Origin of the sequence: Gottfriedia acidiceleris (genome assembly GCF_036421055.1) — a bacterium.
Lineage (GTDB): Bacteria > Bacillota > Bacilli > Bacillales > Bacillaceae_G > Gottfriedia > Gottfriedia acidiceleris_C.
Window position 1 is genome coordinate 403699 of the sequence record NZ_JAZGQS010000003.1, and the last position, 42130, is coordinate 445828.

General features: G+C 34.1%; 22 protein-coding genes and 9 tRNA genes (1 of these 31 cut by a window edge). 4 read left to right on the plus strand and 27 right to left on the minus strand.

Features of this window, described 5'->3' with window-relative positions; genetic code table 11:
• Together RAH41_RS06790 and RAH41_RS06795 are read left to right on the plus strand one after the other, a co-directional pair.
• Nucleotides 1-712: the 3' portion of an endospore germination permease gene (locus RAH41_RS06790; protein ID WP_331221441.1), read on the plus strand. It extends 395 nt beyond the left edge of the window; 712 of the gene's 1107 nt are visible here — the last part of the coding sequence; its start codon lies beyond the left edge, outside the window; its stop codon occupies nt 710-712.
• The gene (locus RAH41_RS06795) at nt 709-1803 is read left to right on the plus strand and encodes a Ger(x)C family spore germination protein (RefSeq protein WP_331221442.1); all 1095 of its coding nucleotides are present in this window, start codon (nt 709-711) and stop codon (nt 1801-1803) included. Before RAH41_RS06790 ends, RAH41_RS06795 begins: the two co-directional genes overlap by 4 nt.
• A 169-nt stretch (nt 1804-1972) precedes the next feature.
• On the opposite strand, the gene RAH41_RS06800 is transcribed toward RAH41_RS06795, so the two are convergent.
• Nucleotides 1973-3370: a PLP-dependent aminotransferase family protein gene (locus tag RAH41_RS06800; protein ID WP_331221443.1), complete on the minus strand. Its 1398-nt coding sequence runs from the start codon at nt 3368-3370 to the stop codon at nt 1973-1975.
• A 119-nt stretch (nt 3371-3489) separates the two neighbouring features.
• Here RAH41_RS06800 and RAH41_RS06805 point away from each other — a divergent pair, with 119 nt between their 5' ends.
• Nucleotides 3490-4416, plus strand: a complete 927-nt coding sequence (locus RAH41_RS06805; RefSeq protein WP_331221444.1) for a DMT family transporter — start codon at nt 3490-3492, stop codon at nt 4414-4416.
• Between the two features lie 334 nt (nt 4417-4750).
• Here RAH41_RS06805 and RAH41_RS06810 read toward each other — a convergent pair whose 3' ends face one another.
• The 17 genes from RAH41_RS06810 to queG form a co-directional block, all read right to left on the minus strand.
• Nucleotides 4751-4924: a hypothetical protein gene (locus tag RAH41_RS06810; protein WP_331221445.1), complete on the minus strand. Its 174-nt coding sequence runs from the start codon at nt 4922-4924 to the stop codon at nt 4751-4753.
• Between the two features lie 265 nt (nt 4925-5189).
• On the minus strand, nt 5190-5393 hold the full coding sequence (locus RAH41_RS06815) for a hypothetical protein (protein WP_331221446.1): 204 nt from the start codon (nt 5391-5393) through the stop codon (nt 5190-5192).
• Nucleotides 5394-5412: 19 nt separating this feature from the next.
• On the minus strand, nt 5413-6099 hold the full coding sequence (locus RAH41_RS06820) for an ABC transporter permease (protein ID WP_331221448.1): 687 nt from the start codon (nt 6097-6099) through the stop codon (nt 5413-5415).
• A gap of 10 nt (nt 6100-6109) precedes the next feature.
• The gene (locus tag RAH41_RS06825) at nt 6110-6823 is read right to left on the minus strand and encodes an ABC transporter ATP-binding protein (protein WP_331221449.1); all 714 of its coding nucleotides are present in this window, start codon (nt 6821-6823) and stop codon (nt 6110-6112) included.
• A 515-nt stretch (nt 6824-7338) separates the two neighbouring features.
• On the minus strand, nt 7339-7851 hold the full coding sequence (locus RAH41_RS06830; RefSeq protein WP_331221450.1) for a hypothetical protein: 513 nt from the start codon (nt 7849-7851) through the stop codon (nt 7339-7341).
• A gap of 48 nt (nt 7852-7899) precedes the next feature.
• A complete protein-coding gene (locus RAH41_RS06835) occupies nt 7900-15312 on the minus strand; it encodes an amino acid adenylation domain-containing protein (protein WP_331221452.1) in 7413 nt (2470 codons plus the stop codon).
• 13 nt (nt 15313-15325) lie between these two features.
• A complete protein-coding gene (locus RAH41_RS06840) occupies nt 15326-22837 on the minus strand; it encodes an amino acid adenylation domain-containing protein (protein ID WP_331221454.1) in 7512 nt (2503 codons plus the stop codon).
• 13 nt (nt 22838-22850) lie between these two features.
• On the minus strand, nt 22851-29147 hold the full coding sequence (locus RAH41_RS06845) for an amino acid adenylation domain-containing protein (protein ID WP_331221455.1): 6297 nt from the start codon (nt 29145-29147) through the stop codon (nt 22851-22853).
• A gap of 21 nt (nt 29148-29168) precedes the next feature.
• Nucleotides 29169-29864 (minus strand): thioesterase II family protein, encoded by a 696-nt coding sequence (locus tag RAH41_RS06850; RefSeq protein ID WP_331221456.1) that lies wholly within the window; start codon nt 29862-29864, stop codon nt 29169-29171.
• Between the two features lie 38 nt (nt 29865-29902).
• A complete protein-coding gene (locus RAH41_RS06855; RefSeq protein WP_331221457.1) occupies nt 29903-30619 on the minus strand; it encodes a 4'-phosphopantetheinyl transferase family protein in 717 nt (238 codons plus the stop codon).
• 84 nt (nt 30620-30703) lie between these two features.
• A complete protein-coding gene (locus RAH41_RS06860) occupies nt 30704-31975 on the minus strand; it encodes an MFS transporter (protein ID WP_331221458.1) in 1272 nt (423 codons plus the stop codon).
• A gap of 473 nt (nt 31976-32448) precedes the next feature.
• A complete protein-coding gene (yhbH, locus tag RAH41_RS06865) occupies nt 32449-33636 on the minus strand; it encodes a sporulation protein YhbH (RefSeq protein ID WP_088072555.1) in 1188 nt (395 codons plus the stop codon).
• 328 nt (nt 33637-33964) lie between these two features.
• The gene (locus RAH41_RS06870) at nt 33965-34867 is read right to left on the minus strand and encodes an aldo/keto reductase (RefSeq protein WP_331221460.1); all 903 of its coding nucleotides are present in this window, start codon (nt 34865-34867) and stop codon (nt 33965-33967) included.
• A gap of 95 nt (nt 34868-34962) precedes the next feature.
• Nucleotides 34963-36858, minus strand: a complete 1896-nt coding sequence (locus RAH41_RS06875; protein ID WP_331221462.1) for a PrkA family serine protein kinase — start codon at nt 36856-36858, stop codon at nt 34963-34965.
• Nucleotides 36859-37292: 434 nt separating this feature from the next.
• The gene (trmL, locus tag RAH41_RS06880) at nt 37293-37787 is read right to left on the minus strand and encodes a tRNA (uridine(34)/cytosine(34)/5-carboxymethylaminomethyluridine(34)-2'-O)-methyltransferase TrmL (RefSeq protein ID WP_331221463.1); all 495 of its coding nucleotides are present in this window, start codon (nt 37785-37787) and stop codon (nt 37293-37295) included.
• 62 nt (nt 37788-37849) lie between these two features.
• Nucleotides 37850-38764, minus strand: a complete 915-nt coding sequence (locus RAH41_RS06885) for an amidase domain-containing protein (protein ID WP_331221464.1) — start codon at nt 38762-38764, stop codon at nt 37850-37852.
• Between the two features lie 76 nt (nt 38765-38840).
• Nucleotides 38841-39965, minus strand: a complete 1125-nt coding sequence (gene queG, locus RAH41_RS06890) for a tRNA epoxyqueuosine(34) reductase QueG (RefSeq protein WP_331221465.1) — start codon at nt 39963-39965, stop codon at nt 38841-38843.
• 514 nt (nt 39966-40479) lie between these two features.
• On the opposite strand from queG, the gene RAH41_RS06895 reads away from it, so the two are divergent.
• Nucleotides 40480-40776: a hypothetical protein gene (locus tag RAH41_RS06895; protein WP_331221466.1), complete on the plus strand. Its 297-nt coding sequence runs from the start codon at nt 40480-40482 to the stop codon at nt 40774-40776.
• A 228-nt stretch (nt 40777-41004) separates the two neighbouring features.
• Here the strand turns inward: RAH41_RS06895 and RAH41_RS06900 are convergent.
• The 9 genes from RAH41_RS06900 to RAH41_RS06940 all read right to left on the minus strand — a co-directional run bounded on the left by RAH41_RS06900 (nt 41005) and on the right by RAH41_RS06940 (nt 41927).
• A tRNA-Leu gene (locus RAH41_RS06900) sits at nt 41005-41087 on the minus strand.
• A 92-nt stretch (nt 41088-41179) separates the two neighbouring features.
• Nucleotides 41180-41263: transfer RNA gene (locus RAH41_RS06905), tRNA-Leu, on the minus strand.
• Nucleotides 41264-41278: 15 nt separating this feature from the next.
• Nucleotides 41279-41349, minus strand: a tRNA-Cys gene (locus tag RAH41_RS06910).
• Nucleotides 41350-41354: 5 nt separating this feature from the next.
• Nucleotides 41355-41429: transfer RNA gene (locus RAH41_RS06915), tRNA-Gly, on the minus strand.
• 5 nt (nt 41430-41434) lie between these two features.
• Nucleotides 41435-41509 (minus strand) — tRNA-Gln (locus RAH41_RS06920).
• A gap of 80 nt (nt 41510-41589) precedes the next feature.
• A tRNA-His gene (locus tag RAH41_RS06925) sits at nt 41590-41665 on the minus strand.
• Nucleotides 41666-41680: 15 nt separating this feature from the next.
• Nucleotides 41681-41754: transfer RNA gene (locus RAH41_RS06930), tRNA-Trp, on the minus strand.
• Between the two features lie 5 nt (nt 41755-41759).
• A tRNA-Tyr gene (locus RAH41_RS06935) sits at nt 41760-41844 on the minus strand.
• Nucleotides 41845-41854: 10 nt separating this feature from the next.
• A tRNA-Thr gene (locus RAH41_RS06940) sits at nt 41855-41927 on the minus strand.
• Nucleotides 41928-42130 lie beyond the last annotated feature (203 nt).

Below are 42130 nucleotides of genomic sequence, written 5' to 3' on the forward strand. Positions count from 1 at the left end.
AATCTATCTAGGGAAAGAAAATATTCGAACTACGACTCGATTTTTCCAGTTATCTTTTTGGACAATTTTAATCATTTTTATTTTTAGTGTTGAAGCATTTCAACAAGTGGAATGGGAATTTTTACTTCCGGTTACTCAATCTAATTTTTCACAAATAGTAAAAGGAAGCTATAAGTCTTATGTTTTCTTACATGGTTTTGAGGGCCTTTTAGTTCTCTACCCATTTGTAAATAGCGCTCATAGGAAAACAATAAAAAGTACTATTTTATCTACATTATTTATTACAATGATCAATCTATTTACTGTTGTTTTATGCTTCATATTCTTTAGTAAAAAGGAAATGCGTTTAATTCCAGAACCGACAATTTATTTATTTAAAACCTTAACTTTTTTTAAAGAACTAGAGCGACTAGATTTACTATTTCTTTCAGTTTGGTTTGTCATAATTGCCTCTTCCTATGTATCTTATTTAAATTTGGCTAATATCGGAATCTCGAATTTAATTAGAAAAAATAGAATCTATTCTACTCTTACAATTTGCTTTCTTATCTTTTTAGTAGGTAATTTCGTACCAACTTCAAAAGGATTTATAGATATATTATTAAAAATTTTATCTATTTCTAGCTTTATTTTTATCGTTTTGATTCCATTGTTGATTTTATGTATTTCCCTTCTCTTTAAGCTTAAAAGTAAGGAAGTTAACGTGTCATGAAAAAAAATCATTACATTACTTTTTTATTAATCTTTTTTTTAACGGGTTGCTGGGATCAGCACTCCTTGAAGGACTCTGCACTTGTACTAAGTATTGCATTTGACCAACTTACTAACGAAAGTATTAAGGCAACTGCAAGCGTTAGAACAAATATTTCAAAAGGTGACCAGACCGAAGCCACTAATTATATTATTAATGATCAAGGCGCTTCTGTAAGAGATGTACGAAACAATATTGATTACCAAATTCCTGGTAGTTTTTCTGCTAACAAATTACTAGTGATGCTTTTAGGGGAAACTATAGCAAAAAATAATTTGTATCCTTATTTTGATAACTTTTTCCGATTTATTAGAAGTCCTCTAACTTCACGAGTAGCAATCGTAAAAGGACAGGCTTCTAGTATTATTGAAATGAAAACTTACAAAGATATTTTTATTAGTGAGTCCCTTTCAGAAATGCTAGAGGCTGGTGAAAATATATCTGTTATTCCAAAAGAGACACAAGAGACCATTTATAAAAAAATGGATGATCCAGGCACTGATATAGTTCTCCCTTTTCTAGAAAAAACTGATGATGAAACAATAAAAATTAAAGGTGTAGCACTTTTAGAAAACAATCATTTTACCGGAAAAATATTAAATAATAAACAATCAAAATTATTGTTATTAATGCAAGACAAAAAAAGTCATACAATGAGTTTGTCTGAAAAATTGGGTAGTAATAATGAAGTTATCTCTTTTAAAGTAAAAAGTATAAAAAGAAAACTACAAATCAAAAATGAAAAGCAACCTAAAGTAAAGATCGACTTAAAAATAAAGATTGATTTAACCGAATTTACTGGCGAAGATTTAGCTAGTAATATTAAAAAAAAGGAAATAGAAAACAAAATTGCTGAAAATATCGAAAAGGAGTTAAAAGAAGTAGTTAGCATTCTTCAAGACGCTAATTGTGATGCATTAGGAATTGGCAGATATTTAATGGCCTACCATCCAAATACATGGAATAAATTAAATTGGGAAAAAGATTATTCAAAATTTCCCTTTGAGATTAGTACAAAGGTAATTATGTATACAAGTGGGATTATTTTATGATGGGTTAAAACAAGTAAAGTTTAGCAATCATTTATAACATGGCATAATCAGGAAAGCCCATTAACGGGCTTTTTTGTTTTTCTTGTTCCATTGGTACTTCATTTTATTCTCATGTCCTGCGATTATTTCACTGTCTCTCATGCTCTAGAGCACTATTTTTTCGATCATGTTATATTTTGAACCATGAATGATATAGCAACCCAATAGCCTCTTCTATCTCTGCCTCTGATAAAATAGCAAATCCAAGTAAAACTGTATTTCTTGGATGATTTCCTTCGCTATAATACATTGAAACTGGATATACTTTAATGCTATTTTCAGCCGCCCTTTTTATTAATTCTTCTTCTAACATTCCATTGTGAACCTTTAATAAAATATGTAAGCCAGAATCTTCTCCAATCACTTCCACTTTATCAGAAAAATACCTTTCGATCACCGAAACAAGAAGATCTCTCTTTTTTCTATATATAACTCGCATTTTATGAAGATGTTTTTCCCAATGTCCTTCGTTTAAAAATCTTCTAATGATTTCTTGATCAATTCTCGAAACACTTTGTGTATAGAATAAATATTGTGAATGATACAATTTAATTAGCTGTTTTGGCAACACCATATAACTCATTCGTAATGATGGGAGTAAAGCTTTTGAAAATGTTCCCATGTAAATTACGTTACCCTCTATGTCAAGCCCCTGCAATGCTGGAATCGGTTTTCCAGAATAACGAAATTCACTGTCATAATCATCTTCAATAATATAACGTCCATACTCCTCTTGTGCCCATTGTAATAGTTGACCTCTTCTTTTAATTGGCATAATCATTCCACAAGGAAATTGGTGAGACGGTGTAACGAAAATAACCTCCGCATTGCTAGCTTCTAAAGCTGTAATTGAGATTCCATCTTCATCAAGTGGGATCATTTGAACATTTTCTTCTCCCTTTTCAAAAACAACCAATTTTCGATGATACCCTGGATTTTCAACTGCAAAATGCTTTCCCTTTAATAATTGAAACAAGATTTTTATTAAAAATTGGGTTCCAGCTCCTATTACAATTTGACTCGCTGAACATCTAACACCTCTTGATTCATATAAATATTTCGCAATCTCTTCACGCAAGTTGAATTCACCTTGAGGATGACCAAGAAGTAGAAGATCCTTATTTTCTTGCTGCCATACCTCATTTGAAATTTTCCGATAGACAGCGAATGGAAATGACTTAGGATCTACACCCGTTTGTGCAAAATCATATTTATAGCTCTGTTCTCCGTATGATACTTCTTTAACAAATTCTCTATTTTTCTCAGTAAGTATCATTTGCTCAATTTCACATACAAAATACCCTTTACGTGAAACCGATTCAATATATCCTTCTGCCAGAAGTTGTTCATATGCCGATTCAACTGTATTTTTACTCACTTCTAAATACATTGCTAACTTTCTTTTTGCTGGTAGCTTCGTCATAGGAGGAATTTTTCCACTTCTTATTTCTTCTTTTATATATCCATATAACTGTACATACAACGGCATTTTTAACTCAATATTCAAATTTGGTGTTAACTCTAACATGTAATCTGACCCCTTTATAAAGTCCATTATTGATACTTTGTATAGTACCAGAGGTTATATATAATACTTTTTATCATGTAATTCGAATAAAATCAATTTTTGGAAGGAGCATCAAGATCATGCAAAACAGCAGACGCCTTGGACTATTTATGATTCTTACAGGAGCTACTTTATGGGGATTATCAGGTCCATTAATTCAGTGGTTTTTTCAACGTACGACAATATCATCTATCGACTATTTAGTAATCCGCCTCTTACTTGCTGGCGTCTTTATTTTATGTTACTTACTTACAAAAAAACAAAATATATTTCGTATTTGGCAACAACCAGTTCATCTATTACATCTTATTATTTTCTCTATTCTCGGAATGCTTGGCGCACAATATGCTTTTATAGAAACTGTGCATATTAGCAATGCTGTGACCGCTACTCTATTTCAATTTTTAGGGCCAGTTCTCATTACTATTTATGTTGCAATACAAAATAAAAAACTGCCTTCTACTTTGCAGGTATTAGCAATTCTCTCTGCACTAATAGGCACATACTTTATTATTACAAATGGATCAGCCCATAATATTGTCATGTCAAAGGAAACTATTTTATTCGGATTGTTAACAGCTATTGGTTTTACCTTCTATACACTACACCCTACTTCACTAATTCAACAATGGGGGACAACTCTTATTATTGGCTGGGGTATGCTAATTGGAGGTATTGTACTATTTATTTACAATCATTCTTTTGAATGGAAACAATTTTCACAAACCTTTACATTATCAACATTCTCTATGCTAATTTTAATTATTCTAATCGGTACACTTTCTTTTCTTCTCTACATCGGTAGCCTAAAATATTTATCAGCAACAGAGACTAGTATTTTATCTAGTATTGAACCTCTTGTAGCAACGATTGTTTCTATTGCTTGGCTAAAGGAATCTTTCGGAGTGTACCAATTACTAGGTGGAATATGTATCGTCATCGCAGTTATTTTCTTAACAAAGCCCGAAAAAGTAGCAAAATCCACATTCACAACTGAACAAATGTAAATGTCAAAAGAGGTCTATTTTAAGTAATTAAAGCAAATCAAAATGAAATAAATAATAAGTTACTAAATGATACATTGATACTACACTCGATCCTTGTATTACAAAAGGTTTAGTATCACAAAGCGTATGGTTTGAATGATTTGTTATTCAATATTAAGAGGGATAGCGAAAAAAAGTTTTTATTTACAGCAAAAGCCTAAGTGAATACTTTTAAACATCATGGATGGCAAACGCATTAGTTTCATATGAATCATATAGGCCAAGAAAAAAAGGATAAAAAAAGCATTCTTCCCGAATTTTCGTTAGAATGCTTTTCATTATAAAATTATATTTATTAGTGCTTTAACATATATCCCCAAAGTAATAATGGTGTAATAAGAAAAGTGTAAAGTACTATTTGTAAAATAATGATCGGTTTTATTTCTTTAAAATCACTTACCCAAAACTTAGAAACTATTGCATATAATGCTAATTCTAATACAGGTCCAAATACAATTAACCATTTCATTTTAAAAATTTTGCTCCTTTTAGAAATTCTAAGATGCATTTATTACAATCTCACCCTAAAATTATAACACAAGTAACAAATTATTTTACAAAAACAAAAAATCTGAAGTATTAAATAAATTTTAAAAAAAACATGAGTGATAAAACTTTTACACGATATAAAATACTCTTCCAGAATTCCCACCCGGCAATGTTTAATAGAAAAAAAGCGCCAAACTACGGGCATAGTCTGACGCTTACTTTTTAGTTCCTCTTACCGAACTTCCTTAATTAATTAGTTTTATACCATTGATGATAATCGCAACCATCCCAATCAATGAAACGATTACCCACCAGTCCTTTTGCTTTTTCTTAAAGTGAAGTGCTACAAAGAAAATAATTACTCCAAGGATGATACTAGCAATAGAACTATATAATTCTATCTGTGAGTTTGCACTATTTAAAAAGATACTATCTAACTTTTCCTTCATGATCAATTCCTCCTTACAGTTAAATGACCGAATCGGCTGAAAGCATTTTTTTAATGGACATATATGCTAGGGCTACACCTATAACTCCCAATGTAATGGATACTGGGATCATCGTGATAAGGCCGCCCTTGTCCCCACCTGAACTTACAGCTAAGCTGACGATAACGAGAGAACTTGCAACTGTTGCAACAGTGGATTTATTTAACATCCCAATGTATAAAGTTAACATACCTAGCATGATAGATGTAATCGTTGTGATGAACATGAGTCCAATGTCCATTAAACTAATACTATAATTAATAAAAGGTAGTATTGTATCCAACCCAAACAATACAAGGTTTAATAAGATTTGTGATCCTATTATGGATAATAATGTAATCATAAAAATGAGTAGAAGCTTACTTAATATGAGCTTTTTGCGATCAATAGGGTATGTAAAAAGGATTAGTATGGTTTTACTTCTAAATTCCTCTACAATCAGATTGGCGATTAGAATTGACTGCCAAACAAGAAATACAGCTTTGATAAACGTATCTAGTACCGTTATGGTGGCTATTTGCGGCATTCCTGGAATAACTTCACTCGAATTATTTACATAAGTAGTCATCAGAATTAACATTAATAAACATACATTCGCAATTAAAACATGAAAAATATGTTTCTTTAAACTAAATTTCTTAAGTTCTATATTTATTAGTTTTTTCATTTTGATCTCCTTACGAACTAAGAATCTTTAAAAAGTGATTTTCAAGATTGAAATCCTCTTTATCAATTCCACCTTTTGTGATTTCTTCTACTAATCTACCATTATGAATAATCCCTATCGTATCAGCGAGTTTTACCATTTCACTGATAATATGGCTAGATATAATAATTGATAAATTTCTTTCTTTGTTCAGTCTAGTTAAGATTTCCCTGATATCAACGATTCCTTTTGGATCCAATCCATTAATCGGTTCATCTAGTATAAGGAGCTCTGGTTCACAAAGAATAGCTCTTCCAATGGCTAATCTCTGCCTCATCCCCAATGAAAGTTCCTTCACCTTCTTATATAGGCTTCCTTCCAAGCCGACGATTTCAAGTATCTTCGATATGTCCTTTTTATAATTTTCATTTAAATAGTCGCAATGAATATTTAAATTTTCCTCAACCGTTAAGGACTCATAGAAAACGGGAATTTCGATAATATTCCCTACCTTAGATAAAATGGAAGGATTTCCTTTGGAAACTTCAGAGCCTAAAATTTTGACTGAGCCCTCAGTCGGTTTCAGTAAGCCAAGCATAATCTTCATTAGTGTTGTCTTGCCTGTTCCATTTGCTCCGAGTAAACCATAAATCTGTCCTTTTTTGATGCTTAGTGTAACATTATTTAATACTTCCTGTTCGCCAAATTTTTTTGACAATTGACTTACTTCAATTACATTGGTCATTATGCCTCTCCCTGTATATAAATGATGTTTTGTTGGTCCGTATATAGCCTATGGATTCCTATAGCAACCAAGCGTCTTTTAGCCAATACATCGAACCTTTTTCATTTTATGTTAAGAAATGACTCTTATAGAACCCACTTTTTGAATCTCTCTTTTTTAAAGATTTCAGGCACTCGCTTTCCGTAGATGGATCGGGGAGCCTCCACAGTGCTAAAGCACCTTCTTACGTCTCCCCTTTTCCCTACACATACAGGAGTCTCGCACCTGTAGCGATAATCAACAACTTTGCATTTACTTAAAAAATGTATGGCGACCGTAATGATAAACATCAATTCAAGATTCTTCTGCTCAACAAATATTCACTCTGTACATTGAAAAATACTTTTACAATTTTACCAGTTAAATCCAAATTATGCAATTTTTTCCAAAAATTCAATAGTACTATTTTTCACCTGAGCCTAATGTCTTATAAACGAAAAATTCCTTAAACCTTATTTACCATAAGCACTATATAATTATTTAATGGTTTCTTTAATATCCCTTCTAATAATACAGTAAATACAAATGCAGCTTACTAGTAGGATTGATCCTATGATTGAAAAACCAACTGGATCCTCTTTACCTCGAAGAATATCAATAGAAACGCCGCTTATTTGGACCAAAATGAGGTAAATAAACGGTGCAAAGGACACCTTCTCTCCTCTATTAAATCGGATGGAATTTTTGAATATGATTACTGCAAGTACAAGTCCTAATGCTAAAAAAATCATAGAGGTTATGATGTTCAAAGGAGCAAGGTTCTTGGCCTCTTCAATCATTTTTTCATCTAACTTAAGACTTTCACTAGAAACTTTGTCGATTACTTTTTCCCTTACGAACAGTAGTGCTCCTAAACTAAACAATCCAATTGCCGAAAGAAGCATCTGAATAATACTCATTATTTTCATTAAAGCAGCAGGAACTTTAGTTCCTGCATTATACATTTTTAAAAGGTTCACATCCTCATAGCCGTTTACCTTTGGCTTCATCTTCTATACCACCTTACGTTTATTGGTTACACCTAAACATACTTACATTTATACCTTTTGTAGCAAATCTTTCATAGAAAGGAGATAACTCATAAAATCTGATTGAAGACGATTAAATGATTCTTCATCATATTTTGTATGGTTGTACTGTATACCAATACTAAGTCTGCCTTGAGTGATCCGGAAGAAGCAATATACTTCATAATTCACGCAGAAATCTTGTGGTGGTATATTATGAAATGGGATACTTGACATCCTTAATCCGATTTTATTCTCCAATGAGTACCTAATCTCCCCTAAATTGTTAAAGACATATTTAGGTTCCATTGAATAACCTCTATCATTATGTAAATATCTTTTGATAGAATATGCTCTCCCTTTATTAGGGATTGTTTTTAGTTCTTTCTCCATGTTCAAAACAGCTTCATGAATCTTTGCTCCCGCATTTTTTATTTTCATAGGGAAAGGAGAGGTAAACCATCCTATTGTATGAGATAAATCAAGAACACCATAATCAAAATTTCTTCCATGAGATTCCATTTCGATTAATACTTCATCTTTGTTTTCCATTTTTGACAAGGAATTACCAAAAGCAGAAAGTAGTATTGCATCTAAACTTATTTGCCATTCATTTTTTAAGGCAAATAGCTCTTCACTTTCCTCTTTTGAAAGAGTATGCTCCCAAAGAGTCATGTCCTTCATATAGTTATAGCTAAATGGCGAACTTGAATTTTTTTGAAGTTGATCCCAATGATCCGCTTCCTTGTCAAATTCATTTCCTTTTGCATATTTAACACTTTCCACTAACCATTGGTGGAAGGTACTCGACGATGGCTGAAGCTGATCCTTCGTCCCATTATAAAGTCCGGTTAATTCTTCTAGTAAAATCATCCAGGATACTGTATCTAATAGGAAATGATGTAGGGAAATGATGCAATAGCCTATATTTTTCCCGTTAATAACCGTTACTCTGAATAAACTCTTTTCTATGTCTATTAGACTTTCACTCTGTCTTGCAATCTCGCTCACCTGTTTCTCTGATACTTGATCCAAGACATAACTTTCAAATACCAATCTATCATCACTAGTACCGTATGCGTGGATTCTTTTCCCGTCGCTTTCCGGATAAAAGCTTCTTAACATCGGATGTTCATCCATGATTGCAACCAATATTTCTTTTAATTTCTCGATATCAAGAGGTGAATCATTTTCTAATGCAACGGTTTGTGTAAAACCATTCACGGCTGAGAGGGTATTGTGTTCCAAAATTTTCTGATGCATTGGTGATAGAATTTCTTCCACTTCTATTTCCTTTATTGATTCTTCGCCAATTTTCTTAAGTTTAGTTGCGATTCTTTTTAAATCTGGCTGATTCATAAAATCAGTAATGCTTATCGTATACCCCTTAGTTCGTAGTGCTGAAATGACTTCAATCACTTTAAACGAATCTCCACCGATATCCATAAAATGAACATTCATATTAAGGTCTGAGATTCCTTGAATCTTTTCCTTAATTGCAGCTTCTAAATGTTTTTCCATTTCGGTATTTGCGGTCATAATCACATCATTGTCTTTTTTATCATCAAGCATTTTTTCTAATGCCTTTTCATCCACTTTCCCGTTTATGGTAACAGGAATTTCGTTTACCTTTAGAATATATTTCGGAACCATGTAATAAGGTAAATGTTTGGATAATTCTTCATGGATTTCATTTAAATCAGCATCAGATGTTGAAAACGCTGCTAAGATCCATTTACCCTCACTCATTTTGGCTATTACTTTACATGGTTGATTGAAAGTAAGTCTTAAAATCTCCTGTTCAATTTCCCCAATCTCAACCCTGTGTCCATTGATTTTCACTTGAGAATCTATTCTTCCAACGTATTCCAGTTTTCCATCCTTATTCCATCTTGCTAGGTCACCTGTTCGATAAACTCTGCCTATACCAGGTATATGGACAAATTTCTCATTTGTTATTTCATCCAGGTTGATATACTCATCGGCTAGAGCATCACCACCAATACAAAGCTCGCCTAGAGCACCAGGTATCATTCTCTTAAGTTGATCATCCAGAATAAAAGTGGAAACATTCGGTATTGGTCGACCAATTGTACTTCCTTCACCTGGCATTACTTGATCAACCGTACAATGCATCGTTGCTTCTGTAGGACCATAAGCATTATAGACAGTGATATGAGCGTTTTCCTTTTGGATTTTTTCAATCAGTTCATCTTTGAGTGGTTCTCCTCCGAAGATGAACTGTTTCATTGTTTTTAATGCGCCATATTTTTGGATTGTCTCAAAACTGTTTTCAATTCTTGAAGGTGTAGTGAGAATGGTTGTTACCTTTTCGCCGGCCATTATTTTTACTGTATTTTCGATTGAATATCGTTCTTCATTGTCTGTGATGACTAAGCACATTCCACTATACAATGACATCCAAACTTCTGATGAAAACATATCAAAGGATACTGACGCTAAGGATAAAAGCACATCTTCCTGCTTAAAGTGGAAATAACATTCTAAGCCCTTTACGAAGTTCGTCAGTGATTGTTGATTTAATTGAACTCCCTTTGGTTTTCCAGTAGTACCAGATGTATAAATGATGTAAGATGGATCTTCCAATGACCAATCTTCCTTTACGTCAACCTCATGATTCCAATCTACGTCACCTATATGGATCGATGCATAATCAATCTCCCCATCTGTGATTACCAATTGACAGTTGCTGTCTTCTAACATGTAGCTAATTCTTTCTTTTGGCAATGAGATGTCAATAGGCAAATAACCACATCTAGCCTTTAGAATGGCCAGCATACTAATAACAAAAGCCGGCCCTCTATCCATATAAATGGCGCAAACCGCATTTTTCTCAACACCAGAAGATAGTATTTTGTGAGCTAAAATATCACTCTTCTTCTTAAGATCAGCATAGGTGATTACTTCGCCATTCATTTTCATGGCAAGTGCCAATGGGATCATTTCTGCCAAGTGATTCAGTCTTCTTACGACCATATCTTCTTTTGAATATTCATACTTCATCCCACTTCCCCATGTAGAAAGCTCAGTTTTTTGGGAAGCAGAAATGACATTTATTTCACCGATTTCTCCCGAATTGGTTATCGTGCTTTCAATAATGGCTTCGTATGATACTAATAGATTTTTGATCGTCTTTTCATGGTAAAGATCTGTATTGTAATTTGCCAAAACCTCTATCGTTTCACCGTAGTCCATTATTTCAAATGTAATGTCAAACTTTGAGGTTTCAGGCACCTTGAATTCCATACATGGTGTAAATACAGCCTCATTTGTCTTAAAACCAGCCGTTCCATGCGTTAAATATTGATATACGAATAGGTGATGGAAGATTTCTTTATTTTCCTCTTCCTTTCGATCAATATTTTTGACTAAAAGTTCAAAAGGATACCTTTGGTGTTTAAGAGTTTCTTGAAAATGATTTTGATAATTTTTAAGATAGTGAATGATACTTTCCTCATTTAAATAATGGAATCTTACTGCTAACGTATTGGCAAACATACCAATCATATGTCTTGTATCAGCCAAATCTCTGTTCGCCACAATCGTTCCAATTGTAAAGTCATCTTTATTGCCAAACTTCATTAGTAAAAGCTGGTATAATCCCATTAAACAATTACTAGGAGTAATCTGTTCCTTTTTACAAAAATCCTTTAGACTATGACTCATGCTTTCTGACAATCTATGATGGAGCGTTTTCCCTCTAAACGACTTTTTCCCGCTCCTTGGGAAGTCCGTTACTAAAGCCGTATCTGGAAGGTTCTTTAACTCTTTTACAAAATATTCTTCCATAACTTGCATATCAAGTTTTTCTTCAAATACCGCATAATCAGAGTATTTTCTTACCTTTGAGGATGGAATTTTGTCATTCATCAGCTCTTTGAAATCTTCCATTAATAGATCCATTGAAGTTCCATCCATGATGATATGAGAGAAGTTTAGAAGTAGTATCAATTCCTCTTCACGATCTTCAAGTTGGATGACATGTACTTCCCAAAGAGGACCCTCTAAAAGGTTAAATTCTTTGATAAGATGACTTCCTTGCTCTAAAAATGTTAACTTTTCCATTTTGTGGTTATAGATTGGGATATTTACATTTTCTATGATTTCTTTATGTATTCCCTCTGTATCTTCAACAAATTGAACCCTCAATGATTCATGTCTAACTGCTAAGGCATTTAAAACCTTCTGTAATTTTCCTTCATCCAGAATTCCTTTAACTTCCATCACCATGAAGGTATTGTAAGCATTACTTCCTACACTTTGCTTTTCAACAACATACATTCTTTTTTCTGCACTCGATAATGGTATCATCTTCGTTTCAGGCAGTTCAGGAATGTTTATGACTTGCTCTGAATATTGAAGGAGCATTTCCTGCTCTATAATCGTAAGATTTCGTAACACATCACTTACCTTAATGGTTTTCTTAAATGTAGTGGATAGTCTGGAAGCTAATGACATGGCAAGAAGTGAATTTCCTCCCATTTCATAGAAATTAGAATCGACTGAAAGATCAGTTCTGCCTAAAATCTCACACCATATTTCTCTGATGGCCTTCTGTATTTCTGACGTTGCTTCTTTTATATCTTTCTTAAAATCTAATGAATCAAAATATTCTTTAAGCTTTTTCTTATCTGCCTTCCCGTTATTGTTGGTAGGTATTTCTTCAAGGTAGATTAAATAATCGGGAACCATATAGATTGGAAGAATTTCTTTTAGCTTTTCCTTTAACTCTAATTCTTCTTTATGTTCACCAGAAAAGAAGGACACAAGCCTCATCGCTTCCTGTTTCTCACCAATGATCTGCGTTACGACGTCTGTAATCCCATCGATGGCTGATATTTTATTGTCGATTTCATCAAGTTCTATTCTCTGGCCTCTAATTTTATGTTGTCCATCAATTCTGCCGATAAATTCGATTTCTCCATCCTCGGTCCACTTGACAAAATCACCACTCTTATACATTGGTACATGACCAAGCTGCTTACAGTTTCTCTTAACACGATCTGTAAGTTCTTGATTATGCAGATAGCCTCTTAAAATACCTGGTGTTACGATATAAAGTTCCCCTATTGCCCCTATAGGTACCATGTTAAGGTTCTTATCTAGTACAAGAAGACTTGTATTTAAAAGAGGCTTTCCTATCGTAATCTTATCACCGAGTTTTAAGTTTTCCTTAACGGTACAAATTACCGTTGTTTCTGTTGGCCCGTATGCATTTTGAAGCTCTCCACCAACCAATTCAATTGCTTTATCTAACACATCCGCCTTTAAGCTTTCTCCACCAATAATAAGTGTCTTGAACTCTTTAAAAACCTTAGGTGCTTTCGGATGATGAAGCATGGCTGCAATTCTAGATGGCGTCGTAATCATGGATTGAATGTTCTTATCTTCAAATAATCTGAAAAGTTCTTCCATATCCATCCGTTCTTCTTCATTTGCGATGACAAATTCCCCTTGTCTTCCCAAGCAGTACGTGTATTCATATAAAAACATATCAAAAGAAATGGAAGATATCGCCACAATCGCAATGTTTTCTTCGTCATAACGATTTTGCATATCCATCGTTAAATTGATTAATCCTCTTCTTTGCATCATTGTTCCCTTAGGATTGCCGGTTGATCCTGATGTATAAATGATATACGCAAGATCATCATCACTAGATATATTCCTAAATGGTGCATCACTATATTTGTTTGATTCCTCTAGTAAATCTTTGAGGACTACCCCATGAAAATGAGATGCTAGATTTTCATCCTCCGTCACAAGAATTTTTGCACTAGAATCCTCCAGCATAAAATCAATACGCTGGGACGGTGTATTCGTATCGATTGGAAGGAAGGCAACGCCGGACTTTAAAAGTCCAAGCATCGCCAACATTACATCAGGTGAACGCTTCATGTGAAGCGCCACCACATCTTCTTTTTCCAACCCTTTATCTTTCATTAATCTAGCAATCTGGTTAGTTATCTTTTCTACTTCTTCGTAGCTATAGGTTCTACTTCCAGAACCTGAAATCGCCTTATAGGAAGGATTCTTCATAAGGGACTTAGACAGAAAATCGGTTAAATTTTCATCTGAAATATCAACAAAGGTATCGTTATTTTTATATAAAAGTTTGTTTCTTTCTTCCTCATTCAAGAGATCCAGCTGTTCAACCTTTAAATCAAGGTTATCTGCCATTGATTTAAACACCGTCATTAGGTGACTCATTAACCTTTTAATCTCTGTTTCTGTAAAGTTACCAGTGTTATAGCTAAACTCAACACTGAAATGATGCCCCTGAAGAACGGCTTTTATATTTAATCCATAGTTATTTTTTTCAACACCTAGAATTTGATCTACCTTTACCTTCGATGCCCTTTCATCTTGACCCACTTCGAAAGGATAGTTTTCGAATGCCATGATATGATCAAACAGATCATTAGTAAGACTCGACCCTTTCTTGATGTCACTTAAGCTGCAAAATTCATACGCACTTGATTCCTCAGCATGTAATTGAACCTTTTTTAATACATCTAAGATTGTTTCATTTTCTAACGTCTTAATTCTCACTGGCAATGTATTAATAAAAAGGCCAACACCTGTTTCAATATTTTCCAAAGGAAGATTTCTGCCAGACACTACTGCTCCAAATAAGACATCATCACTATAAAGATGTTTTTGAAGAACGAGACCCCAAGCTGTTTGTAGCGCTGTATTCACGCTAATACCTAGCTTTTTAAGGTTTGAATCCATTCTCGTAAATACTTCCTCATCAACGGTCATCACATGCTTTTGGTATATTTCTGTTTCTTTTCTATTCTTAGGTACTAAGTGAAAATATTCTTCATATCCGCTTAAGTAATTTTCCCAATACGTTAATGTCGTTAGCTTATTCATCTTTTGAATGGATTCGATATATTCTTTAAATGGTAATAAGTTTCTTGTTTTAATGGAACATTCTCTTCCGTTAATCAAATCCTCAAAATCCTTCAAAACGATACCGACACTCCAACCGTCAAGGATGATATGATGGAATCTAAAAGAAGCGATATCTTGATCCTTAAATTGAAACCATGCAAGATTCATCAGCATGCCCTTTTCAAAATCAAAAGGTTCTGCCTTAGACCAGAACTCGTCCATGTCCGCTTGGTTCATATTCCTATCTTTAAAGTCAACAACAGTGATTTTAGTTTCCCGCTTTTTTAAAACGACTTGTAAAGGAGTTTTGATTTTTTTATAAACAAACACAGTTCTAAGTATGTCGTGTCGATCAACTATTTCTTGAAATGCTTTTTCAAAAATCTCTAGACTCACATCACCCTTTAAACATAGATGCATATGCACAGAATATTGATCTTTATTTTCACTTGTCTGTGTAATTAATAGCATTCCCTGTTGTAGCGGTGTTAAAGGATACATAAACTTAATATTATTACTCATTTTCCCCTCCATCTTATTTAATACTTCCTATTAAATCAACAATACTATCTAGCTCATCAAGACTAGTATCTAATTCTCCAAATTGACTTGGGGTAAGCATCGAAACCTGACTATCATCTTTAACTACGCCTTTCAAGTAATTCAGAAAACTCGATTTAAGTTTTCCAATCATTTCCTCGCTGTACAAGGTTTTGTTATAGGCAACCGTTATAATGAGCGACTTGTTGAGAATTACAGCATTAAGAGTTATTTCTATTGATAAATCTACGTTTTCTCCCAGTTCAAAGCCTCTATCCAGATCCATTACATGAAATGCCTTATCTCTGTTATCTTCAGATCCACCAATTTCACCAAGATAGTTAAAGCATTTCTTACTTTTTGAGTGGTAAGTATGATAAAGCTTACCTTCACCATCCCCCTGTGCCATAACACCAAATCCTACTCCAAAGTTTGGCACCTTTTCTAATTCAAACTTCACTTCCCTTAACATTCTCATAAAATCTTGTTTAATAGAAAATGTTACTGGATACATACTAGTAAACCAACCAATGGATTGCGATAAATCTAAATCTCCCATTTCTTCCAATCTTCCATGACTTTCAAAGAAAATTCTTACTTTATCTTTTTCTTCTATATCTGCAAGTGCATTTACATAGGAACTTAATAGGGCTGTATTCAAATCCGTTCCTACTTCAACAAAACTGGACTTTAGCTCGAATGTTTCTTCGTCAGTGAACCTAATTTCATCCATGCCAATATGAGACATCCTGCAGTCTATGTCATCAGAACTTCCATCACAGTTAGCCTCCCAATAGCTTCGTTCCTTTTCGAAGAACTTGTCTTCATATGCTTTCTTCGCCATTAGGGAGTAAGTCATCATCGAATCAGTCTTTTCAGGTAACTTAATCGCTTCATTTTTCTTTAAAGATTCAGCAATTCTCGAAAGATCATCCTCTATAATTCTCCAAGATACACCATCTACCACAAAGTGGCTTAATGCCATTAAAAGGTAGTCACTATGTTCTGTCTGAATGACCAAAACACTCACCATGATCCCTTTATGTGGCTGTACGAGTCCTTGTGCGTAATTACCTAAATAAGCTAAATCCGTCTCTAACTGATCCTCATTTTTTGTAAATTCCAAATAAGAGAATCTGATATCTGAAATTGGAAGTATATGATGAACATACTTTCCATCCTGATTAATGATTTCAGATCTTAAAATGTCATGGTGAACCATTAATTCTTGTATGATTTTCTTGTACTGTGATAACTCTCTTTTTTCGGCTTTAAATACAATTGACTGGTTAAATAATTTGTCAGGTGTATTATTTTGGATAAACTGGGTTTGAATAGGCAAAAGCTCAAAACTTCCTTCGATTGGCCCTTGATTCACTTTTTTCTTAGCCACTGAGTTATTGATAAAATTCGCTATTCCCCTAATATTTTTATGTGCCATTATATCTTTAACGGTTATCTGGATTCCTTCAGATTTCATTAGTCCAACAAGTTGAATCGCTTTAATTGAATCTCCACCTAGTTGATAGAAGCTATCCATCGACCCTACTTCAGCACAGTCTAAAATCCTTTGGAAAAATTTAGATACCATTAATTCCGTTTCTGTCATTTCCGATTGATCACTCGAGGAGGTATTTATTTCAATCTTATCTAATGCTTTTAGATCCACTTTACCTGTATGAGCAAGTGGAATGGCCTCTATTGGGAAAAAGAATTCAGGGACCATATAATAAGGCAATACATTTGAAAGCTCATTGGCCACTTCCATTTCATTGAAATTTCCTACGATAAACGCAGCCAAATAAGTAGATCCTTGTTTCTTTTTCATGATTACGACAGCGTCATTAATTCCAGCTATTTTTCTCAAGGCGTTTTCGATTTCCGAAATTTCGATTCGATAGCCTCTTATTTTAACCTGTTTATCCGCTCTTCCTATGTAAAGAATTTCACCCTTCTTCGTCCAAATTCCTAAGTCTCCAGTTCGATACATCTTATAGCCAGGTCTGAATGGATCATCGACAAATGCTTTTTTAGTTTGTTCCTCATCTTTTAAATAGCCTAATCCTACTCCTATTCCACCAATGACTATCTCACCAACCGAGCCTAATGATAACAGTTCATTGTCACTTCCAAGGATGTATATCGTATTTCCAGGTGAAGGCTTACCGATCGTTATATCCATGTCATCGTGAGCAAATTTCTTTCCACTACTAAAGACGGCTGTTTCTGAAGGTCCATACATATTGAAGACACAAATATCGCCCAGATCCATCGTCTTATTTAGTGTTTCTTGATGAAGAGCCTCTCCACCTAAAAACACCCCATTTAGTTTGCTGATGATTTGAGCGTGATTATCATTCGCTAAAAATCCTTGTAATCTGGAAGGTGTCATCCAGCTCAGGCGAACATCCTTTTCTTTAATTAGATTGATCAGAAGTTCGTTATCCAATCTTTCTTCTTCATTTGCAATAACCAAACTTCTGCCTGACCCGATCGCCATAAACATTTCGATGATAAACATATCAAATGAAATAGAAGTAACCGATAATTCACTGCCTAACCTGTCACACAAATCGGCCAAATCCACGATATTTGTAAGACTATTTACAAGGCCTCTATTCGTATTAATAACTCCTTTTGGCTTTCCAGTCGTTCCCGAAGTGAAGATTAAGTATGCGATATCGTCACAAGAATATTCAATTGGAGGCAAACTTACTTCTTCCATCAAATTCATTCTCGTTATATCCCACTGTTCATACTGATTACTAACTTGTAAACTTCCATCCGTAATCAGGAATGAGGCCTCTGTCACCTCAAGCATATATTCAATTCTTTCCATCGGTAGTTCTGTATCGATCAAGATAAAGGAAGCATTGGCTCTTAAAATTCCCATTACCGCAATAGGAATATATTTCGTTCTTCCCATAAGAACCGCTACAGGTCTATTCACGCCCTTTGTTTCATGATGAATTCTTTTGGCGAGATTTTTCGATGTAATATTCAGTTCTTCATAAGTAAGAGATTCGAACTTCGTCTCACAAGCTATTCTATCTTTATAGATTTCCATTATTCGATCCATATGCTCTTGGATCGTGATCGGACGTTCGCTTGTATCTACATCTCCGTGGAAGCTCATTAAGGTATTACGTTCTTGTTTCGTTAAGAAATCAATCTCTTTTACCTTACAATCAAGTACGGAATCAATATTTTCAAGAATGTTGAAGTAGCTTAGCATCATGTTTTCAATCAAATATCCTTCATAAATAGCTTCGTCATAATTGACCAAAAACTCAATCTTATTGCCCTTTCTTTCACCTTCCACTGTCAAAGGAAATTTCGTATCCGTTACATGTAAATTCATTTGGAGAGTATGAATTTCTCCAGATTCCACCTTAATAGAACCCTTTTCATCAAATTCCTGTAGGATAAACATTTCATTGAAAAGACTATTGATTTCCGTTCCATTCATTTCATTTACATTTTTTAGAATCTTATGTAATGGATAGGCTTCATTCGAAATGGCCTCAATGATGACATCCTTTTGTCTAAGTAAAATCTCTCTTACTGTTTCGTTTTTCTCATATTTCAATCTCACAGGAAGTGTGTTGACCATCATCCCAAGAATCCGTTCGCATTCTGGGATAAACCTTCCTGATGACACCGTTCCTGTTATATAATCATTCGTGTTTGCTGTTCTTGATCTTAGAAGAGAAAAAATAGAAAATGTTAGCTGATACATCGTTAGATTTAAATGATTTGCCGTTCTCTTAAGCTTTTCAAATACATCTGATTCTAGCGAAAAGGTTGCATTTCTACCTTTTGATTCCTGGTTATTTGAACTAGATCCAGAACTCACCTCAAATCCAGTCATCATTTTATTCCAAAACGTTTTTGCATCCTTATACTCTGAAGATTGAATGTATTTCTCTTCAAATACCGCATAATCTTGGAATTGATGGAAAGTACCATTAGCCGTTTTTCCAGAAAGGATATCGATCAATTCCTGAACAAATAATCCGATTGAATTTCCATCCATAATGATGTGATGGAAATTAAGGATCAATATTTCTCTTTCCTGATCTTTAGCTAAAATGAACTGATATAACCGATCACTGCCAAGCTGAAAAGCTTTTGTTAGACTACTTAGCTCATCTTCTTTACACGTATTGACATGATAGATTTCTAGTTCTGCTTCCTCTTGATCGCGAATATATTTTCTAACTTTACCATCCTCATTATATTGATAGTTGGAACGTAAATTATCATGTCTATTCACGATCTGGGTTAATGCTATTTTGAGCTTATTGACTTCTATTCCCTTAACCTCTAATGCCTGAATGATGTTATACATTTTGCTTCCAACAGGAATTGTTTCAAGCACAGAGAATAGTCTTTCTTCAGTATTCGTAAGTGGATAAGATTCCATCTTCGCTATTTTCTCTAATCTATTTTCATACTTACTTACATTGCCATTGATAAATTGTTCTTGTTTTTCAATACTTGCAGAACTGAATAAATCCTTTAACGTAAATACCTTTCCGAAAGCATTTTTCACTTTGGCACAAAGCATCATCGCAGTTAAAGAGTTTCCGCCGACGTTAAAGAAACTACTTTCACAACCGAAGTTTTCATGATTTAATATTTCTGCCCATATCGCAAATAACTTTTTCTGAATTTCCGTTACGGGAGTCTTCTGTCCTACTGCCTTCCTTTTTTCAGAAAAGTAATCCGAGTAATATTTTTTATCAAACTTACCCGTTCTTGTCGTTTTCATCATCTCTACATGCAGCATATGAACAGGAATCATATATTCTGGCAGCTTACTTTTAATTTCATTTATGATTGATTCATAGTTTTTATTTTCCCCGGTATATACACATGCAAGCTCATCCTGACCAGCTGCATTGGTAATCGCAAAGATGGTTGAAAGCTTGACTCCTGATACCGAAGAAATAACCTTCTCAATTTCTTGAGTTTCGATTCTTAGACCTCTTATCTTGACTTGATCATCTTTTCTACCAAGATATTCAAGATTTCCGTCTTTTGTCCATCTTCCTAAATCACCTGTCTTATATATTTTCTTTCCAGGTTTTAAAGGATGATCCACAAACTTCTCATTTGTCAAATCAGGCCTATTTAAATATCCCTTAGCAAGAGGCGTACCCCCGATGCAGATTTCTCCTACAATACCAACTGGCATTGGATTACCTTCCTCATTCATCACATAGATTTCACTGAATGCGGCTGGCTTACCTAGTAAATGCTTTGTCTCTTGATTCATTTCAAGCATAGTATTATAGGCAGTAGCTTCAGTTGGTCCATATCCATTAAACAGCCTGCCGTTTGTTTTGTTCGAAACCTCTTCGACAAGCTTTTCTGTGATCTTTTCACCGCCGACAGCCATCGTCTTCATATTCTTCATCGATATTTCATTGGTATAAATCAAGGAAGATAATCGACTTGGTGTCGTTAAAATCGTATCAGCTTTCTCCTGGATGATTAGTCGAGCAATTTCTTCATTATCCTTCCGTTGCGCCTCTGTTGTTATAATCATTTTTCCGTGTCTTGCAAAGTTGTAAAATACATCGCATACAAACATATCAAAGCTTAAAGGACTAACCGAAATACTTATCGGTTCTATGCATCCCATGTAGCGACCAAAATAATCTGCCATATTAACAGAAGCTTCTGAAGTTAATAAAACACCCTTTGGTTTACCTGTCGTACCAGATGTATAGATAATATAGGTTGTATCTAGAGGTTGCATTTTACCCTCGATCGTGAATAGCTCTTTATTTTCAAATTCATTCTTACCCAATCTCATCACGATAGCATTAGAGGTATTAAACGGTAAATTTTCATCTTCTTTAACAAGAAGTGCACCCGCTTTACTATCTTCTAATATCCCCTCAAGTCTCTCGTCTGGCAGGGATGGGTCAAGAAGTAAGAAAGCGCAACCTGATAAGACAACTCCGAAAATCATAGGATAGAGATCAATACTTCTATTTTCATAGATGGCGATGATATCATTCGCCTGAAATCCAGCTTCCTTTATTCTCTTAGCAATCGCACTAGCTTTCAGGTGCAATTCTTTATAAGTCCATGTTTCTGCTCCATCTGTAACGGCCTCTAGATCTCCCGCTTTTTCAAAAACTTGCGTGACAAAATGTTTAAAATCCGTTTCTTCAAGACATGGGTAATTGGTTTGATTAAAATCCTCAGTAATCATACGTAGATCTTCTGGATTTACCACTTGTATATCTGAAACATTTAGATGGAACCCATCCTTCATCGCATTCGTAACAGCCTTAATTGCTCTTACGAATTCATCAATTTTTTCTTCTCTATAGCAATCAGAATGCCAAGTAAATAGGAATTCCACATCTTTCCCTGGATATATCGCAATGTTTAATGGGAAATGGGATTGTTCTTTTGAAGTGAGCCTATTAATCTTTAATCCTGTTTCTTCTGTCACACTGGATAAATCTAGATCGTAATTTTCAATACCAATGATGTGGTTAAAGAGACCTTGTGATAAAGGGTGATTATTTATAATCTTATCGAGTGGATATGATTCAAGTTCAAGAGCCATTGTACTTGCCTTCTGCATTCTTTCAAGTAGACCAATGAGCTTCTCGTCTTTTTCATACTTTACTCTAACTGGCAATGTATTAATAAATAGCCCGATGGTGTTTTCAATATTTTCAACTGGAACATTTCGGCCGGAAACAACATTTCCAAACACTACATCTTGCCTTCCGTAAAGCTTATTGATCGTAAGACCCCAGATTGCCTGGAAGATCGTACTCATGGTAATACCAGCTTCTTTACCTCGATTAATGACAGGTGAAATCATTTCTTCAGGAATCGTGAATCTTTTCATTAGCACTTTCTTCTCTTCAGATATCGGTTCCTCAAGCTTTACTTCATCCAGATAATCACCTAAGTATTCCTTGAAGTAATCCTTCCCCTTCTCCATATCTTCCTTCATAAGCCACTTTACGTAAGAATTATATGCGGGAGCTTCCCCTAAGGTCTTTCCCGCATAGACATGAAAGAATTCTCGTAAAAATATATCTAATGACCAGCCATCGATTACAATATGGTGAAATAGAAAATCAAGTCGTAAGGTGCGATCTTCCCCTTTAAACAGGCATCCTTTTATTAATGGCCCCTTCTCTAGGTTGAATGCTTCTTCCTTCTTCCAAAATAATTCACTCGTAACATCATCCGTGTTGTTTGTTTCAACAATATGAAATGTTGCTTCCATTTCCTTAAGGACTACCTGCATCATCTTTTCATAGTTTCCTTGAGGAAAAATAGTTCTTAAGCTATCATGCCTTCTTATGACTTCTTTGAAAGACTCTGTGACCTTTTCATCTATTACTATGCCATGAAGATCAAGACTGATCTTCACAGCATAGTTATCCATATCATTATCAGAATGAAAAAGGATCGATTTTTGTATTGAATTAACAGGATATAGATCCTTAATATTGTTTCTCATATTACACCTCTACCTATATAGTCTCCATGTATTGGAGTAATTCATCTAGTTCATCGTTGGATAGATTACTAGCTTCAAAGTCTCCTGCTGACGGAACATTTTCTTCGTTCGATAATTCAATGAATGACAGGATTTCAGTTAATTGATTCTCATAACGCTTAAGACCTTCGATTACTGACTCCACATCTATGAGAGATTCATTATAGATGGCCGAAATTTTTAATCTTTCATTGATGATTGTTAGATTATACGTTAGACCGATTCCAATATTCACCTTGTCAGACACGTCAAAATCTTCATTCTTATCCATGATGATAAAGTCACCATCAGATTCAGATTTCATTTCACCCATATAGTTAAATGCATAACCTACTCTACTATCAAAATTAATTCCTATTTTTTCCTTCAACTCATCTGAAGTCAGATATTTTAGTACTCCATACGAAATACCATTACTAGGAATTTTTGAGATCGTGTCTTTGATTTCTCTAATTACATACCCTAAATCTTTCTCTTTATTCAATGTAAAGACAACAGGGTATAATGTCGTGAACCAGCCCACCGTATTAGTAATATCAAGCCCTGTTCCTTCCATTTCTCTTCCATGTCCTTCCATATACATGTGGAAGTGATCTGTTTCGCTCGCTTTAAAAGTTAATGAAAAAGCCGCTATTAATAAATCTTGAACTTTGGTTCCAAACTTTTCATGGAGACCTGATATAAGCTTTTCTGTTTTTTCCTTTGATAAAGTTAGCGTCTCTTCTTTCGTCGCAAAAGTATTTGTCTCCCTAAATGGCTGAGGTATTAATCTTACCTTTTCCATCATTTCCTTCCAGTAAGGTATTTCTTCATTAAAGGATTTTTCGAAATCGAGATCTGACCAATATTTACTCCACATGAGTATCGTATCAGCCTCTGGTAATTCAGCTTCTCTTCCTTCTAGACCCTTCTTATATGCTTCTATGAAGTCCCTTAAAAGAATTCTTTGAGAGATTCCATCTATAGCGATATGATGGATCCCGATTACCAAATAGTCTTGATTCTGATGATGGAGTAACGAAACATTCAATAACTTTCCGTCTGTTATTGAAATTTTTTCTTGATTGAATTTATCCACTTTACGCAAAGCTTCTTCAGTTTCATCCAAGAGGCCATGATATACATCTAATCTGAAAGTTCCAAACTGATAAGGTTTACATTCTGCCTTCACTTGTCCATCTTCTGTGAAGTAATGGGTTCTCAATGCTCCATGTTGCTGAATCAGTTTTTCGAATGCCTGTTCAGCCATTTCCCTATCTATCTTTTCAGTGCACTGAATAATCATGGATTGATGAAAGTTTTCATCATTGAGCTTATTTTTTTCAAAATAAAATTTTTGTATCGGTGTTAGTGGCACTAAACCAGTCTCAATTCTTACCTTCTCTACTTTAGTGTCTTCTTCAAACACTACTAATGAAGCGAGGCTTCTTATTTCTGGATGATTCATAATCTGAGAAACCGTTACTTTTACTCCTGCTTTACGCAGAAGAGATACTAACTGAATCGCTTTAATGGAATCTCCACCATTATAGAAGAAATGATCTGTTACACCTAAGTCAGCCTTCCTCAAGACCACTTTATAAGTATCTAAAAGAACTTGTTCTAATTCCGTTTCTGCTTGAACCAGTTGATGTTCCTTTTTCAAATATTCTTTATTGAATATTTCATTTAAGGAATCCACATCAACCTTTCCATTCCGGGTCATAGGAATTTCATCCACTTTTAACAACTTAGGAACCATATAATAAGGAAGCTTTTCGTTTAAAGTTTTTTCCACTTCATCTAAGCATACTTCTCCCGATACAAATCCTCTTAATTCTTGATCATGATTTAAAGTGGTGCCCAAATGTACATTGGCGGAAGTTACTTTGTCGATTGAGAGAATAGTATTTTCAATTTCCTTGAGTTCGATTCTGTATCCATGCAATTTAACCTGATGATCACGTCTACCTTTATAGACAATTTTTCCATCCTCTCTAAAGATGGCCTGATCACCTGTTTTATAAATCGTTCCTTCATGATAAGGATTGTCGATAAATTTCTCTCTATTTAAAACCTCTCTTCCAATGTATCCTTTCCCTACACTTTTTCCTCCAACCCATAATTCGCCTTCATAGCCCTGAGGCAATAACCGTCCATATGAATCGACAATATATATTTTTGAAAAGGCAGCCGGCTTTCCTATGGTAATATTCGAAGAATCCATGATTTCACTTCCCGTACAATACCCAGTAGTCTCTGATGGACCATAAAAGTTAAATAGAGTACACTTTGAAATCTCTTTCAACTTAGCTACCGTGGAAGGTGCTAATGCTTCTCCTCCACATAAAATGACCTTTAAAGCCTTGATATTTTCAGGATAAGTTTCTAGCATCGAATCAAGCCTAGTAGGAGTGACCAGCATTGTTTCAACTTTTTCTTTTTTCATCAAATTAGAAAGCAGCCCATTATCGATTCTTTCTTCATCTGTTGGTAATACGAAAGTAGATTCCATAGCAATACTCGTAAAGAAATCAACAACGAACATATCAAAGGTAACGGCTGAAACGGTTAAGTGTGCTGAATTTTTAATCTGAAAAGTTTTAAATAGGAAATCACACATATTGACGGTTGATTGTCCTCTTAGCTTCACGCCCTTTGGTCTTCCTGTCGTACCTGATGTATAAATCACATAGGATAAGTCATCATGATCGCCTGGAATGAAATAGCTTTCCGTTGATATACCAAGCTTTTCTTTGATCGTTGGAAGTACTAAACATGTTTGATTGAAGCGATTTTCTTTCATGCTTTCTTCCGTAATTAAGATGGAACATCCAGAATCATTTAAAATAAAATCAATCCGATCCTTAGGGAGTGTTGGATCAATAAGAATAAATCCTGCACCTGACTTGATCGTTGATACCATCGCAACATATAAAGATATGGACCTAGGAAGATAGATACCTACTAAGTCATTTTTTCTGACTCCCATTTCATTTAACATTTTTGCATAATAGTTAGATATTTCATCAACTTCCTTAAAAGTAAGGCTATCCTTTTCACATACAATTGCTTTTCTATTAGGTGAGGACTTTAATTTATCTGATACATACTGGCTTAGGCAGCGCTCATCTTCTTGAATATCCAGATACGTATGATTGAAGTCTTGTAACAAAACCGTTTTATCTTCAAGAGTTAATATTTCTATATCTTTAATAGCCAAATTTATGTTTTCAATGACTGAACAAAATGTATTTTCATATAATCTCATGAATTGTTCCATTCGATTTCGCTTATAAAGGGAATTATCATAGTTAAGTCTTAATAAGATCCCATCAGAATAATCTACAAATTCCAAACTTATATCGAACTTTGAAAAATTAGCTTCTTTTCTTATATGATCAAACACTGCTTCTAAATCATCACTTAAATGTATTTTTTTATTCTCACGGAAGTTCTGATAAACAAACATGTAATCAAACATCGGATTTCGATCCTTTGAATAGGGAATATCAAAATCCTTTACGATATGTTCAAATGGATATCTCTGATTTTCAAATAACCCTATAGATGTTTTTCTAACTTCTTTGAAGTAATCTCCAATGCTTTTTTGAGAATTAGGTTTTGAATAGACAGGAAGTGTATTAACAAACATACCTACACTTTTTTCAAATTTAGTATCCGTTCTTCCCGAAGTAATCGTTCCAGTTAAAATTTCTTCCGTCCCTAATAGTCTTGAAAGCAAAATATGGAATACACCTTGGGTAAACATAAAAGGTGATACTCTCAATTTTTTACATACTTCCTTCATGCGCATTTTTAAACTGATACTCATGGAGTGATAAATTGTTTCACCATTATATGTTCTAGTTTGATTACGTGGGTAATCACGAGTTACTTCTTCTATTTCTTCAGGAATTTTAATTATTTCTCCCCAAAACGCCTTATTTCTTTTGTACTCATCCGATTTTAAGTATTCCTTTTCATTCTCTACATAATTTCTATAGTCAGCTTCTTTATTAATAAAGTAATTGTCATCCTTGTATAGCTCAAATACTTCATCTAGAAATACTTCAAGAGAAATACCATCAAACATAATATGATGTAAATTTAATAGTAGAGTATATTGTTTATTCTCATGAGCGAACAACTTAACATCATACAATGGATAATCTTCCGGTGAAAATGCCTTAACGTATGAATCATAAGAACTTAAAAATGAAGACATTGAAATAGAATATGGTTGAAGATCTATTTTCTCTAAGGAATCTAATACTTTTATTAATTCAGTATCTTTCATTATATAGCGATACCTAAAAACTTCATGATTATCCAGTGCTTTATTAATTGCCGTCTCTAGTCTTTTATGATCAAGATTGCCTTTAAGTGTAAGTGGAATGGTTATGTTATATGCTTTCGATTTACTGCTCGAACTAACTGAAAACATACGTGTTTCTACAAGTGAGGATTTTATATATTCATCAGCGGTTTCCTCAACTTTGTTTACTGATGCATTATCTTTAATAGCTTTATGGATGACATCAACCAAAGTATCACTATCGAATAAATCATCAAAACTTAATTTATATCCACATTCTCTTAAATAATTGATTAATTTAGCAGCCTTAAGAGAATCTCCACCTAATTCAAAAAAATTATCCATTAAATTCGTAACATCTTTATGTAATAGTTCTGATAGATAGCTAGCTACCTTTTTTTCTATCTCTGTTTCAGGACGCATCATGACAGAAGTTTGTACAGGAAGCTTTTCATTTTTCCTATCTAATAGCAATCTTCGATTATATTTTCCATTTGCTGTAAGTGGTATGTTATCTACTGCTATAAAGTAATACGGCATCATGTAATAGGGGATGTTTCCATTTAATTCTCGCCTTAAATCTGTAGCTGTAAACTTCTTTTCTGCTACTACAAAGGCAAAAAGCTCGTCATTCCCATCATCATCCTGACTCATTAAAACAACGGAATCTACTATTCCATCAATCTTCATTAACGCTACCTCTATTTCAGATAGCTCAACCCTAAAACCTCTGATTTTCACCTGATTATCACATCGTCCAACATAGAAAATTTCTCCATCTTTATTCTTTCTTCCTAAATCTCCTGAAAAATAGTGAAACTCTCCATCTTCGTACAAATCTCTAAATTTTTCTCTTGTAAGATCAGGTCTATTCACATAACCTTTTGAAATACCATATCCACTAACGACAATTTCTCCAATTTCCCCTATCGGAACAGGTTTGTGTTCCTGTAGATCTAGAAGCTCCATACGTAACCCAGGTAGGGGATATCCAATATTTGAGAGATTCGTTTGAATTTCCTCTTCAGTTATTTCTTTAAACGTTCCATGCACTGTAATTTCAGTGATTCCGAACATATTAATTAACTTGGCTTCTGGATATCTTTCATGAAAATTAGCTAGTTTCTGAGGTTTAAGACCTTCTCCACCAAATATGACATATCGCACCGTTTCTAACCCTCTACTTATAACCCTATCTGCTTGATCGAGATTGTAGAATGATGAAGGTACCTGATTTAAAACCGTTACTTTATGATTCCGAATAATTTCGATTGTCTTCATTGTATCTTTCGAATCCATTGTTGGGATTATGACTCCGCAGCCTCCATAAAGTAGTGCTCCGTAAATCTCCCATACAGAAAAATCAAAACAATAGGAATGGAAAATACTCCAAATATCACTTTCCTTAAAATCAAATAAATCCTTTGTACTTCTCATAAGTCCAACGATATTTTGATGTGTAATCATGACACCCTTTGGTTTACCAGTCGTTCCAGATGTGTAAATCACATACGCCAGTCTATTTTCATCGCTATACCAGGATGGATTTTCTGAAATCCCACTCAAGTCATCTAAACTATCAATAACAGATATATCTTTAAGGGAAGGATGATGTTTATTCACACCATTGGAAACAACAAATTGAATGTTGCTATTTTCAATAATGTACTCGATTCTTTCATTCGGATAGGTGGTGTCAAGTGGAACATAAGCATGACCAGCTTTTGATATGGCTAGCATGGCTACAATTGAATCCATATTCTTCTCCATGAAAATACCAATTAATTCATTTCCTACAGGAAGATACTCTTTAATTGTATGAGCCAATTGATTTGCTTTATTATTTAGATTTTTGTATGTAATGTGTACATCACCATCTATTAAGGCAACCCGATCTGGATTACATTTTGCTTGCTCCTCAAAAATTTCGTGTAAAGTGCCATATTTTTCAATGATTAACCTACTAATCTCCACGCTCTTACATTCTCCCTTCACTTAAGCTTCAGTTATTATCTTTTTAAATATTGCTTTATAATTCTGATTCCCTTTAAATAAAAAAAAGTGATCTCCATCTAATTCAATAAAGCTTGGTTCCATACTAGAATGGTTTTTCCAGCCACTCACTTTTTCACCACTTACTTGATCGAATGAACCCGTTAAAATCGTAACTGGTATGGTTATTTTCTCGTCTTTTTCTTCGAAAACATATTCTTGAAAGTTTTTAATATCATTTTGGATGATGGGAAGAAAAAAACTCCTAAACTCTGGAACTTCCAAAATTTCAAGATCCAAACCTCCCAACTCCTTTAACTTATCTATAAATGCTTCATCATCATCTAAGACAAACCTATTTTGGATTAGTTGATCCGGTGGCATGGAACCAGCGAAATATATGGCAGATGGAAGCTGAAACCCTCTTCTTTTCAGTTCATAAAAGCATTCGTAAGCAACAATACTCCCCATACTGTGCCCTAACAATGCATACCCATCAGTTACTTCATGTTTTTGAATAAAATGGGCTGCTTCAATCGCCATTTCCATAATGGATTCATAATTACCCTCATCTAGACGCCCACCTCTCCCTTTATAGTAAAATGGGATCATTGTGACATTACATGATTTTAACTCTTTAGCTATTGGGTAGAATATATGTCCATCTCCACCAGCATAGGCAAAAGAAAATAGCTTCATAGATCCTCCTGTAATCATTTAGTTGTTTATTAGTTTTGTTATTCGATAAAGTCTCTTATTTGGAATAAAACCTTCTCCTTTTCTAAAAAGATAATCGGTTTTGATTTAGTTTGACTTGCCGCAGATAGAATATACTCATCAGGTAGCATCCATTGTTCATATTGCCAAGGATATGGTTGCTTCAAAGAGTAATCATGGATGATTGGTTGATTTTGTTCGTAATAGTGCACGGAAAAGGACTGCAAGCTCTTATTGAGTCCCTCTCCTATCGCTTTCACATAGCACTCCTTCATCGTCCAAATTTGAAAAAAACGCCTGTACTGTCCTTCTATATCCGTTGAATCTATTATGAAATCATATTCTTCTTTCATAAAAAAATCGCGGGCAATCTCTAGATCCACTACCTGTATTTGTTCCACATCAATTCCTACAGGTTGCTCATCTACAATACAAACCACCCAAATACCTGCATGCGAGACATTAAAATGTACATTGTTTGGATAAGAGGCAATCGGTTTACCGTGATCTCCTATTTCAATGGTAATTTGATCTAACGTACATCCATGAAATTGCTGGATTGCATATTTTGCCAGTAGATCAGCAAATATACATCGGATCGCATCTTCTCTTTTTCGAAAATTATTTACTTTCCGTTGTCTCTCATAAGTAAGACTTTTTACTATTTGGCTGAATAAAACCTCATCCATTTTAAAATCCAGTTTTAACGCATAGATACTTGACCTTGATATGGGCATTGTAACCCTCCCCATCAATAATATGTTGGACATTAAACGTGGCAATATCCACCTTGATTTCGATAATTGAATAGGCATACAATACTATAAATCTACGGAACTCTCCTTACTTAGAACATGCTCTTCTTGTGAAAAATAAGGTAATGATCTTAAAAAGTAAATAGAGACCATAAAAATTCCTGCCCCTGTAATAACAAATAGGGACTCTATTGAAACATATTTTGGAAATGTAATTGTAATTAATCCAAGTGCAATAGATTGTGCCACCATTATTAGCGGATTTATACAACCTTGTACTCTCCCCATCATTTTAGGATCTATAATCCTTGGCAACCATCCACCTATTCCGACATTGGCAATTGGTAAAAATAGTCCAACTACGAAATTAAATACCAAAAACAAATAAACATTTGTCGCTAGACTTGATAGGCCAATAAATAACCCGGTTATAAATAATCCACCAATTATTAATTGATATAATTTAAACTTTGGAGCGATTAATGAAGCGACAATACTTCCTAAAAGCATTGCAGTTCCAAAAACAATTCCGAACCAAATCATTGACGTTTCGTATGTATTAGGAGTTAACTTGTATTTCATAATAAACGCTGGCATAACAGATAAACCACCATTTACAAATCCAAATACGAAAAATCCTATAGTTAAGGAAGTGCGTAGCTTATCGGTTTTGATATAACTAAATCCATCAGAAAAGTCCTTTAAAATAGTCACAAATTTGATATCGCTAAGTCTCTTAGAGCCGTTAGGTAAACGCACTGATTCTTTTATCCTACAAAAATTAATCAGAATACCTGAGATAATAAATGAAAACCCATCAATAGCAATTGCCCATTTAACGCCTAAATGTAAAAAGACAAAAATTCCTAATCCGCTACCGAATAATAAAAACAAACTGCTAACCATCTGATTTAAACCCGCTGCAACCGTATATTCTTCTTCTCTTAAAACTCCCTGAATTAGGGCCTGTTGAGCAGGTTGAAAAAATTTAGAGATCGCACTTCTTAAAAATAAAAATAAAAATATTAACGGTATTAAACCTTTCATGAAAGAAAAAAATAAGAATAATGATAAAATTCCACATATTAAGTCGCTATATAAAGCTATCTTTTTTCTATCCAATGTATCTGCCAAAACTCCTACTATAAAAAAAACGATTAAAGTAGGTAAGGAATACATTAATTCAGTAGTAGTAGTATAAGCTGGTTGATTAGAAAAACGATTAAGCATATAGTATGTGATGGCTGTAATTCCAATAACACTACCCATTTGTGAAGTTAAATTTGCAAAAAACAATAGAATATAATTTTTATTTCGAAAAATCTCAAGTCTACTCAATTTTACACTCCCTATAAAATAGAATATTTCACTATTAACAATAATTAATTATTAGGCCCAAAAATAATGTACCATTATTTGGTAATTTTTTGTTAAAAAATGTTAAAAAATGTTAAAAAATGTTAAATTTGTAATATGAAATTCAATATTATTAAAGAATAAGTTCAATTTTTACACTTAATACATTTATAAGAAGTTTAGAATATGGGGAAGATGGAAATGGATTTCAGTACCAAAAAACTGTTATGAGGATGCGTTCACCGTAGGATGGCCAGATTTTTATGTTATTATATTAATTTCGAGCGGAGGCGTTACTCAACATACGCATAAGCGGTTTTGAATTAGAATCTGACTTCATTAGAATTTAAACTCTAAATATTTACGAAAAAAAACCAGAAGAACCTTCTAACAGGTTTTCTGGTTTTTCACTTTCTACTTATTTCGCACGCCATTTAATTCTCCATACCCGCTCTCTATTTCGCTGCCTTCTCATGCTCTTGCTTGAAAAAGCTTTTCATGGAATGGAACACATCTGACTTTTGTTTTAGAATATAATAGCGAAATTTCTCGTCATTTATGTTTTTATACGCGGACATTAGTGTACTATGACGATTGTATTGGTTTACTTCTCCGTAACCGAACATATTGCTCACTTTCATTAATTCTTGAACTAATTTTACGCAGCGAGCATTATCAGATGTTAGATTATCTCCATCAGAGAAGTGGAATGGATAGATATTATATCTTTCAGGAGAATATTTGTATTCAATTACTTCTAAAGCTTTTCGATAAGCAGACGAACAGATCGTTCCTCCGCTTTCTCCTTTTGTGAAAAACTCTTCTTCTGTAACTACTTTTGCTTCTGTATGGTGTGCAATAAACTCGATATCAACGGATTCATATTTTGTTCGTAAAAATCTTGTCATCCAAAAGAAGAAACTTCGTGCCATATACTTTTCCCATAATCCCATACTTCCGCTCGTATCCATCATTGCGAGTACAACGGCTTTAGATTCTGGTTTTCTAATTTCATTCCATGTACGGAACTTTAAGTCTTCTGGAGATATCGGATAGAATGATGGCGTTCCACTCATAGCGTTACGTTTAAAAGCTGACATCATCGTACGTTTTTTATCAATGTTACCCATTAACCCAGTTTTTCTAATGTCATTAAATTCAATGTTTTCTACTGTATTTAAATCTTGTTCTTTTCGTTTTAGATCAGGTAATTCTAACTGACTAAAAAGAGCTTCCTCTAATTCCATTAGTGAAACCTCTGCTTCATAATAATCTTCTCCTGATTCCTTACCTGCTCCTTGCCCTTTACCAGCACCCTTTTGCGGCTGGCCACCTTGTGAACCATCTCTTGCCACTACATCGCCAACTTTACTGTCCCCAGTACCCTGACCAACGTGTTTATTTTTATCGTAGTTGTATCTAATCTTATACTCATCTAGTGACCGAATTGGAATTTTTACTACATCGCGCCCGTTTGACATGATGATGCTTTCTTCTGTAATCAAATCTGCTAAATTCTTTTTAATCGCCTCTTGTACCTTCTCTTGGTGGCGCTGTTGGTCGTCGTGTCCTTTACGATGGAGGGTCCAGTCTTCCTGTGAAATGGTAAAATTATGCTTTTGTTCGATATTTTCATTACTCATTTTCTTTCCCTCCCTTACTTATTATGATTTATTGTAAAAATAAAAAAATCGTCACACAGTATTGCTAAATTGCATAAACTAATTCGGTAGGTGATTTTCTACCCTTTTTTATGGATTACTCTATCATATGCAGAAGGACACAATAATTGACAATGTTTCTTCTAAATTTTACACCCATTTTTTCAGAAAATTGGACGAGTCCTTAAAAATAAATATATTTATATATAAATTCCAATAAACTTTTGCCTTTAACTACATGTAGAAATACATAAAAAAGAACAAAAAAAATAAGTGGAAAACTAGTAAAAAGTTCTCCACTTATTTTTATTTAAGGTAAATTATGCCCCATTCCAGCTACGTAAATTCGTAACCATTGTTCCGCTGACATACTTAACTTTGTAGACTCAACTGCTGTTTTAACACGTTCAAGTTTACCAGAACCTACGATTGGCATCATTTTAGCAGGATGAGCTAATAACCAAGCGTACATTACTTCGTCGATTGATTTTGCGCCTATTTCACTAGAAATCTCTTCAAGCATTGCTCGAACGCGTACAGCTGCTTCAGACTCACTTGTAAAAATTTGTCCGCCTGCTAATGGGGACCAGATCATTGGAGCAATATCTTTTTCAAGTAATAAGTCAATTGTGCCCTTTTCAAAATGCTCTAATTGCATTGGTGAAACTTCGATTTGATTAGTTACTAAAGGCATGTTTAAATATGCTTGTAATGCATTAAATTGAGATGGTAAAAAGTTTGATACCCCAAAGTAGCGAACTTTTCCTTCCGAATGAAGTTGATTAAACGCCTCTGCGATTTCCTTTGGATTCATAAAAGGATTTGGTCTATGAATTAAAAGCAAATCGATATAATCTGTTTGTAGATTTTCCAGAGAATTATTAACACTCATAAGGATATGCTCTTTACTAGTATCATAATGATTCATTTTAAGTTCAGGAAACTTTGATGATTTTAACTTTATACCACATTTTGTAACGATTTGAATTTTTTCACGAAGCTCCGGTTTTAATGCTAAAGCCTTTCCAAAAATTTCTTCACAAGTATACCCACCGTAAATATCGGCATGATCAAATGTTGTAATTCCTAATTCAATACATTCTTCTATAAAAGTGACTAATTGTTCTGATGTCATTTTCCATTCAGATAAACGCCATAAACCGTGAATAATCTGTGAAAACTCAAGATTTTCAGCTATTTGAATTCTTTCCATTTTACAGTACCTCTTTCTTCTTTTTAATCATTATAGGATAAACTTTATTAAATGCAAAAGAAAACGGCTATCTAATAGATAGCCGCTTAAACAATTTAACGGTTAAGTAATGAGCCTACGTAGCGTAATAATTCATTTGCTGATGTTGAGTTATAACCATATTCATCAACTAATCTGCTGACAACGTCATTGATTTTCTTTAATTGACGCTCGTCAGGAGTTTTTGTGGACGTCGTAATCTTCACAACATCCTTCAAATCCGAAAAAAGTTTCTTTTGGATTGCTTCTTTTAATCTTTCATGTGAATTGTAATCAAAACGTTTGCCTTTCCTTGCATATGCAGAGATTCTGATTAATATTTCTTCACGGAATGCTTTCTTTGCATTCTCAGAGATACCAATTTGTTCTTCAATCGAACGCATCAACTTCTCATCTGGATTCATCTCTTCACCTGTTAAAGGATCACGAAGCTTATTCTTATTGCAATATGCTTCTACATTATCAAGATAATTATCCATAAGTGTTTTTGCCGACTCTTCATATGAATAAACAAAAGCTTTTTGAACTTCTTGTTTTGCAATATCATCGTATTCTTTTCTTGCGATTGAGATAAAATTCATATAACGCTCACGATCTTCATTTGAAATTGATGGATGTTGATCTAAACCATCTTTTAATGAGCGTAATACATCCAAAGCATTTATTGAAGGAATCTCTTTTCGAATAATTGTAGATGAAATACGGTTAATAACATATCGTGGATCGATACCATGCATACCTTCATCTAAATATTCTTTCTTAAGCTCCTCCAAATCAACAGTGTTATACCCTTCCACCATTTCTCCATCATATAGACGCATCTTCTTAACTAAATCAATATCTCCCCGTTTTGGTTCTTTTAAACGAGTAAGAATTGTAAACATTGCTGCAACACGTAAAGTATGGGGAGCAATATGAACATTTGAAACATCACTTTCAGAGATCATTTTTTGATAAATTCTCTCTTCTTCACTTACTCTTAAGTTATACGGAATTGGCATTACGATTATTCGAGAATGAAGTGCTTCATTCTTCTTATTATTAATAAAGGATCTGTACTCTGTTTCATTCGTATGAGCAATGATTAACTCATCCGCAGAAATCAATGCAAAACGCCCTGCCTTAAAGTTTCCTTCCTGTGTCAGGGATAATAAGTGCCATAAAAACTTTTCATCACATTTTAACATCTCTTGGAATTCCATCATTCCACGGTTTGCTTTATTCAGCTCACCATCAAACCGGTAGGCACGTGGATCTGATTCTGAACCAAATTGAGCAATTGTTGAAAAATCAATACTTCCTGTTAAATCTGCAATATCTTGAGATTTTGGATCAGATGGGCTAAAAGTACCAATACCAACTCGACGATCCTCTGATAAAAATATTCTTTCTACCATAACATCTTCTATTCTTCCGCCAAACTCTTGTTCAAGTCTCATTAAATTTAAAGGTGATAGATTTCCTTCAATTCGAACTCCATATTCTTTGAAAAAATCATCTCTTAAATGGTTAGGAATTAAATGCAATGGATCCTCATGCATTGGGCAACCTTTAATAGCATAGATTGCACCTTGATCAGACCTTGAATAATTTTCTAAGCCTCTCTTTAACATCGTTACTAAAGTAGATTTACCACCACTTACAGGACCCATTAACAATAAAATACGTTTTTTTACATCTAGTCTCTTGGCAGCAGGATGGAAATATTCTTCCACGAGTCTCTCTAATGCTTCTTCTAATCCATATAGGTTGTTATTGAAGAAACTGTAGGTTTTTTTACCATTCACTTCTTCAATACCTGCGTCTTTAATCATATTATAAATTCTAGAATGTGCAGTTTGTGCAACCCATGGCTCCTCTTTTAACATTTCAAGATACTCAGCAAAAGTGCCTTCCCATTTCAATCTTTGTTCCATGTCCCGATGCTGCTCAAGTTTCTTTAAAATATCCATGGACAAGTACCTCCTTCTTCTCATCTGTAAGAGAGATTATTAAAGGATATGCAAGGATGTCCGTACTCATGCTATATCTTTGAGTAGGAAAATATATTTTATCGAAATCCAAATCTCATAAATTTACTTTCATATTTCTATGTTTTTTTTGTATAATAAGGTTTAGGGTGTTGGGAATTTTTCAATTGGGAGGATACATACTGATGAGACTAGTATTAATTTTATTAGTTACAGCATCATTCTTAGCAGCAATTTTCACGGGCGGCTATAATGACAAACCTGGACTGAAAAACAGATAATATTTTTAAAAGATGCTTCTAAACGCGGATCTTAATTTTATTTAGGCCGTTCTAATAGAAGCATCTTTTTTATTTGTATGTTCTTTGATAAGATCTTGAATTAATAAAAAAAAATCACCTATATGGTGACTTTTATTAGTTAGAATAATCCTTTACCTTTAACAGCTCACGGAAATCTTGCTGACGTAAAGCTTCATAAATTAAAATTGCAGCTGTATTTGATAAATTTAGAGATCTAATATGATCTGTCATTGGTATACGTAAGCAAGTTTCCATGTTTTTTTCAATTAACTCTTTCGGAAGCCCTGTTGTTTCTCTACCAAATACAAAGAAAATCTCTTCATCTAAATTTGTATAGTCAAAGTTTGAATATGTTTTTTCCCCAAATTTAGTTATAAAGTAAAATTTCCCGTCTTTATACTGATCAAATAAATCGTCCAAAGAATCATGATAATGGATATCTACATGCTCCCAATAATCAAGACCAGCTCTTTTTAACATTTTATCATCAGTTGAAAAACCTAACGGACGGATTAAATGCAAACTTGTATCTGTTCCTGCACAAGTACGTGCAATATTTCCTGTATTTGCTGGAATTTGTGGTTGATATAATACAACGTGTATTCCCATCTTTTTCACCTCTATATTGTTTCAATGCTTTATATTATACCAAATTCGCAATTAATAAGGTATTATTCCATTGGAGGGTTAGAAAAGTCATCAACGAAGTGAAAAAATTTATACTTAATATTCTCCGTAAAAGCAGACGAATCATAGTATGACCAATATCTTTTACGACTATTTACAGTATGTGCATTCACTAACGGTTCACCATTTTCATCTTTAGCAACAACGATTGTACAATGATTCCATACTCCATCACCTTCGAAATCATATATGATAATATCCCCTAATGTTAGATCTTTAGGAGAAGGCACCTCTTCTGCTTTAATTCCAGTTTTAGGCGAAGGTAAAAATCTTCTTAATGCGTGAGCAACCCTCCAGCTATAACTACTATTCGAATGATTTTTATACCACCACCCTGTTCCTGGTTTTGGCATTCCAACCATTCGAATGCCTCCAGCCCTTAAACATTGAGATATAAAATTAGTACAATCATTTGCATACAATGGATATTCTTTATTATGGCCATCCCACCAGGTTTCAGCATATTTAACAGCATTAAATCGGTTATATCTGTTATTTCGATCCAATGATTCATTTTCATCTAAATCGTCTTCTTCAAGTTCAAAATTTTCAACGTGATTATCAATCGGGAACGGTATGTCATATAAGATTTCAGCATTTTCAATGGCGATTTGTCTTTCATGTTGATCCTCTTCAAAATACAAATCAGTTTGCTTTAAAAAATATCGCGTATGGAATGTATAATTTATATACGTTACGTCCTGTTCAGTCCAAATATTGTTTACATCAAGATTTCCATATACTTTCACTAATGAAATATTACGCTTATTATATAATTCAACTTTACGCCTAATTGCCTGATATTCTTTTTCTTGAATAGGATGACTTCGTTGTCCTTCACCAAAATAAAGTTGTAATCGTTCTTTTAAATAACGCTCTAAAAGTTCACGATTAAACAAGATAATCCCCCTTTTCAACATATATTCTTATTCTATACGATGTTGAAAAATTAGAGATTATACCACTCAATAGTGATTACTTTGAAAGAACAGCATTAATTTCATCTAATACAATCTTGTCTTGCTCTTTTTGCAAACAACTTTCAATAAATGGTGTACTATTCTTTCCCTCAATCTCAAAAATAGCCCAAATAGCTGTACCTCTTATTACTGGTCTTGCATCTTTTTTCGCTAATTCCTTTAAATCATCTAATGCTGATTCATCTTTAAAATGTGCTAGTGCAATGATCGCATTTCTCTGAATAGGATTCTTTCCTCTCCATGACCCAGACATTTGACCAAACTGACTTTTAAACTCTCTGTTACTTACCTTTAATACAGAGCGTAATAGAGGTTTTACAGTGTCAGGATCAGGCTCCATTTCAGTATGATGAGTAAAATTTATTCCTTTATTTTTAGGACAAACTGTCTGACATGTATCGCATCCATATATACGATTTCCTAGCTCTTTTCGAAACTCAACAGGAATCATCTCTTTTGATTGTGTTAAAAAAGCAATACAATTTTTAGCATTTAATTGACCTGGAGAAACTATTGCACTTGTTGGACAAACATCAAGGCATTTTGTACACTCCCCACACTGATCCTCAATAGGCGAATCTGGTTCAAAAGGTAATGATGTAATCATTTCTCCTAAATATACATAAGAACCAAATTCTGGCGTAATAATTGAACAATTTTTAGCACTCCAACCTATACCTGCTCGCTCAGCCACAGCTCGATCCACTAGTTCACCAGTATCAACCATCGATTGAACCTTTGCACTTGGATAATGTAATAATATAAATGACTCAAGCTGAAGTAATTTCTTTTTTACAACTACATGGTAATCTTCCCCCCATGAAGCCCTACAAAAAATTCCTCTTGTAGATCCTTTTTTACTTTTAGGAGGATTTTTTAATTTAGATGGATATGCTAGAGCAATTGCAATAATTGAATTAGCTTCTGTCATAATTTTTCTTGCATCAACTCTTCGTTCAATATCCTTTGTCTCAAAACCTGATTGATAATTTAATTCCTGTTGCCTATATAGACGATTTTTTAATGTTAAAAATGGATCTACAGTCGTAAATCCTATTTTATCTATTCCAATTTCTTTACTATATGATATCAATTCTTTTTGAAATTCTTTTATATTCACAAGAATCACCTAACTGCCTGTTTATTTACAAATTATATTTTCTATTCTAGTCAGAAAATTATTTCTTTATCTAATTATGACACAAAAGCTTTTAATAATAAGTTTTTTAATATAAAAAAACGCAATGTATCGTTCTTCGAATGAATCAATACACTGCGTTGTTATCAAGTTATAAGTGCTAAACTACTAATACAATTAATTGTAAGATGTATTTAGTAGGTTTTTAATGAACTTGTAATTAAATTTATCATAAATTTGTCATAAATTCAAGAATAAAATCAATTTTTGTCGAAAGAGTTCTAGCTTGATTTAGGTAAAGGTCGAGAATAGAACTGTTTATAGCAGGTAAAATTAGCGGATGACGTGAGTAAGAAAAAGGTCAATATTTAACAGAGCTTTATTTAATTAACTAATAGCAGAGAATATTGAAAGATTTGTAGAAATTTGAATGAAGGTATAATGAATTTTCCCATAGAATTCTTCTTAATAGGTTAAATATAGGAGGAGAGTAACTATGTCAGATCCTTTAGTAAATGAAGAAAAAAATCCGTTGGTCGAAAGTTTCGAAGGTGTATGTAGTTTGATTGAAGAAACAAACGACAGGATTGATTTAACACAGGATACACTTAAGGAACTTGATCGATACAATAATGAGAAATTAAAAGATGCAAAACAATTTACTATTAAAGTAGCTGCTGCAAGCCTACTAATAGCAACAACTGGTTTAGTAGTTACTTTAGCAAATAAAAGAAATCCAAAACAATTTGATTGGTTTGCTGCTAAGCAAAAGCGTAAGTATGTAAAAATGTAATGCAAACACTCTAAATGAATAATTCCAAAGAAAGGCAACGACCATTGTTATAGTCGCTGCCTTTTTTTATGATGATCGTTAAAACAAAAAGAGACAATTAAATAATGTTAGATGCAGATAAAGAATTTACATCATCAGTAAGAACTCTATTCTTTTTTCCTTACTATTTAATAAGAATACAAAAAAGGATTCTGCATCTCTGCAAAATCCTCTTCTCTGGTTTCAATATAGCGGTGACAGGACTTGAACCTGCACATCCGTGAAGATACCTGATTTTGAGTCAGGCGTGTCTGCCATTCCACCACACCGCCAAAAAGTTATAAAATAATTATAATATATGAAGGACAAATTGTCCATTCAATTTGTAATTAAAAACCTCTTACAAAAGTAAGAGGTTTAATGATACCGAGGGCCGGACTCGAACCGGCACGGGGTCAACCCCCGCAGGATTTTAAGTCCTGTGTGTCTGCCATTCCACCACCCCGGCAGAAGTAAATTAAAAAGGCGGTAACCGGATTTGAACCGATGATAAAGGTTTTGCAGACCTCTGCCTTACCACTTGGCTATACCGCCATATTTGGAGCGGAAGACGGGGCTCGAACCCGCGACCCCAACCTTGGCAAGGTTGTATTCTACCACTGAACTACTTCCGCATAAATGGCTGGGCTACCTGGATTCGAACCAGGGCATGACGGAATCAAAATCCGTTGCCTTACCGCTTGGCTATAGCCCATTAATTAAGAACTTTATATACTATATTCAATTTACTATAAATTATATTACTCAGATGAGTAAATGTTAAAATAATTAAAATGGGGCGACCGATGGGAATCGAACCCACGAGTGTCGGAACCACAATCCGATGCGTTAACCACTTCGCCACGACCGCCATTATTGTATTATTTGGCAGGGGCAGTAGGAATCGAACCCACACCAAAGGTTTTGGAGACCTCTATTCTACCGTTAAACTATGCCCCTATAAATGGTGGAGGGGGACGGATTCGAACCGCCGAACCCACAGGGAGCGGATTTACAGTCCGCCGCGTTTAGCCACTTCGCTACCCCTCCGGTTAAAGAGTGCCGACTAGAGGACTTGAACCCCCAACCTACTGATTACAAGTCAGTTGCTCTACCAATTGAGCTAAGTCGGCATAATATTAATTCAATTACTATGTTTAGTTACTTATATAAATTGTTCCACTCAAACTTAGGCGTTAGTGTAATAATCTTCATAATGTCGTCCTTGTCTCATATAGATAATTCAAGGTGTTTTTCGACAAGTACGCTGATGTTTCGCTACGAAGCTTATTCGTTCGTGCTCTACCAATTGAGCTAAGTCGGCGTAATAATTATT

Excerpts from the sequence above, each read along its gene's own strand:
- RAH41_RS06895 (WP_331221466.1), top strand. The coding sequence starts at position 40,480 with ATGTCAGATCCTTTAGTAAATGAAGAAAAAAATCCGTTGGTCGAAAGT.
- RAH41_RS06815 (WP_331221446.1), bottom strand. The coding sequence starts at position 5,393 with ATGAAGGAAAAGTTAGATAGTATCTTTTTAAATAGTGCAAACTCACAG.
- yhbH (WP_088072555.1), bottom strand. The coding sequence starts at position 33,636 with ATGAGTAATGAAAATATCGAACAAAAGCATAATTTTACCATTTCACAG.
- RAH41_RS06820 (WP_331221448.1), bottom strand. The coding sequence starts at position 6,099 with ATGAAAAAACTAATAAATATAGAACTTAAGAAATTTAGTTTAAAGAAA.
- RAH41_RS06875 (WP_331221462.1), bottom strand. The coding sequence starts at position 36,858 with ATGGATATTTTAAAGAAACTTGAGCAGCATCGGGACATGGAACAAAGA.
- RAH41_RS06830 (WP_331221450.1), bottom strand. The coding sequence starts at position 7,851 with ATGAAGCCAAAGGTAAACGGCTATGAGGATGTGAACCTTTTAAAAATG.
- RAH41_RS06870 (WP_331221460.1), bottom strand. The coding sequence starts at position 34,867 with ATGGAAAGAATTCAAATAGCTGAAAATCTTGAGTTTTCACAGATTATT.
- RAH41_RS06800 (WP_331221443.1), bottom strand. The coding sequence starts at position 3,370 with ATGTTAGAGTTAACACCAAATTTGAATATTGAGTTAAAAATGCCGTTG.
- RAH41_RS06840 (WP_331221454.1), bottom strand. The coding sequence starts at position 22,837 with ATGAGAAACAATATTAAGGATCTATATCCTGTTAATTCAATACAAAAA.
- RAH41_RS06855 (WP_331221457.1), bottom strand. The coding sequence starts at position 30,619 with ATGCCCATATCAAGGTCAAGTATCTATGCGTTAAAACTGGATTTTAAA.
- RAH41_RS06850 (WP_331221456.1), bottom strand. The coding sequence starts at position 29,864 with ATGAAGCTATTTTCTTTTGCCTATGCTGGTGGAGATGGACATATATTC.
- RAH41_RS06835 (WP_331221452.1), bottom strand. The coding sequence starts at position 15,312 with ATGAGTAATAATATTAAGTTTATGTATCCTTTAACACCGCTACAACAG.
- trmL (WP_331221463.1), bottom strand. The coding sequence starts at position 37,787 with ATGGGAATACACGTTGTATTATATCAACCACAAATTCCAGCAAATACA.
- RAH41_RS06810 (WP_331221445.1), bottom strand. The coding sequence starts at position 4,924 with ATGAAATGGTTAATTGTATTTGGACCTGTATTAGAATTAGCATTATAT.
- RAH41_RS06795 (WP_331221442.1), top strand. The coding sequence starts at position 709 with ATGAAAAAAAATCATTACATTACTTTTTTATTAATCTTTTTTTTAACG.
- RAH41_RS06825 (WP_331221449.1), bottom strand. The coding sequence starts at position 6,823 with ATGACCAATGTAATTGAAGTAAGTCAATTGTCAAAAAAATTTGGCGAA.
- RAH41_RS06805 (WP_331221444.1), top strand. The coding sequence starts at position 3,490 with ATGCAAAACAGCAGACGCCTTGGACTATTTATGATTCTTACAGGAGCT.